This window comes from Jannaschia donghaensis, from assembly GCF_001403795.1.
Classification (GTDB): Bacteria; Pseudomonadota; Alphaproteobacteria; order Rhodobacterales; family Rhodobacteraceae; genus Jannaschia; species Jannaschia donghaensis.
Genome location: NZ_CXSU01000011.1, coordinates 561075 through 618745, shown reverse-complemented (window position 1 = coordinate 618745; position 57671 = coordinate 561075). Strand labels below are relative to the sequence as shown.

49 protein-coding genes and 4 pseudogenes (2 of these 53 cut by a window edge) are annotated in these 57671 nt (G+C 64.4%); 21 read left to right on the top strand and 32 right to left on the bottom strand.

Annotated elements, in window-relative coordinates; translation table 11 throughout:
• The 3 genes from JDO7802_RS07485 to JDO7802_RS07475 form a co-directional block, all read left to right on the top strand.
• Positions 1-876 carry the 3' portion of a heavy metal translocating P-type ATPase gene (locus tag JDO7802_RS07485; protein ID WP_055084128.1) on the top strand. It extends 1227 nt beyond the left edge of the window, so 876 of the gene's 2103 nt are visible here — the last part of the coding sequence; its start codon lies beyond the left edge, outside the window; its stop codon occupies positions 874-876.
• Positions 873-1082, top strand: coding sequence for a cbb3-type cytochrome oxidase assembly protein CcoS (ccoS, locus tag JDO7802_RS07480; protein WP_055084126.1), 210 nt, complete (start codon positions 873-875; stop codon positions 1080-1082). Before JDO7802_RS07485 ends, ccoS begins: the two co-directional genes overlap by 4 nt.
• A gap of 72 nt (positions 1083-1154) precedes the next feature.
• Positions 1155-2768 carry an alpha-amylase family glycosyl hydrolase gene (locus JDO7802_RS07475; protein WP_055084124.1) on the top strand — a complete coding sequence of 538 codons (1614 nt, stop codon included), beginning with the start codon at positions 1155-1157 and terminating at the stop codon, positions 2766-2768.
• A 19-nt stretch (positions 2769-2787) separates the two neighbouring features.
• On the opposite strand, the gene JDO7802_RS07470 is transcribed toward JDO7802_RS07475, so the two are convergent.
• The 13 genes from JDO7802_RS07470 to JDO7802_RS07410 form a co-directional block, all read right to left on the bottom strand.
• Positions 2788-4419 (bottom strand): alpha-D-glucose phosphate-specific phosphoglucomutase, encoded by a 1632-nt coding sequence (locus JDO7802_RS07470; protein WP_055084122.1) that lies wholly within the window; start codon positions 4417-4419, stop codon positions 2788-2790.
• Positions 4409-6508, bottom strand: coding sequence for a glycogen debranching protein GlgX (glgX, locus tag JDO7802_RS07465; protein WP_055084120.1), 2100 nt, complete (start codon positions 6506-6508; stop codon positions 4409-4411). The genes JDO7802_RS07470 and glgX overlap by 11 nt, the downstream gene beginning before the upstream one ends.
• The gene (gene glgA, locus JDO7802_RS07460; RefSeq protein WP_055084118.1) at positions 6505-7953 is read right to left on the bottom strand and encodes a glycogen synthase GlgA; all 1449 of its coding nucleotides are present in this window, start codon (positions 7951-7953) and stop codon (positions 6505-6507) included. Before glgA ends, glgX begins: the two co-directional genes overlap by 4 nt.
• Entirely contained in the window at positions 7950-9209 is a 1260-nt protein-coding gene (gene glgC / locus JDO7802_RS07455) for a glucose-1-phosphate adenylyltransferase (RefSeq protein WP_497706860.1), read from the bottom strand. The genes glgA and glgC overlap by 4 nt, the downstream gene beginning before the upstream one ends.
• A gap of 18 nt (positions 9210-9227) precedes the next feature.
• Positions 9228-11417: a 1,4-alpha-glucan branching protein GlgB gene (gene glgB / locus JDO7802_RS07450; RefSeq protein WP_245624144.1), complete on the bottom strand. Its 2190-nt coding sequence runs from the start codon at positions 11415-11417 to the stop codon at positions 9228-9230.
• A gap of 249 nt (positions 11418-11666) precedes the next feature.
• Positions 11667-12371, bottom strand: coding sequence for an RraA family protein (locus JDO7802_RS07445; protein WP_055084116.1), 705 nt, complete (start codon positions 12369-12371; stop codon positions 11667-11669).
• The gene (locus JDO7802_RS07440; protein WP_083481065.1) at positions 12368-13066 is read right to left on the bottom strand and encodes an alpha/beta fold hydrolase; all 699 of its coding nucleotides are present in this window, start codon (positions 13064-13066) and stop codon (positions 12368-12370) included. The genes JDO7802_RS07445 and JDO7802_RS07440 overlap by 4 nt, the downstream gene beginning before the upstream one ends.
• Positions 13056-13850, bottom strand: a complete 795-nt coding sequence (locus JDO7802_RS07435) for an HpcH/HpaI aldolase family protein (protein ID WP_055084112.1) — start codon at positions 13848-13850, stop codon at positions 13056-13058. The genes JDO7802_RS07440 and JDO7802_RS07435 overlap by 11 nt, the downstream gene beginning before the upstream one ends.
• Entirely contained in the window at positions 13850-14977 is a 1128-nt protein-coding gene (locus JDO7802_RS07430; RefSeq protein WP_055084110.1) for a cupin domain-containing protein, read from the bottom strand. The genes JDO7802_RS07435 and JDO7802_RS07430 overlap by 1 nt, the downstream gene beginning before the upstream one ends.
• The gene (locus JDO7802_RS07425) at positions 14974-16053 is read right to left on the bottom strand and encodes an ABC transporter ATP-binding protein (RefSeq protein WP_055084108.1); all 1080 of its coding nucleotides are present in this window, start codon (positions 16051-16053) and stop codon (positions 14974-14976) included. The genes JDO7802_RS07430 and JDO7802_RS07425 overlap by 4 nt, the downstream gene beginning before the upstream one ends.
• A gap of 13 nt (positions 16054-16066) precedes the next feature.
• Positions 16067-16882, bottom strand: a complete 816-nt coding sequence (locus JDO7802_RS07420) for a carbohydrate ABC transporter permease (protein ID WP_055084106.1) — start codon at positions 16880-16882, stop codon at positions 16067-16069.
• Positions 16879-17763 carry a carbohydrate ABC transporter permease gene (locus JDO7802_RS07415; RefSeq protein ID WP_055084104.1) on the bottom strand — a complete coding sequence of 295 codons (885 nt, stop codon included), beginning with the start codon at positions 17761-17763 and terminating at the stop codon, positions 16879-16881. The genes JDO7802_RS07420 and JDO7802_RS07415 overlap by 4 nt, the downstream gene beginning before the upstream one ends.
• Positions 17764-17837: 74 nt before the next feature.
• Positions 17838-19115 carry an ABC transporter substrate-binding protein gene (locus JDO7802_RS07410; protein ID WP_055084102.1) on the bottom strand — a complete coding sequence of 426 codons (1278 nt, stop codon included), beginning with the start codon at positions 19113-19115 and terminating at the stop codon, positions 17838-17840.
• Positions 19116-19251: 136 nt separating this feature from the next.
• On the opposite strand from JDO7802_RS07410, the gene JDO7802_RS07405 reads away from it, so the two are divergent.
• Positions 19252-19905, top strand: a complete 654-nt coding sequence (locus JDO7802_RS07405) for a GntR family transcriptional regulator (protein WP_055084101.1) — start codon at positions 19252-19254, stop codon at positions 19903-19905.
• A 79-nt stretch (positions 19906-19984) separates the two neighbouring features.
• On the opposite strand, the gene JDO7802_RS07400 is transcribed toward JDO7802_RS07405, so the two are convergent.
• The 11 genes from JDO7802_RS07400 to JDO7802_RS18835 all read right to left on the bottom strand — a co-directional run bounded on the left by JDO7802_RS07400 (position 19985) and on the right by JDO7802_RS18835 (position 34913).
• On the bottom strand, positions 19985-20452 hold the full coding sequence (locus tag JDO7802_RS07400) for a DUF3299 domain-containing protein (protein ID WP_245624143.1): 468 nt from the start codon (positions 20450-20452) through the stop codon (positions 19985-19987).
• Between the two features lie 35 nt (positions 20453-20487).
• Positions 20488-20988 carry a DUF3299 domain-containing protein gene (locus JDO7802_RS07395; RefSeq protein WP_055084097.1) on the bottom strand — a complete coding sequence of 167 codons (501 nt, stop codon included), beginning with the start codon at positions 20986-20988 and terminating at the stop codon, positions 20488-20490.
• Between the two features lie 11 nt (positions 20989-20999).
• Positions 21000-22250, bottom strand: coding sequence for an ABC transporter permease (locus JDO7802_RS07390; RefSeq protein WP_055084095.1), 1251 nt, complete (start codon positions 22248-22250; stop codon positions 21000-21002).
• A complete protein-coding gene (locus JDO7802_RS07385; RefSeq protein WP_245624142.1) occupies positions 22247-22936 on the bottom strand; it encodes an ABC transporter ATP-binding protein in 690 nt (229 codons plus the stop codon). Before JDO7802_RS07385 ends, JDO7802_RS07390 begins: the two co-directional genes overlap by 4 nt.
• Positions 22937-22947: 11 nt before the next feature.
• Positions 22948-23544 (bottom strand): DUF2796 domain-containing protein, encoded by a 597-nt coding sequence (locus JDO7802_RS07380; RefSeq protein WP_055084091.1) that lies wholly within the window; start codon positions 23542-23544, stop codon positions 22948-22950.
• A 630-nt stretch (positions 23545-24174) separates the two neighbouring features.
• Entirely contained in the window at positions 24175-27630 is a 3456-nt protein-coding gene (locus JDO7802_RS07375; RefSeq protein ID WP_055084089.1) for an ExeM/NucH family extracellular endonuclease, read from the bottom strand.
• A 1590-nt stretch (positions 27631-29220) separates the two neighbouring features.
• Positions 29221-31578, bottom strand: coding sequence for a hybrid sensor histidine kinase/response regulator (locus JDO7802_RS07370; RefSeq protein WP_055084087.1), 2358 nt, complete (start codon positions 31576-31578; stop codon positions 29221-29223).
• A complete protein-coding gene (locus JDO7802_RS07365; RefSeq protein ID WP_055084086.1) occupies positions 31565-33088 on the bottom strand; it encodes an ATPase domain-containing protein in 1524 nt (507 codons plus the stop codon). Before JDO7802_RS07365 ends, JDO7802_RS07370 begins: the two co-directional genes overlap by 14 nt.
• 679 nt (positions 33089-33767) lie before the next feature.
• Positions 33768-34409 carry a DUF2268 domain-containing putative Zn-dependent protease gene (locus tag JDO7802_RS07360; protein WP_055084084.1) on the bottom strand — a complete coding sequence of 214 codons (642 nt, stop codon included), beginning with the start codon at positions 34407-34409 and terminating at the stop codon, positions 33768-33770.
• 70 nt (positions 34410-34479) lie between these two features.
• A complete protein-coding gene (locus JDO7802_RS07355) occupies positions 34480-34752 on the bottom strand; it encodes an Lrp/AsnC ligand binding domain-containing protein (RefSeq protein ID WP_055084082.1) in 273 nt (90 codons plus the stop codon).
• Positions 34743-34913, bottom strand: a complete 171-nt coding sequence (locus JDO7802_RS18835) for an Lrp/AsnC family transcriptional regulator (RefSeq protein WP_083481064.1) — start codon at positions 34911-34913, stop codon at positions 34743-34745. The genes JDO7802_RS07355 and JDO7802_RS18835 overlap by 10 nt, the downstream gene beginning before the upstream one ends.
• Positions 34914-35022: 109 nt before the next feature.
• Between JDO7802_RS18835 and JDO7802_RS07350 the strand changes: the two genes are divergently transcribed.
• From JDO7802_RS07350 to JDO7802_RS07340, 3 genes are all read left to right on the top strand, one after another.
• Positions 35023-35382 (top strand): cupin domain-containing protein, encoded by a 360-nt coding sequence (locus JDO7802_RS07350; RefSeq protein ID WP_055084080.1) that lies wholly within the window; start codon positions 35023-35025, stop codon positions 35380-35382.
• Positions 35383-35585: 203 nt separating this feature from the next.
• Entirely contained in the window at positions 35586-35807 is a 222-nt protein-coding gene (locus tag JDO7802_RS07345) for a hypothetical protein (protein WP_055084078.1), read from the top strand.
• 167 nt (positions 35808-35974) lie between these two features.
• Entirely contained in the window at positions 35975-36427 is a 453-nt protein-coding gene (locus JDO7802_RS07340; RefSeq protein ID WP_245624141.1) for a DJ-1/PfpI family protein, read from the top strand.
• Positions 36428-37112: 685 nt separating this feature from the next.
• Here the strand turns inward: JDO7802_RS07340 and JDO7802_RS18830 are convergent.
• Both JDO7802_RS18830 and JDO7802_RS18825 read right to left on the bottom strand, forming a co-directional pair.
• A complete protein-coding gene (locus tag JDO7802_RS18830) occupies positions 37113-37286 on the bottom strand; it encodes a transposase (RefSeq protein ID WP_368730338.1) in 174 nt (57 codons plus the stop codon).
• An 8-nt stretch (positions 37287-37294) separates the two neighbouring features.
• A complete protein-coding gene (locus tag JDO7802_RS18825; protein ID WP_368730336.1) occupies positions 37295-37444 on the bottom strand; it encodes a hypothetical protein in 150 nt (49 codons plus the stop codon).
• An 813-nt stretch (positions 37445-38257) separates the two neighbouring features.
• Here JDO7802_RS18825 and JDO7802_RS17935 point away from each other — a divergent pair.
• Together JDO7802_RS17935 and JDO7802_RS17620 are read left to right on the top strand one after the other, a co-directional pair.
• On the top strand, positions 38258-38872 hold the full coding sequence (locus JDO7802_RS17935) for an ankyrin repeat domain-containing protein (protein WP_144430550.1): 615 nt from the start codon (positions 38258-38260) through the stop codon (positions 38870-38872).
• Between the two features lie 110 nt (positions 38873-38982).
• A pseudogene (locus JDO7802_RS17620) lies at positions 38983-39864 on the top strand (IS5 family transposase).
• Positions 39865-40268: 404 nt separating this feature from the next.
• Here JDO7802_RS17620 and JDO7802_RS07320 read toward each other — a convergent pair.
• Positions 40269-41099 carry a hypothetical protein gene (locus JDO7802_RS07320; RefSeq protein WP_055084076.1) on the bottom strand — a complete coding sequence of 277 codons (831 nt, stop codon included), beginning with the start codon at positions 41097-41099 and terminating at the stop codon, positions 40269-40271.
• A gap of 293 nt (positions 41100-41392) precedes the next feature.
• Between JDO7802_RS07320 and JDO7802_RS07315 the strand changes: the two genes are divergently transcribed.
• From JDO7802_RS07315 to JDO7802_RS07290, 6 genes are read left to right on the top strand one after another with little or no spacing between them, the layout of a single operon-like run.
• Complete coding sequence (locus tag JDO7802_RS07315; protein ID WP_055084074.1) at positions 41393-42007, top strand: outer membrane protein; 615 nt, start codon at positions 41393-41395, stop codon at positions 42005-42007.
• Between the two features lie 30 nt (positions 42008-42037).
• Entirely contained in the window at positions 42038-42919 is an 882-nt protein-coding gene (locus JDO7802_RS07310) for a polyprenyl synthetase family protein (protein ID WP_055084072.1), read from the top strand.
• The gene (locus JDO7802_RS07305; RefSeq protein ID WP_055084071.1) at positions 42916-43809 is read left to right on the top strand and encodes an ABC transporter ATP-binding protein; all 894 of its coding nucleotides are present in this window, start codon (positions 42916-42918) and stop codon (positions 43807-43809) included. Before JDO7802_RS07310 ends, JDO7802_RS07305 begins: the two co-directional genes overlap by 4 nt.
• On the top strand, positions 43806-44984 hold the full coding sequence (locus JDO7802_RS07300) for an ABC transporter permease (protein WP_055084069.1): 1179 nt from the start codon (positions 43806-43808) through the stop codon (positions 44982-44984). The genes JDO7802_RS07305 and JDO7802_RS07300 overlap by 4 nt, the downstream gene beginning before the upstream one ends.
• Positions 44981-45703 carry a fatty acid desaturase gene (locus JDO7802_RS07295; RefSeq protein ID WP_055084067.1) on the top strand — a complete coding sequence of 241 codons (723 nt, stop codon included), beginning with the start codon at positions 44981-44983 and terminating at the stop codon, positions 45701-45703. The genes JDO7802_RS07300 and JDO7802_RS07295 overlap by 4 nt, the downstream gene beginning before the upstream one ends.
• A complete protein-coding gene (locus JDO7802_RS07290; protein WP_055084065.1) occupies positions 45700-46221 on the top strand; it encodes a sterol desaturase family protein in 522 nt (173 codons plus the stop codon). The genes JDO7802_RS07295 and JDO7802_RS07290 overlap by 4 nt, the downstream gene beginning before the upstream one ends.
• Here the strand turns inward: JDO7802_RS07290 and JDO7802_RS07285 are convergent.
• From JDO7802_RS07285 to crtY, 3 genes are read right to left on the bottom strand one after another with little or no spacing between them, the layout of a single operon-like run.
• Positions 46170-47111, bottom strand: a complete 942-nt coding sequence (locus JDO7802_RS07285; RefSeq protein WP_055084063.1) for a phytoene/squalene synthase family protein — start codon at positions 47109-47111, stop codon at positions 46170-46172. The genes JDO7802_RS07290 and JDO7802_RS07285 overlap by 52 nt on opposite strands.
• Positions 47108-48607 (bottom strand): phytoene desaturase, encoded by a 1500-nt coding sequence (locus JDO7802_RS07280; protein WP_055084061.1) that lies wholly within the window; start codon positions 48605-48607, stop codon positions 47108-47110. The genes JDO7802_RS07285 and JDO7802_RS07280 overlap by 4 nt, the downstream gene beginning before the upstream one ends.
• Complete coding sequence (gene crtY, locus JDO7802_RS07275) at positions 48604-49827, bottom strand: lycopene beta-cyclase CrtY (RefSeq protein ID WP_055084059.1); 1224 nt, start codon at positions 49825-49827, stop codon at positions 48604-48606. Before crtY ends, JDO7802_RS07280 begins: the two co-directional genes overlap by 4 nt.
• A 309-nt stretch (positions 49828-50136) precedes the next feature.
• On the opposite strand from crtY, the gene JDO7802_RS07270 reads away from it, so the two are divergent.
• Complete coding sequence (locus tag JDO7802_RS07270) at positions 50137-51048, top strand: LytTR family DNA-binding domain-containing protein (RefSeq protein ID WP_055084057.1); 912 nt, start codon at positions 50137-50139, stop codon at positions 51046-51048.
• A 264-nt stretch (positions 51049-51312) separates the two neighbouring features.
• On the opposite strand, the pseudogene JDO7802_RS07265 reads toward JDO7802_RS07270, so the two are convergent.
• A pseudogene (locus JDO7802_RS07265) lies at positions 51313-52753 on the bottom strand (IS1182 family transposase).
• Positions 52754-52924: 171 nt separating this feature from the next.
• On the opposite strand from JDO7802_RS07265, the gene JDO7802_RS07255 reads away from it, so the two are divergent.
• The 3 genes and pseudogenes from JDO7802_RS07255 (at position 52925) to JDO7802_RS07245 (ending at position 54238) form a co-directional block, all read left to right on the top strand.
• A complete protein-coding gene (locus tag JDO7802_RS07255) occupies positions 52925-53194 on the top strand; it encodes a hypothetical protein (protein WP_055084053.1) in 270 nt (89 codons plus the stop codon).
• A 35-nt stretch (positions 53195-53229) separates the two neighbouring features.
• Entirely contained in the window at positions 53230-53607 is a 378-nt protein-coding gene (locus JDO7802_RS07250; RefSeq protein ID WP_187298112.1) for a type II toxin-antitoxin system RelE/ParE family toxin, read from the top strand.
• A pseudogene (locus JDO7802_RS07245) lies at positions 53604-54238 on the top strand (tyrosine-type recombinase/integrase). The gene JDO7802_RS07250 and the pseudogene JDO7802_RS07245 overlap by 4 nt, the downstream one beginning before the upstream one ends.
• Before the next feature lie 141 nt (positions 54239-54379).
• Here the strand turns inward: JDO7802_RS07245 and JDO7802_RS17615 are convergent.
• Positions 54380-55245, bottom strand: a pseudogene (locus JDO7802_RS17615) (IS5 family transposase).
• A gap of 63 nt (positions 55246-55308) precedes the next feature.
• Between JDO7802_RS17615 and JDO7802_RS07240 the strand changes: the two are divergent.
• Positions 55309-56427, top strand: a complete 1119-nt coding sequence (locus tag JDO7802_RS07240; protein WP_055084051.1) for a LacI family DNA-binding transcriptional regulator — start codon at positions 55309-55311, stop codon at positions 56425-56427.
• Positions 56424-57671, top strand: the 5' portion of a protein-coding gene (locus JDO7802_RS07235; protein WP_055084049.1) for an ABC transporter substrate-binding protein. Its footprint extends 99 nt past the window's final position; the window shows 1248 of its 1347 coding nt (coding positions 1-1248); its start codon is at positions 56424-56426; its stop codon lies beyond the right edge, outside the window. Before JDO7802_RS07240 ends, JDO7802_RS07235 begins: the two co-directional genes overlap by 4 nt.

Genomic DNA, 57671 nt, shown 5'->3' with positions numbered 1-57671 from the left:
CTGCTTCTCAAATCCGCGACGGCGCTTGAACGGTTGGCGCAGGTCGATGCGCTGGTCGTGGACAAGACCGGCACACTGACCACCGGCACCGCCGATCTCTCTCACCTCGATCCGCAGGCGGCCGGTGTCGCCAGAGCGTTGGCGCAGGCGTCGGACCACCAGGTGTCCCGCGCGGTCTGGGCCGCCCTGCCGGACGCGGTTCCGGCCGATCTTACGAATATTCACGAGGTTGCGGGCGACGGCATCGCGGCCCTTTGGCAAGGTGCGCCCGTCCGGCTGGGCCGTGGCGAGGGGGGCACCGACCTGACCCTGCCCGGCCGTGCCCCAATCGATGTCACCCCGAGGGAAGTTCTGCGCCCCGGGGCCGCCGTGATGGTGCGACGGGCGCAGAACGCGGGATTGCCGGTCACCCTTTTGTCGGGCGATCGAACCGCCCCGGTGCGTGCCGTGGCAGATGCCTTGGGCATTTCGGACTGGCACGCGCAGGCAAGCCCGCAGGACAAACTCGACCTGCTGCGCGCCCGCGCCGCGGCCGGGCAGAAGGTTCTGATGGTCGGCGACGGGCTCAACGACGCCGGGGCACTTGCCGCGGCACATGTCTCGCTTGCCCCCGCCACCGCGCTCGACGCGGCGCGGGCCGCCTCCGACGTGGTCCTGCTGGGGGGCGATCTGTCGGCGGTGCCGATGGGACTGCGGCTGGCGAAACTGGCCAGACGGCGGATGTTGCAGAACTTCGCGCTGGCGGCAGCCTACAACGCCATCAGCGTGCCCCTGGCCCTGGCCGGCCTGGCGACGCCGTTGATGGCGGCGGCGGCCATGTCGTCGTCTTCCATCCTGGTGGTTCTCAACGCCGTCCGACTGAGGGTGCGGCCATGAACGTCCTGATCCTGCTGATCCCGGTGTCCCTGATCCTTGGGTTTTTCGGTCTTCTGGCGTTTCTCTGGACGCTTCGGCATCGGCAGTACGAAGATCTGGAAGGCGACGCCGCGCGCATCCTGCTGGAGGATCGTGACCCGGAGGACGACGGAACCGGGCGGCTCGCCACCCCACACGCCGACACACACATCGGACCCGGTCATTGACGGCCGTTAGGCCATGGTACTCCGCCGCAAACGGTGCATATCTGCTGGATCGGGCGACAGGTGGAGGCGACGATGCGGGAATGGTGGCGGGATGCGGTGATCTATCAGATCTATCCGCGGTCATGGCAGGACGACGACGGCGACGGCATCGGCGATCTGGCCGGGATCGAGCGTCGTTTGCCGCATATCGCGGAGCTTGGCGCGGACGGCATCTGGCTGTCTCCGATCTTCCGCTCTCCGCAGGCGGATATGGGCTACGACGTCAGCGACTACCGCGATGTCGATCCGTTGTTCGGAACGATCGAATCCTTCGACCGGCTGATTGCCACGGCACATGATCTGGGGCTGAAGGTCATCGTCGATCAGGTGCTGTCGCACACCTCCGATCAACACGAGTGGTTCCGCGAAAGCCGCCAGGACCGAAAAAACCCCAAGGCGGATTGGTACGTCTGGGCCGACCCGCAACCCGACGGATCGCCCCCGACCAACTGGCACAGCCATTTCGGCGGGCCCGCGTGGGAGTTCGATCCCGTGCGCGGGCAATATTATCAGCACAACTTCCTCGCCTCGCAGCCCGACCTGAATTTCCACAACGCGCAGGTTCAGGACGCAATCCTGGCGACGTGCGAGTTCTGGCTGGAGCGGGGGCTGGACGGGTTTCGCCTCGATACCGTGAACTATTACTTCCACGACCAGCAGCTGCGCTCCAACCCGCCGGCGCAGGTCGCCCCACAGGTGATGGCCACCGATCTGTTCGGAATGCAGGACAATATCTACAACAAGAACCGGCCCGAGAACCTTACCTTCCTTGAAAAGTTGCGGGCGCTGACCGACCGCTACGACGATATCATGATGGTTGGCGAAGTGGGCGACATGGGCCGCCGGTCGATCGAGTTGATGGGGCAGTACACGGCCGGAACCTCCCGCCTGCACATGGCCTACAGCTTTGCGATGCTGGGGCCGGAGTTGACGGCAGAACATCTGCGCGACTGCATCGAAGGGTTCCAGCGGCACGCGCCGGACGGCCAGCCCTATTGGTCGTTCAGCAATCACGATGTGCCGCGTCACGTATCCCGCTGGGGCGACCATGCCGTCGGCGAGACCGAGATGGCGCGGCTGGCCTGCGCCATGCTGATGGCATTCGAGGGGACGATCGGCATCTATCAGGGTGAGGAGCTGGGCCAGACCGAGACCGAGATGGAATTCCACGAACTGACCGACCCGCCCGCGATCCGCTACTGGCCCGGGATCAAGGGGCGCGACGGATGCCGCACGCCGATGGTCTGGGAAAAGGACGCGTCGCACGGTGGTTTTACGTCCGGCACGCCGTGGCTTCCGGTGAAAGCGCCGCAACTGGCCCATGCGGTCGATGCGCAGGGACCCGATGGGGTGCTGGCCTTCTACCGCGAGGCGATTGCCTACCGGAAAGGAAGTGCCGCACTGACACGCGGGGCCACGACGTTCCTGGACCTTCCCGAGCCGATCCTGGCGTTCCGGCGGGGCGACGGCGAGGGCGCGCTGACCTGCGTGTTCAACCTGCGCGCCGCGCCGCTGACGCTGGATGTCACGGGCGATGCGATGATCGACGGACCAAGTGCGGCGACGCTTTCGAATGGCGTTCTGCATCTGCCGGGCAACGGGTTCGTATATCTGGCCGGGGCCGATGTGGGACTGACGGCCGGCTAAGGGCCACCGCCCGGACCCGTCAGGTCACCACGTTCGGCGCGTCGCGGCCCGTCAGGTCGGGCAGGTTCGACAAGGCAAGCGCGGCCTGTGCCACCGGGGTCAGCACATCGGACGGGTCGAGGGCCAGACGCGCGGGATCGGTTTCGGGCTGTTCGAGATAGAGGCGGATCGTGGCCCCCACGGTCCCCGTCCCCGAAAGGCGGAATACCGCGCGCGCGCCGCCGTCGAACCAGATGCGCAGACCCTGCGCCGTGGCCCGCGACCCATCGACCGGGTCGTCATAGGCGAATTCGTCGGCGGCGGTCACGGTCAGACCCGCGGCCACAGTCCCCGGAAGGTCGGCCAGCCTGTCGCGCAGCCCGTCCATCACGGCCTGCGCGCGCGCCGCCTCGACATCCTCGTAATCGTGGCGCGCGTAATAGCAGCGCCCGTAGTCGCGCCAGAACGCCTCCATCAGATCGGCGACCGACATCTTGGTGTCCGCAAGGATGTTGAGCCACAAAAGCACCGCCCACAGACCATCCTTTTCGCGGACATGGTCGGACCCGGTTCCGGCACTCTCCTCGCCGCACAGCGTGACGCGACCGGCATCGAGCAGGGTACCGAAGTATTTCCAGCCCGTCGGCGTCTCGTGGCATTCGATGCCAAGCCGTTCGGCCACCAGGTCCACGGCGCCCGACGTGGGCATCGACCGCGCCACCCCGGCCAGACCGTCCGCGTAGGCGGGTGCCCGATGCGCGTGGGCGGCCAGCACGGCCAGGCTGTCGGACGGCGTGACATAGGCCCCGCGTCCCACGATCATGTTGCGATCCCCGTCCCCGTCCGACGCCGCGCCGAAATCGGGCGCGTCGGGCCCGTACATCTCGTCCATCAGGGCCTTGGCCCAGATCGGGTTCGGGTCGGGATGGCCGCCGCCGAAGTCGGGCGACGGTGTGCCGTTGACGACCGTGCCGGCCGGCGCGCCCAGCCGACCTTCCAGGATGTCGCGCGCATAGGGGCCGGTGACCGCGTGCATGGCGTCGAACCGCATCCGGAAACCACCCGCGAACAGCGACTGGATCGCGTCCATATCGAACAGGCTTTCCATCAAGGCCGCGTAATCGGCGACCGGGTCGACCACTTCGACCGTCATGTCGCCAACCTGCACGGTGCCATCCACCCCCAGATCGATATCGGGGGTCGGCAGGGTGCGATATTCCTCGATCACCTGCGTTGCCGCGTGGATCCGGTCGGTCACCGCCTCGGGCGCGGGGCCACCGTTCGGGCCGTTGTATTTCAGGCCGAAATCACCATCCGCGCCACCGGGGTTGTGGCTGGCAGACAGGATCAGGCCGCCCGCGGCCCCCCGCAGCCGGATCAGATGCGACGCGGCGGGCGTCGACAGGATGCCGTCCCGGCCCACGATCGCCCGGGTCGCCCCGTTCGCCGCCAGCATCCGCAGGATCGTCTGGATCGCGTCGGCGTTGAAGAAGCGCCCGTCGCCGCCGATGACCAGCGTCGCGCCGTCGACCCCACCGATCCCTGAAATTGTCGACTGGACGTAGTTTTCGAGGAAGCCCCGCTCCATGAAAGTTTGCGTCTTCTTGCGCAGACCAGAGGTTCCGGGCTTCTGGCCGTCGATGGGCCGCGTGGCGATTGTCTCAGGCTGCATCTCGGGCTCCTTCCAGGGGTTCGGACACGAAGACGGCGATGGAATCGGCCGCGATGGCGGTGCTGTCGGGCGCATCGGTCGGATCGTCGGCGGCGGTGTCGAACCGGCGCACCCAGTGGTCACCGGACGGCAGGTCCGGCAGGGCGATGTCGACGTCGGGACCGCGGTTGAGGACGGCGAGGATCGCATCTTCGCGGTCGACGTAGCCCGGCGTGTTGGAAGCCATCCGCATTTCGGCGATCACCAGAGGATAATCGGCGTCGTCCCAATCGGCCTGCGTCATCTCGGCCCCGTCGGGGCGCCGCCAGAACAGGTCGGGCGTGCCGTCCGTCAGGCGTTCGCGCGCATGCAGAAACCGGCGCTGTCGCAGGATGGGATGGGCCGCGCGGAACGCGATCGCGGCGCGGCAGAAGTCCATGAAGGAATCGTCGCGCGTGGCCCAGTCGATCCAGCCGATCGGCCCGTCCTGACAATAGGTGTTGTTGTTGCCATCCTGACCGTTCCCAATCTCGTCCCCCGCCAGCAGAAGAGGGGTTCCCTGACTGAACATCAGGGTCGCGATCATGTTGCGGCGGCGGCGAATGCGGGCGGCGCGGATGTCCGCATCGTCGGTCGGCCCCTCATGCCCCATATTGTCCGAGTGGTTGTCGGAATGCCCGTCGCGATTGTCTTCGCCGTTGGCCGCGTTGCGCTTTTGGGAATAGCTGACCAGATCGGCCAGCGTGAATCCGTCGTGCGCGGTCAACAAATTGACCGAGGCGGTCGCGGCGCGGCCATCGTGATCGAACTGCGGCGCCGACCCGCTCAGCCCCGCGGCCATGCCTTTGGCCATGCCGCCGTCGCCGCGCCAGAAACGGCGCGTGTCGTCGCGGAACCGGTCGTTCCATTCGCCGAACGGGGCGGGAAAGGCCCCAAGCTGATACCCGCCCGGTCCTACGTCCCACGGCTCTGCGATCAGTTTGACGCGGTTGAGAACGGGGTCCTGCCGAATTGCGCGCAAGAACGGCCCGTCGCGATCGAACGCGCCGTTGCCGGTCCGGCCCAAGGTGGTGGCCAGATCGAAGCGGAACCCGTCGACATGCATCGTCTCGACCCAGTAGCGCAGTGAATCCATCACCATCCGCAACGTGAATGGATTATCGAGATCGAGCGTATTTCCACACCCGGTATCGTTCACATAATAGCGCGGATCTTCGGCCAGCCGGTAATAGCTGGCGTTGTCGATACCCCGGAACGCCAACGTCGGGCCCAGTTCGGATCCTTCGGCGGTGTGGTTGTAGACGACATCCAGAATCACCTCGATCCCGGCGGTGTGAAACTGCGCAACCATGCGTTGAAATTCGGCGATGTCGGCCCCGGCCATATAGCGCGGTTCGGGCGCGAAGAAGCCGTAGGTCATGTAGCCCCAATAGTTTCGCAGACCCCGGTCCACCAGAAAGCGGTCATCGATGAAGGCCTGCACCGGCAGCAACTCCACCGCCGTCACGCCCAGTTTGGTCAGGTGGTCGAGCATCGGCGGCGACGACATCGCAAGATAGGTTCCCGGCTGTTGAATGCCCGGATGGGTCATGGTCAGGCCCTTGACGTGCGCCTCGTAGAAGACCGTGCGTTCCATGGGACGGCGCAGCGGCGCGTCGTCGCCCCAGTCGAACATAGAGTCGACCACGACGGACCGTGGCATGAAGGGCGCGCTGTCGCGGGTGTCGAAGCTCAGGTCACCGTCCTCGTGCCCGACGGTGAACCCGAAGAGCGCGTCGTTCCAGATCGGATGCCCGGTCAGGCGCTTGGCATAGGGGTCGATCAGCAGCTTGTGGGAGTTGAAGCGATGGCCTTCTTCCGGGGCATAGGGCCCATGCACGCGGTAGCCATATTGTTGACCGGGGCGCAGGCCGGGGACATAGCCGTACCAGATATGCCCCTCCCGCTCGGGCATGGCGACAAGATGGGTCTCGGCCCCGTCCTCGTCGAAGAGGCAAAGGGTGACGCCCGTCGCATGGCGCGAGAAAATAGCGAAGTTCACGCCACCCGCATCCCAGGTCGCACCCAGAGGAAAAGGCACGCCAGCTTCGATGAGAAAGTTTTCGGTCATGGGGGAGGAACGGTGCAATCTTCGTAAAGGGTTCGATAGGCCGGAGCGGAACTTTCCCAACCCACGGGCTGCTTCATGCCCTTTCGCTGCATCATGCGCCAGACCTTCCCGTTGGCGTGCAGGTCACACAGGCGGGTCAGCGCGCCCGACAGCGCGTGCGCGGTGACGGGCCAGAACTGCACCCCCGTCGCGGCCCCGGCGGCCAATGCGGCCGGAGAGGCGTTGATCACCGTATCCGCCAGCCCCCCGGTCAGCGCCACCAACGGCACTGTGCCATAGCGCAGACCGTACAGCTGCGTCAGGCCGCAGGGTTCGAACCGCGACGGCACCAGGATTGCGTCGCCCCCCGCGATCATGCGGTGCGACAATCCTTCGTCGTAGCCGATGCGAACGGCGAGGCCCGGCGCATGGGCCGCCCGTTCCAGCAGCGCACCTTCCAGCGCAGGATCGCCCGATCCCAGAACCGCCAACTGCCCCCCCCGGTCAAGCAGCGTGGGCGAGGCCTCCAGCAGCAGGTCGATGCCCTTCTGGTCGGTCAGTCGGGACACCAGGACGCACAGCGGTCCCTTCGATGCGGGCAACGCCATCTCCGCCCGAAGCGCCTTGGTGTTCGCGGCCTTGCCGGTCAGGTTGGAATAGGGCGCGATCTGCGGGTCGGTGGCCGGGTTCCAGATGTCGGTGTCGATGCCGTTTACGATGCCCGTAACCTCGGGCGCCCGGTGCCGGATCACCCCATCGAGGCCCATGCCGAACTCCGGCGTCATCAATTCCGCGGCGTAGGTCTGGGAGACGGTCGTGATGCGTGCCGCCCCCATCAACCCGGCTTTGAGCGACGAAATCTGGCCCCAGAATTCGTAGTGATCGGCATAGCGGGCGGGGTCGAGGCGCAGCGCGGCCCCGCGGTCTGCAGGAACGGTTCCGGCGAAGGCGATGTTGTGAACGGTGAAGACGAAGGGGACGTCGGTGCCGTGCGCGGCAAGGTATTCCGGCACCAGCCCCGCCTGCCAGTCATGGCCATGGACCACGTCGGGCGTCCAGTCCCCGGCCCCGTCGCGCGCAAGGACGGCGGCGGCAAAGGACAGCGCAGCGAACCGTTCTGCGTTGTCGGGCCAGTCGCGCCCGCTGGCATCCATGTAAGGCCCGCCGGCGCGATCAAAAAGATGCGGCGCCTCCAGGATCATCAGGTCGAGGCCCGCTTCCGACCGCGCCACCACCCGTGCCGGTCCCCCCCACAGATCGTCCCATTCAGCCACGGTCGCGCCATCGGTCGCCACGCCCCGGTAGCCGGGAATCAACGTTCGCACCTCTACGTCCAACGACGCCAATGCGCGGGGCAAGGCACCGACGACGTCGGCCAGGCCACCGGTCTTGACCAGCGGCGCGCATTCCGACGCCACCGATAGCACGGCGATCCGCCGGGTCGATTGCGCGCCGCCCCCGGTCATGCCTTGGCGGCCCGCGCGTCCAGCATGTCCTGCGTAATCAACGTCGTGCCCCGTTCGGTCACGCGGAACCAGCGCGCGTCCTCGGTCGGATCCTCCCCGACGACCAGGCCTTCGGGAATGACGACGCCGCCGTCGATCACGACCCGGCGCAGCCGCGCGGACCGGTTGACCACGACGCCGGGCAGCACGACCGCATGGTCGAGCACCGCATAGGAATTGGTGTGGACGTTGGTGAAAAGGCAGGAGTTGCGCACCTCGGTCCCCGAGATGATGCATCCCCCCGCGATCATCGAGGAAATCGCCATACCCCGCCTGTCGCGCTCATCGTGGATGAATTTCGCGGGCGGCACGCTCTCCGAATAGGTCCAGAGCGGCCAGTTCCGATCCCAGAGGTTCAGGTCCGGCGTGAAACTGGTGAGGTCGATATGCGCCTCCCAGAAGGCATCGACGGTGCCGACATCGCGCCAATAGGCGGGCGCACCTTCGTCGCGCACGCAGCTGCGATCATAGCGGTGTGCCATGGCCTTGCCGTTCGCCACGATGTCGGGGATCAGGTCGGTACCGAAGTCGTGGCTTGAATTCGGGTCCTCGGCGTCGCGGGCCAACAGGTCGCGCAGGAAGGACCATTTGAAGACATAGATGCCCATCGACGCGAGGGCGACGTCGGGGTCGTCCGGCGTGCCGGGCGGATCGGCCGGTTTTTCCAGGAACGATGTGATGCGCCCCTCCTTGTCGGTGGCCATCACGCCGAAGGCCGTCGCCTCCATCCGCGGCACGGTCAGGCAGCCGACGGTTACATCCGCACCGCTTTCGACGTGTTCGCGCAGCATCACGCCGTAATCCATCTTATAGATGTGATCGCCGGCCAGAATGATCACGTAGTCGACGTCGTAGCTGTCCACGATGTCGATGTTCTGCGTCACGGCGTCGGCCGTGCCCTGATACCAATTCTCGTTACCGGTCCGTTGAGAGGCGGGAAGGATATCGAGGAATTCGTTGCGCTCGGCCCGGAAGAACGTCCAGCCGCGCTGCAGATGGCGGATCAGGGAATGCGCCTTGTACTGAGTGGCGATCGCCATCTTCCGGATGCCCGAATTGAGCGCGTTCGACAGGGCGAAGTCCACGATCCTGGCCTTGCCGCCGAAGGGCACCGCGGGCTTGACCCGCCGGTCGGTCAGTTCCCTGAGACGGGATCCGCGCCCGCCGGCGAGGACGAAGACCATCGATCTTTGCGTCAACCTGTTCATGTCCGTCATTCCGGTCCTCCCAAACCTCTATGTTCCGCCTGCGTGCCGCAGCACGATCACCGACAGAGGCGGCAGCGTCAGCGCCACGGTCGCGTCGTCGTCGCGGCCTTCGGCCACCACCCGACCCATGTTTCCACGCCCCGCACCGCCGTAGATTTCCGCGTCGGTGTTGAGAACCTCGTCCCAGGTGCCGGATTTCGGCACGAGAATTTGAAACTCCGTCCGCTCGACGGGGGTGAAGTTGCAGACCGCCACGACCGGCGCGTCGCCGTCGGCTCCGAACCGCGCGAAGGCCGTGATCGATTGGGCCGGATCGTTGGCCAGCCAGCGAAATCCGTCCGCCTCGCAGTCGCGAAGATGCAGCGCGGGCGTCTCGCGGTACAGGGTGTTGAGGTCGCGCACGAGGTGCTGCACACCGGCGTGCGGCGCGCGTTCGGCGGCGGACCAGTCCAACTCGCCATCGTGCGACCATTCGGTCGGCTGCGCGAATTCGCACCCCATGAAGAGCAGTTTCTTGCCCGGATGCGCCCACATGAACCCGTAATACGCCCGCAGGTTCGCGAACTTCTGCCACGCGTCACCCGGCATTCGGTCAAGCATCGACCCTTTGCCGTGCACGACCTCATCGTGGCTGATCGGCAGGATGAAATTCTCGGTGAATGCCCAGTCGATGGGGAACGTCATCAGGTGATGGTCATGGCTGCGGTGCACCGGGTCGAGACCGATATAGCGCAGGGTGTCGTTCATCCACCCCATGTTCCACTTGTACCCGAACCCCAGCCCACCATCGTGCACCGGGCGCGAAACGCCGGGGAAAGATGTGCTTTCCTCGGCAACGGTCATCACGCTGGCATCGGCCCCGTAAACGACGGTGTTCATTTCCTGCAGGAGGGCGATGGCCTCGTAATTTTCCCGCCCGCCGTCCTTGTTGGGCACCCAGGCATCCGCCGCGCGCGAATAATCGCGGTAGAGCATCGACGCGACCGCATCCACGCGCAGCCCATCCAGATGGTATTCCTGGGTCCAGTAGAGCGCGTTGGCCACCAGATAATTGCGAACTTCCGTGCGCCCGTAGTTCGGGATCAACGTGTTCCAATCCTGATGAAACCCCTCGCGCGGGTCGGCGTGTTCGTAAAGCGCGGTGCCGTCGAAACGAACGAGGCCGTGTTCGTCGGACGGGAAATGCCCCGGCACCCAGTCAAGGATCACACCAAGCCCCGCATCATGCGCGGCATCCACCAGATCGCGGAACTCGTGCGGGGGGCCAAAGCGGATCGTCGGGGCATAAAGGCCGACCGGTTGATAGCCCCAGGACCCGTCGAAGGGAAATTCGGAGATCGGCATAAGCTCGATATGGGTGAAGCCCATGTGAACCGCATAGCCTACCAGATCACGTGCCAATTCCTTGTACGACAATGACCGACCACCCTCGTCCCACCGTCGCCGCCAGGACCCGAGGTGAACCTCGTAGATCGAGATCGGGGCACTTCGGTCCGCCCGCGCGGCCCGCGCCGCCATCCAATCTCCATCGCGCCAGCCATAGCCGTCGATGTTACGAACGACAGACGCCTGTTCGGGTGGGTGTTGCGACCCGAAGCCCAACGGGTCGGATTTGCGCCGCAGCGCGTCTTCCGCATCCAGAATTTCGTATTGATATGTCTCGCCTTCGCTCAGACCCGGAACGAAAATCTCCCAGACGCCCATCGCGCCAAGTTGGCGCATCGGATGGCACCGCCCGTCCCAGGCGTTGAATTCGCCCACCACGGACACGCGCCGCGCATTCGGCGCCCAGACGGCGAAATGTGTGCCCGCGACGCCCTCATGGTCCCGAACGTGCGCGCCAAGTGCGCGCCAAAGCTCCCGGTGTGTGCCCTCGCCGATCAGGTGGCGGTCGAGATCGGTCAGCACCGGGCCGAAGGCATAGGGATCGTGGATCACTGTCTCGGTCCCGTCCGGCCAGATCGTCACGATCCGGTAGGCACCGTCGGCGACCTTGGCCGCGAACACGTCGCCGTCGATGCGGGCAAGTTCCGTGCGGGAGCCGTCTGTTTCGACCATGACACGGGTCGCGCCCGGTTGCAGCGTCGTGACCCAGCGCGCGCCGTCGACGTCGTGCGGCCCCAGCACATCGAATGGCTGCGCATGTCTGGCCATCGCCAGCGCGTCCAAAGCGTCTTTGGTCAAATGTCGGGGAAGGGTCACCCCATGGTTCGACATGCCGCGCTCTCCGTTCGCCATGTTCACCACCCCTTCACCCCCTGTTATGTAGCGCAACCCACCCCGCGGCAAGGTGACGCCATCGGTCGGCCGTTGTGGGATACATCAGCAGGACGACAAGATCGGATCGGGACCTCAAGGATCGGTCCGCCAACCGGCCCTGCCCGCCGTCCGGTGATCGAAGACGAGGCGGGTCCGCCTACCGGCTGTTTCGAAATCGTCGAAGATCAGGCGCACTGCCTTCGTGCGTCAGACCCTTGCCGTCTCAAAGGCGGCCCAAAGATCCCGGAACGCCTCCATATCCACGGGCTTGGACAGAAGCGGGTCAAGGACGATAGCCTCGGCTGCAATCAGGCGGGCAAGAGCGTCCTGCAAGGTTGCATAGACATCCCTTGGCACCACCACCGCACCATGCCGGTCGGCATGGATAAGGTCCCCGTTGCATACGGTCAATCCGTGGATCGTGGCGGGCGTGCCGATCTCTCGGACGTGAACGAAACCATGGCTCGGACCGACCGAGCCGGCAAGGATCGGGAAACCGCCCGGAAGATCACCAAGGTCGCGAACGACGCCGTTCGTGACGGCACCTTCCAGCCCGAAAACGACGCTGTGGATGCGGGCGTGCAATTCGCCCCACCACGCGCCCGTCGCCGCGTCGCCGTCCATGTCTTCCACCACGGCAATGCCGGGCCGGGGGCCTGTTACCATGGCCTCGAAGTAGTCCATACGCCGCGCGCGGAGTGTCTGCGGGTCTTCGGTCGGCGGGGCGCGGCCTGCGATCTTCGCCGTTCGGGCGAAGCCCACGATCCGCGCATCAGTCGGTCCGGTCCAAATCACGGTTCGCCGGGTGAAGCCGGCAAAGCCGCGACGGCCCTGCGCCATCTCGATCGCGTTGCAGACGGTCGGCGTATCGTACGCGCGCAGACAGGCGAGCAATTGATCAACCTGGGTCATGGCGTCGTCCTTTCCAAATCCAGCAGAGCATCCGCGCAGGCCTGCGGATCTTCGAGCAGCGCGTAGTGTCCCAATCCATCGAGTGCCCGAAACGATCCGCAAGCTGCGGCATCGGCCACCGCCCGTCCGATTTCAGACGGTGTCTGTTCGTCCCTGGCCCCGGTCAGGACCCAGATTGGAACGCGGGACGCGGCCAACGCCATCGTCGCACCGGGTCGTCCGATCGCAAGGTCGGTCTGGGCGACAATGTCCCCGGCAGCCATGTCGGCCATGTCGAGGATGAGCGCACGCGCCGCCGCCGGATCAGGACCCTTGAGCGAGGCGAGCGACGCGGCAATGGCTGCCGCCCCGCCGACACTGCCGACCCGTGCCGCGAACGCCCGACGCCCGCCAGCGTTGGCCGGGTCATCGGGATGGGGCGTGACGGCGAACAGGATCAGGCGCGCGCACCGCAGCCGGTTCGCATGATGCGCCGCGACGATGGCCCCGAGGGAGAAGCCGCAAATGACGGCGTCCTCCGACACGTCCCGAAGCGTTGACGCATAAGCCGCGACCGTCGGCTGTCGCAGCGCGAGCGTCCTGCGCCGGTCGGACGGCACGCCAAGCCGGTCGAGCATTCCGTCGAAGACCTGGCCCGTACACAGCGTTCCGGGCAACAGGACCCAAGGGCGCGCTGTCAGCGGTTCAATAGCCATTGCCGGACACGTGTGCGGATGCAGCGGTCGCCTTCTGCAACGTGATGCGGACCGCGTCGCGCAAACTGCGGGTCAGGTGGGCGAAGTCATTGCCCGGCGTCACGAGGCGGAAGCCCTGCGCGGCCCGGGCCCGCGCCTCCTGGCCCGAGGCGCAGAAGATGCCGACCGGCACCCCCCGGCGCGTCGCAGCCTCACGAACGTGGGCCAGCGCAACCTCGGACTTCGGGCGGGGGTGCCCCACATGCCCGTCCAGCGCGAAGGCCATGTCGTTGGGGCCAAGGTAGATCATGTCGATCCCCTCGATATCGAGGATCTCCTCTATCCGGTCGACGCCTTCCGCCGTTTCGATCATCGGGATCGCCATGACGGTCGCATCCGCTTCGGCCACGTAGTCGGGCCCGCCAAAGAGCATCCCGCGCGAGGGGCCGAAGCTGCGTTTGCCGGTGGGCGGATACCGGCAGGCCGCGACCAGGGCGGCGGCATCTTCGGGGGTGGAAATCATCGGACAGATGATTCCGTAAGCCCCCGCGTCCAGCAGATGCATGATCTGCGCCGCATCGTTCGACGGGACGCGCACGAGAGGTGTTGCGGGGGTTGCCGAGATAGCCTGCAGCATCTGGATCGCTTGGCCTGTGTCGAACATGCCGTGTTGCAAATCGACGGTCACAGAATGAACGCCGGAGTGTCCGACTCCCTCGGCAGAATAGCCCGATCCGATGGAGAGCCATCCGTTGACCACGATCTCTCCGGACGCGAGCCGGGTGCGGACGGCGTTGGGGCGCATCAACCTGCCTGCCTGTAGCTGGGCAGAAGCGCGGCCTTGGCGACGAAACCACCAGCGTCGAGCCCCAGACCGGCCTGCCGCGCGCCCTCCAGCACTTCGGGCGCGAAGGTCGGACGTTTGCGGTGATCGCCGGAAACGACGACGAGAACTTCGACAGGGTCGTCGCCGATGGCCGTCACCGTTCGGAAGACCCCCGCCGGGATCGAGTAGGTCTCCCATGCATCAACCTCGACCGAGGCACCGCCACCGTCGGCATAATCCAGACGCAATCGCCCTTCGTGCACGATCATCACCATCTTTTCGTCCACGGCGAAGGGGCCGGCCGACTGGCCAGGGTCCAGACGCAGCCATTCTGCCGAGAAGCCGTGCGGATTGGTGATGGGCGGAACGTGGTCGCGGTTCTGGGTCATGCCATAGCCGATCACCGGAGCGATCTGCGCGCCGCCGCCCGGCAGATCCTGATCGATGAAGGCAGACCGGAAATCGCAGTCGTCCCGTTGCACGAAGCGCGACATCATTTCTTCGCGGGTAACCTCCCGCAGGTCGGCCACATCTGCCTCGGGCATCGGCGGGATGCGCCCGTCCTCTGGCGGGACGGGATCGCCACGCGAGGTGTCGATCAGGCGGTTGTCGGACGAGATATAGAGACCGTAGTCCGCCGCCTCCCGAATGATGTCGGGGTGGAAGATCACGCCGCCGGTGTTGTCTCCGCCCAGAATGGTGAAGAGCCAGCCATCGTCTTCCCCTGCGTTGGAGAAGCCGCGGAAGATCCATGTTGGCACCGACAGGATGTCGCCCGCACGGCCCGTCGCCTCGTTCTCGCCATTGGACCCCCACCGGAACGTCCATTCGCCGCGCTGCACGATGAAGACTTCGGCGGTGAAGTGAATGTGCAGGTTGTTGGTAATGCCCCTGGGCATCGCGGCAGCCCCGATGTTGAAACCATGCGCCTCGGGCAGGTTGATGACCTGTTCGTCCGAAGAGGTCACGCCTGGCCCGATGATCGAATAGTTTTCCTTCAGATGCGAGCCGGGCTTCTTGCAGTCGATGAAAGCGACAGTGCAAGAGACGTAGTCTTGGCGTTTCACATGCCGGGCGGCGGCGATATCCTGGGTGATAGGTGTCATAGCGTTTGTCCTTTTGCGGAGAGGCCGTCGAGCCGGTGCCCGGACGGACGATCGAAAAGATGAACCCGTGCGCCCGGTTTGGGCACGAAGTGGCACGGTGCATTGATCTCGGCCTCGTGGTCCGCTGGCCCGCGCGCGCAGACGGAGTTCGCGCCGGTGCGCAGGGTGACCAGCGTGCTTTCACCCGTCAACTCGAGTGCATAGAGCTTGCCAATGACCGGCGCGTCGGGCGCGGTCGAGATCTCCAGATCCTCGGGTCGGATTCCCAGAACTACATCGTCGCGGTCCGGCTGATCCACGGGGAAGGATACGCCCGGCGCGGTGAAGACGCCGCCCGCAATCGCCCCGTCGATCAGGTTCATCGACGGCGATCCGATGAACCCTGCCACGAACAGGTCGGCGGGTTCGGAATAGATGCGCTTGGGCGTGTCGAGCTGAACAATGCGTCCTTCGCGCATGATGGCGATACGCGACGCCAGGGTCATCGCCTCCATCTGGTCGTGGGTGACGTAGACGGTGGTCACGCCCAATTCGTGGTGCAGGTGCTTGAGTTCGGCGCGCATGGTCACGCGCAGCTTGGCATCGAGGTTGGACAGCGGCTCGTCCATCAGGAAAATCGATGGCGTGCGCACGATGGCGCGGGCCAGGGCCACGCGCTGCCGCTGGCCGCCTGACAACTCCGACGGTCGCCGCTCCAGCAGGGCTTCCAGTTCGACCTTCTCCGCCGTCTCCTGTACCCGCCGCGTCCGCGCGGCCCGGTCGACACCGCGCAGCTTGAGCGGATAATCGATGTTCTGGCGCACCGTCATATGAGGGTAGAGGCCGTAATTCTGGAACACCATCGCGATGTCGCGGTCCTTGGGCGGCTTGTCGTTGATCCGCTTGCCCGCAATTTCGATATCGCCCGAGGTGATCTCCTCCAACCCGGCGATCATGCGCATCGTCGTCGTCTTGCCGCAGCCCGATGGCCCGAGCAGGACGAGGAATTCGCCATCCTCGATCGTCAGGTTGAGCTGCGGCACGGCAAGGAAGTTACCGTATTTCTTTTCGATATCGACGAGGCGCACGTCGGCCATTGGATATTCCTGTCTATTTGACCGCGCCGGCCGTCATGCCGCGCGTGAAGTGTTTCTGGATCAACAGCGCCATGATGAAGATCGGCACGGTGATCATCACACCCGCCGCACTCATCAATTCCCAAAGATCGCCGCGTTCTGTCCGGAAACTGACCAGGCCAACCGGCAGCGTGACCGCATCGCGGCGCGTGAGGATCAGAGCGAAGAGAAACTCGTTCCACGTCAGGATGAAGCAGAAGATCGAGGAGGTCAGGATGCCCGGTGCGGCCATCGGCAGAACGATGTCCTTGATGACCCGCAGGCGCGATGCGCCGTCGATCATCGCCGCTTCCTCGCTGTCGGTGGGGATGGCGTCGATGAAGCCCTTGATCATCCAGATCACGAAGGGCGTCACGATAGCGAGGTTCACCACGATCAGCGCAAGGCGCGTATCGAGCAAACCCAGCGTGCGGAACATCAGAAAGAACGGCAGAACGATCACGACGGCCGGGATGAACTGCGTCGACAGGATCAGGAAGAACAGAAACTTGCGTCCCCGGACCCGAAAGCGGGAGAAGGAATAGGCGGCGAGCGAGGCGCAAGGCACCGCAATCAGCACCGTCACCGTCGCCACGATGACCGAGTTCAGGACCATGTCGCCAAGGTTCCAGGGGTCCGCAAAGACCGTGACGAAGTTCTGCAGCGTCGGCGAGAAGTCCAGCGACAGCGAATAGGCGTCACGGGGGCGTTTGAACGCCGTCAGGAACATCCAGGCGATCGGGAACAGGACGATCACCGACACGAGGACCAGAAGGGCGCGTTCCCCCCACCATGCGAGATGCCGTTTCATGCGGTTGCCATCTTTCTGTCGCTCAGGAGCATGCGGACGTACCAGATCGAGATGAGCATCATGATCGCCGTCAGGATCCAGGCAAGCGCCGAGGCATAGCCCATGTCGTACCACTTGAAGCCGACGTTGAAGACGAAGAACGCCAGCGTTTCGGTCGAGGTGCCGGGGCCACCGCCAGTCAAGGTGACGACCTGATCGAACATCTTGAGCGCAAAGATCGTCTTGAGAACGGCTGTCACCAACAGGACGCCCTTCATCTGCGGCAGGATGATCCCGAAGAAGATGCGCAGGTAGGACGCGCCGTCGATCCGCGCCGCCTCCTCGGTTTCGCGCGGGATGGAGGCGAGGCCGCCGAGGCACATGAACGTCATGTAAGGGGCCCAGTGCCAGACGTCGGTCAGAACAAGGATCGCCATCGCGAGGTTTGGATCGGCCAGCCAGGGCATACCTTCGAGTGCGGGAAAGACCGCGCCCAGCCCCTTGGCCAGAACGCCGAATTCAGGGTTGAACATGAAGCGGTAGCTCACGCCGATGAGCGCGGGGCTCATCGCGAAGGGCAGGATCAGGACGATCCGGGTGAAGGTGTGCATCCGGCCCTTGCGGCGCAACAACAGGGCCAGCGACATCGCGATGACCAGGGTCAGCGCCACGCTGGTGACCACGAAAATGGTCGTCACCCAGAGGGAGTTCTGAAACCCGCTCTCGCTGGCCGCATGAAGATAATTGTCGAACCCGACGAACCCGTCCGGTCGGCGTTGCTTCGTCAGGTCCCACTCCCGGAACGACGTCACGAAGGAATAGGCCAGCGGATAGATCGTCGTCGCCAGCACGATCACGAAGGCGGGAATCAGCAGCCAATATGGCAGCATGCGGTCCTTCACGGGGACACCTCTCGGGACGAAAAGGAGGATCGGGACGAGCCGTCGCGCGGCGCGTCCCGAAGGTTGTCAGACGATCAGCGGATCGCGGCAATTTCCTCGGCGGCCGTATCGAGCGTGGCCTTGACGTCGTCGCTCTCGCCCGATGCGAGGCTGGAGATCGCCGTCTCCAGGATCTCTGATATGCGCAGCCAGTCCTCGCCGAACTCGATGCCCTCTGCGGTCGCCAGCGCGTCGGCCGCGGCCTGGTGCATGCCACCCCAGCGGGCGTTGACCTCCTCGTCGGTGAGGTTCGACATATGCACCGCGACGACCTCGGTAAGCTCCGGATCCAGCAGAACTTCCCGCTCCAGCGCCGGATCGGTCAGCCAGCCGAGAAACTCGGTTGCGGCGTCCTTGGACCGCGACCCGTCCGTCACCGAGAAGACCCAGGTATTGGTGTAGGTGCTGCGGTCCGCACCCGCCACCGAAGGCAGCGACGTGAAGCCGACCTGCTCCTCGGTCAGGGTCGACTGCTCGGGGTCGGTCAACTGCGAGCGGACCCACCACCAGACCGGCAGCATCGCGGAGTTGCCCTGCTTGAAGCTGTTGACGGCGTCCTGCTCCACGAACACGGCGGAGCCGGCGGGAACGATCTCCTGCTCCTTGAGGTAGCCGACGTAGGTTTCTGTCGCGGCGACGCCGGCGTCCGAATTGAAGATCGGATTGCCGTCCGCATCGAACAGGTCGCCCCCGTTGCCCCAGAGAAGGTTCATCCAGACCATCAGGTTCTGACCGCTGAGCTTGCCATAGGGCAATGCGACACCTGCCGCGTCGGTGCTGTCCTGAATGGCCTTAGCTGCCGTCACCATTTCCTCCCAGGTTTGCGGCGGCTCGACACCCGCGGCCTCCAGAAGGTCCGCACGGTAGAACAGAAGCTGGACGTGGCCACGCACCGGCAGGCCGATCAGCTCCCCGTCGACCATGCCGTGCCGCATATGCGCCGCTGGGAAATCCGACATATCGGTACCCTGGGCCTCCATCTCCGCAGTGATCGGCTGCACAAGAAGCTGAAGGGACGGGATCCACTGGTCCATGATCGATACGACATCGTAATCGCCGCCGCCCGCGACCATCTCGGTCGTCAGGGCTTCCTTCATGTTCGGGAACGGAACGTAGTCATAGACCACGTCGATGCCCGTCGCCTCCTCGAAGGCGGCAAGGCGGGCTTCATGGGCCTCGAACTGGCTCGACTTCACGGCCAGTACGTTGACGGTCTGACCGTCGTAGGGCTTCCCCTCCGTCGCTTCCCAGGCCAGCGCCGACGTACCGCACAGGGCTGCAACGATGGCGACCGAACTTTTCAGATATTTCATGACGTCCTCCCAAATGTCTGTCGGAACGCTAACCCGCTTTGGAAAATCTCGTCAATATTATTATTGATAATCTTGAGTGGTTCGCTTCGATGCCGCATGCTACCGTCTGAAAGCAACCTTAGGTCGGAGAGGGTTCATGCAGGACAGCCTTGTCGTCGAGTTGGAAAACGACATCATTTTCGGAAGATACGCGCCCGGAAGCCGGCTTGTTGAGGACCGGGTGATGGAGCGGCACGATGCCAAGCGACATTCAGTCCGCAACGCCTTCGCCCTGCTGGAAAAACGCGGCCTTTTGGTGCGCAAACCGAACCGCGGCGTCGAGGTTGTGGACTTCACGCCGGAGCAGGTCGACTCCCTTTACGATGTGCGGATCGTACTGGAAACGGCTGCCGCCGAGCGTACACCCCTGCCTTGTCCGCCCGCGATCGCGACCCGGCTGGAAGACATCGCCGAGCAGCATCGGGCGGCCGTGGCGGAGAAGGACTTCCGCGCTGTCTTCTGGCTCAACCAGGAATTTCACGAAATCCAGTTCTCATGCTGCGAGAACGAGACGCTGATTGATCTGATCCGGTCCCATGCCCGTATCGCGCAACCCATACGGGTCATCAAATATGAGGACGGCGATCACATGGCGACGGTCGTCGAGCAGCATTTCGAAATCATCAGGGCCCTGCGGGGCACGTCGGTCGATGACCTGGTCCGCGCCGTCAGAGCCCACTTGCCGGCATCGGCCGACGCCTATCGCGTTCTGTTCGAGCGAAAGTTTGGTCAGGCCGCCGCTTCGGCATGATATCGAGACGCCGATGCCGAATTCCGCGTTTCGATGTTGCAGCGCAGCTTCCGAACCGATGACGGCGTGTCCTGAACCGTCAGCTTCGATAGGGCCGGATTTCGTCGGCGGACAAGGCGTAGCCGATATCGGCCAGCGCGGTCGAGGTCGAGGCCGTTCCGAACATCCCGGTCACATGAACGGCTTCGAACAGGCCGCTGGACTCGTAGGGGCGCTCCGTCGTCACGAGGACGAGCTGGTTCGCCGGTGGTGGCGGCACGTGAACGCAAGCCCCGACATAGGGCACCAGGATGAAGGCGGTCACGCCGGTGCCGCTGTAGTCGATCGGCACGATGAAGCCGGGAAGACGGACGACCTGCCCGTTCCAATCCGGGCGCGTATCGCCGGAGACGGGTTGCCGGCTTTGTAAGCTCGGCCCGTCGTGGTCGATCAGGTCCTGAAGTTCCGGTGGCAAAGCGAATTCGCCTTCGGGCAACAGGTCGGCCCAAGTGAGGTCGACGACGGTTTCCGCCCGCACGATGCCGGGGACCAGCACGCAAGCGGCCATCCCAGTCAGGAGACTTCGGCGCCGGACGGTCGTCGTCACCATATGTATTTCTCCATGTCCGTCGCACGCAGCGCATAGCCCGTCTGGGCCAGTTCGGTCGATTGAAGCTCCATGCGCAGGGTGCCTGTCACCCAGACCGGATCCCAGAGCGCATCGTCCGGCCACGGCGTTTCGGTCGTCACGACGACAAGTTGGTTCGCGGGCGGCGGCGGCATGTGCAGACAGGCCCCGACGTAGGGGACGAGCATGAATTCGGTCACGCCTTCGGCATTCAACTCCAGCGGAATGACGAAGCCGGGCATCCGGATCAAAGTGCCGTCCAGTGTTTCGTTCAGCTTGGTCGCATTTTCGTCGAAGATCGGGTTCCAGGTGTCGTTCACCTCGTCCAGATCCCCTTCGCCGATGATCTCGGAATAGGGCACGCCGGGCGGGATTAGGTCTTCCCACCCGATCTCCCGGACGGCCGCGCGGGCGGTGGCCGGAAAGATCAGGACGGCAGTCCCCAGGGCGAGGACGGAGCGGCGAGAGTGGATCATGACATATCTCCTCAGGTCTTGACCGTCATACCATCGGCCAGGGAAAGTCTGTAGGCCCGGATCGCGGGCACGAGACTGACGAGCGCACCCGCGCCCACGACCCCCACCATGGTCCAGACTTCACGCATGGTCGGGGCTTCGATCGGCAGCCAGAGGCCGAAAGCGCCGTCCAGGACGGGTTGCAGGATCAGCAGGCCGATATAGAGCAACGCCATCCCGAGCGTGGCACCGATGGCCGCCATCAGCATCGCTTCCAACACGAGCAGGCCAAGGATCGTCGCGGGGCGCGCGCCCATCGCGCGGAAGATCGCCATCTCACGGCGGCGTTCGTTCAGGCTGGAAAAAATCGTCGCCATCATCCCGATCAACGCCGTGACCACCACCATCGCCGACACGCCAAGCAACGCCGTTTCCGCGATCCCGACGATCGCCCACAACTCCTGCAGGGCGACGCCGGGCAGGACTGCCAACAGCGGCTCCTCGGGGTATTCGTTGATTGCGCGTTGCAGCGCGAAGGTCTGGAGCGGACTTTGCACACCGATAAGCGCCGCCGTAATGGCGGACGGTTGCAGATCCATCGCGCGGATTGTGTCGGGCGGGGTCGCGCGACCAGGTATCTGAGCGCCGCCCTGCCAGTCGACGTGGATCGCCTCGATCGCCTCAAGACTGACGACGACGGTGCGATCCACGGGCGTGCCGGTTTTCGCCAGGATGCCGGAAATGCGGAACGGCTGATCGGCGTGTTCGGTGAACGACGCCAGCCCATGCGCCACAACGATCGGATCGCCCACGGCATAGCCCAGCGTCGCGGCGACATCCGCGCCGATGACCGTGTCGAACAGATCGTCCATGACGACGCCATCGGACATCTGCAGCGCGCGGTCCTGCCGGTACCGGTAGCGGTCGAAGAACGCCGTCGTGGTGCCCATGACGCGGAACTGCCGGTGGCTGTCGCCCAGCGAAATGGGCACGATCCAATCGACCTGCGGCTGGGACGCGATGTCCAGATAGCTGTCCCAAGTCACATTGTTCGTGGCGTTCCCAATGCGGAAAACGGAATAGAGCAGCAGCTGCACCGAGCCCGAGCGCGCGCCGACGATCAGATCCGTCCCCGAGATCGTGTCGGCAAAGCTGGCCTTGGCACCGGTGCGCACCTTCTCCACCCCAAGGAACAGCGCGACGGACAGCGCGATGGCCAGGATCGTCATGGCGACCGTCAGGGCACGGGCACCCAGCGACGCAATGGCAAGGCGCAGGATCATACGGCAGGCCTTTCGACGGTGGCTATGTCCTCGATCCGGACGACGCGGTCGAACCGCTCGCCCAGACGGGGATCGTGGCTGACCATCAGCAGGGATGTTCCGGCGGCGGCGACCTGAGCGAACATCAGATCGAGGAATGCGGCCTGGCTTCCGGCGTCCAGCGCGGAGGTCGGCTCATCCGCGACGATCAACGGGGGTTGCCCGATCAACGCGCGGGCGACGGCGACCCGCTGCTGCTGACCGACGCTGAGAGTGGCGGCCTTCGCGGCCATGACGCCGTCGGGCAACCCCAGGGCCCGGCAGAGCGACCCTGCAGTATCGCGCGCATCCGTGGCCCGTCTCTTCCGGTCCGGGGCGAAGCGAAGCGGCAGCAAGATATTGTCGGCCACCGTCCCGAAGGGCAGCAGATTGAACTGCTGGAAGATGACGCCGATCCGTTCGGCGCGTAGACGGTCCCGGTGCCGCCCGGACAGCGTGGCAAGATCGGTGCCCGCCACGCGAACCATCCCGGCATCGGCGGCGATGGTGCCGCAGACGAGCGAGAGCAGAGTGGATTTCCCAGACCCGCTTTCGCCCAAAAGCAATATGGTTTCCCCCGCCGCCATATCGAAGCCCGGGATGGAGAGAGAGAACCCCCGCCGCCCCGGCCAGCGAAAACGGACGTCTTTCAACGTCAGGATCGGCACCGGGTCCAAGGTCAGAACAGGCCGGATAGGTCGAGCGACGGCGTATCCCGCATCACCTCGAAGGCCTGTGCACCGCTGCCTGTCACGATCTGCACCTCGAGTTCGCGCGCGTTTTCGAACGTCTCGAAATAGGGGAAGGTCATCTCGGTCAGGGCCGAAGGATCGGTGCAGTCCAGCTGATACTCGGCGTGGAACTCGGTATGCGAAGCGGCCGCGTCGTCGTCTTCGTCGGAATGGCCTTCCTCCGCGTGACCGTGGTCGTCTTCCCCGTGCATCTCTTCATCGTCGTGTGCGCCTTCGACCTCCAGCTCAGCTGCGGCTTGCGTAACGGTGCACCCGGCGGCGGTTGGCACGACGAAGAGGTCGAGTGGCTGCCCAAGCGTCACGACCGCCTCCTCGACGGACGCGCGGTCGGCATCCGTTTCGGCGACGTATTCAAAGCCCACGATATCCGCACCCGGAGCATGAAACTCCATCGCCAACGTGCTGCCGTCCACGGCGATATTCAAACTTCCGACGCCGTGCTCATGCGCGTCCATCTGTCGTGTCTCCTGCGCAAACGCAGGGCCAGCGGCGATGGCGAGAAGGAGGGGGATCGTCGGTTTCATGGCATGTTCTCCGGAAGGTTTGAAAAAGATAATCAAAGTCATGGAAGTCCGCGCAGCGATCGTGCGCCAAGGCGATCTTCTGATTGGAACAAAGCCCGGCAGGCGGGTCAGCATCGGTTGATCTGAGTCGAGATTTGACCGGCATGACCTTCGACCGAATGGCAATCGGCACGGGTCGAGCGTGTCGGGATGCTGTCGTCCGAGCGTGTGCTGCCGCATTCTTTCTCCCCCTCGGCACCGTCATGTTACGTTATAACATATTGTCGTGCGATGGCCAGACGAAACGGGAGGGGGTTTGGCGAACTCCTGCCGAGCCCAGGCCGGGGACCATCGCTGGCCGTCGCAGCGTTTCGAGACGGATGAATGGGGTTCTGAGCCGCATTCTGCGCGATTGAGTATAGGAGGAGCGCGCTGCTCAACGGCACTCGCATATCCGATCAGGACACCTTCGGATCGTCGGAGAATGGTAAAAACCCGCCGAGCAGAATGATGGGATCGGCGATATCGCCTTCACTGAGGCGGGAAACCGAACGCCGCCGAAGGAGAGGAGGCATCCTTTGGATCTAACACCTGGGTCGATCGAATGGTTCGGATCGGAGCCACACCTGCAGCCCCGATCCGGTCGTTGAGTTAGACGAACGCCAATTCGTCGACGAAGACGATCTCATCGGCGTTCTGCACACCGAGCAGGGTGATCTCGTCACCGCCCTCCAGAGTAATGCGCGTGAAGCCGGACGTCTCGTTGACGCGCGCGATCTCGGCACCGCCCAGATCGAGAAGGTCCGCATCCACGTCGAAGTCGAAGATCTTCGTCTTGTCGCGCGACCCGTCGTTTGCGATCTCGGCGGAGAAGATGAACGTGTCTGCGCCTTCGCCGCCCCAGACCATATCCTTCGTCCCGCCCCCTCCGGCGATGCGGTCGTCACCGTCACCACCGTAGATCCGATCGCGACCGCTGCCGCCGTCGAGTTCGTCATCACCGTTACCGCCGAACAGGCGGTCTTCGCCTGCGCCGCCGAAGATGCTGTCGTTGCCTTCACCGCCGATGATCCTGTCGCGGCCGTCGTCACCGAAGACCAGATCGTCTCCTCCGAGGGCGAGGACGAAGTCCCTGCCGCCGCCGGCCCTGATTTCGTCACTGCCTTCGGTCGCGATGATGTAATCACGCTCCTCCGTGCCGGCGATCAGGTTGAGCGCCGGGGCGAAATCGAAGCTGACGATGACCGGATCGTGGTCGGAATTGCGTGCCGGCGTATCCCCGTCGAAAAGATCCGGATCGCGCCCGAAGTCGAGGTTGTAATCGATGGCGTCCGCCTCGTCCGCATTGATGTGCCATTCGGTGACACCCACCAACATCTCGGCAAGCGCGTCGTTGGCCAAGGCATAATCCAGCGTGCCGATAAGGCCGTCGAAGACGAAGGAATAGGCATCGTCACCAAGTTCCTGCGCGGCAAGGTCGGTGAAGCCATCGGCCTCCAATTCCCTGATCGGATCCTCCTGAGCGTAGGCGTTGAGATCGCCCAGGATCAGAATGTTTTCCGCGCCCTGGCCCGTTGGATCGCTGTTGATCCAATCCCCCAGGATATCTGCGGCGGCCGCACGGGTGGCGTTGTTGTTGCCTTGCCCATCGCCCTGCGCCACGTCGACGTCGAGGCCGGACAAGGAGCCCTTGGACTTCAGGTGGTTGACGGAGACCGTGATTGTCTCGCCGGTATCGAGGTCCGTGAAGGTCTGCGCAATGGCGGGGCGGTTCAGGTCGCGACCGGCATCGAGCGGATCGAGGAAATTGCGGCCCTCGAAGGTTTCAAGGATCGCCAGGTCACCGTTCAGCGCAACTTCGTTCTGCTTATAGATCAGCCCGTTGGAGATGGCGTCGCCACCGATGAATTCCTGACCGGGATCCACGAAGGCATAGACCTCCGAACCCAGCTGCGTGTTTACGCGATCCACGAGATCCTTGATCGCGAAGGTATCCCCGGCGAAGTCGTTCTCGATCTCGATCAGGCCGACCACGGCGGCGTCCATCTCGACGATGGCGTTCACGAGCTTTTCGGCCTGCCGCTCGAACTCCAGCACGCTGTCGGCCCCGCGCGGATCGGACCCGTTGTCGGTGGCGATGCCCGGCTCATCGATGGTGGTGAAATAATTCAGGACGTTCAGGCTCGCGACCTTGAAGTTGCCGCCAATCTCGTCGGGTTCTTCCGGCCGGGGGTTGGTTTCGGTGTATGTGCCGGTGGGCGCGTTGATGCGGAATTCGTCGAAGGAATATGCGACGACGCCGGTGATGTCGGTGATCGTATCGCCCATGCGAAACGCGTCATCGCTGGTGAGGACGCCGTCATTTCCGTCGATGATCCGGATCTCGTCGGGGTTCTGCGCCGATTGTCCGTCGTCGAGGACGATGGTTCGTGTAGCGACGTCCTGCAGATAGGCATCGTTGCCTTCCGCATCCGGGTCGTTCGTCTGGGTGAACTGGGTCGGACGCTCCCCCTCGGTCACGCTGTATTGGCCGAAGCGGTCGAGGTTGAACAATTCGGTGACGACCATATCGGTCGGAATGGTGACCAACATACCTTCATAGGCTTCGAGGTTGGCGACGTATCCACCGTCGTCGTCCAGCGCGACGGTCGCGGTCGGGAACATGACCTCCACCGCATCGGGCACCATCTGATCGGTATCGAGGACAGTCACGAAGGCGGCGCTGATCTGCGTTTCTCCGTTGAATTCGGCCACGGTGCCGGTGACTTCCACCAAGTCGCCGATGTTGACGTCGACGTCGGGATCGAACCCGTCGAAGATGAAAATACCTTCAGACGTCAGGTCGTTGAAATCGTAGTCGGTGACTTCCTCTTGCAGATAAAAGCCGTTGAGGTCCCCGTTCGCGCCCAGAAGGTTGTCCTGGAAGTCGGCGGTCACGATCGCGCGGATCGTTACGACCTGATCCACGAGGAGGCTGCGGTCGTCCACGCCGATCTGCGCACCGTCCTGTGTGCCGATCGCGCCCTGAATCGTACTGATCAATGTGATTTCCGCCGGCGGCTGGACCACATTGGTCGCGCCGGGGGTCGGTGCCTGTACGACAAACTCGCCTGTCCCATCGGGATCGCGGGCAATGGCATCTGTAGTGGAGTCGCCGTTCCCAGCCTCGTTCACCTGTTGGGTCAAGCCAAGAGCAGCAAGCAACTCAGGGTCGTCGTCGTCGTCGGTGCCATAGACGATCGCATCGACCAGACCGTCGGTTGTCGGCGCATCCGGCACGGCACCATCGTAGAGGGCGACGGCATCGGCCCCGTTCTGAAGTCCATTGGTGGTGAACGCCGCAAGGTCCACATTTGGCACATCGGCGGACCCGATGACGAAGAAACCGTCCTCATTCGTGACCTGCCCGTCGAGGGAGATCGTATCGTAGACGCTTTCGTTGCTGCCGTTGAACAGGACGATGGTCAGCCCGTCCAGAGACGTGCCCCCCGCACCGCCATCATACAGTTCGATGAATTCCGCGCTGTCGGTGCTGGGGTTGTCCGCGTCGATCTCGTTGATGGTGATCGTGCGAACGGGGGGCGCGGGCGGCTCACCGGTGAATGTGCCCAGGGGGATCGGCGTCTGAGCGGAAGCATTCGTCGTCTCACCGTCCAACGCGTCGGGGCCCGAGAATTGCCATTGCGTCGGGTCGAATGCACCGGCGGTGGAGCCAGGCAACCGCGCGGCCCAGCCGTCAAGATACTCCCACGGCTGATCCGTTCCGTCCACATTCGGGTCGCCGAGCGTGTCGATCACGCTGCCGTCCTCGAAAAGCTCGATCGCGTCGTCGCCGTTCACGTTGACCGCCGAACTGGTGTAATCGGGTGCGAAACCGAAGAACGCCGCAAAGCTCTCCGCCTCACTGCCGATGTAGAGATAATCGCCTGCGGTCGCGGACACGGCCGGGAAGGTAAATTCCTCACCGTCGGTCCCGCCCCCGTTATTCGCGCCGCCGATTCCGAAGCGGGACAGGTCAGCGATGTCCTGCGTCACGTAGAGCTCGATCCCTTTGGGAACCCCACCGGTGAGCGGTCCGTCGAAGACAGCGGATATGATGAGCGACATGAAGATACCTCGTTTTCAGCGATTTTCTGCCGCGTTCCGGTCATGGTTACGGCTGTCTGGTCGGCAGGGTTCTGTGCGAAGGCGCGGATAGCCAGCATTACCTAACGTCGCACCATGTTTCGAGATTTGCCAACGCATAAAACTTGAGCGGTATACCCTCCGGCTCAGGTTCGAGGCCAAGCTTGCGGCGGAGCCGGCGACGTCGCCGACCGGGATCCACCCGAAGATGGCGGAAGAAAACCGGTAGAAGATCGAATTTTGATCGACCAACTTCAGGAGCTAAATGGCATGCTGCCTGTCGGTTGAACTCTCACGACAGAGAAGATCATCCCTGCGAACGAATCCGTCATTGCTTGGGATCGCTTTCGGTCCCTGACTTTTTCAAAGATCGGCTCGTTCGTTCGCCGACAATCTATCCAAGCTGATGTGAAATGGACCCCAAGATGGCGGGACAGCATGTCTAATTTTCGAAGCATCGGCGCTAATTTGAACCAAACCTACTAAAAACGTCTGTGTTCGATATGAAACCAGGATGTTCAGGGCCCCCTATTTCTAAAAGAAAAGCGTCGATTCAGGTCGAGTGCGAGCGGAGGCTGGTCGGTGACGGAAACGGACGATGGGCGACCGGCACACATTGACGCCCGCCCTTCGGGCAAGCGCCTTGCCGATGTCGCTTTGGTCGCTCGGCGTCTTGATCACCACCGTGTCGAACGCCTTCAACCGCCCCGACCCGCTCTCTGCGGACCGGGCACTCAGGTGTCGTCGCGCTCTACGTCCCGCAACCTATGACCCACCTGCCGGAGGATGACTTCGTCCGAGCATTTATAAGCGCGTTGACCGACGCATACCAAGAGCAACAGATCGGACTTCTCCTACGACCAGCCGTTCCGAACGAAAGGAACGACTGGCCCCACCCCCCGGTGGCGCTCGCCGTCGCGGCATTGAACGCGATCATCTTATACGACTTGTCAGGGATTGATCCGATGATCGACCGGGCTGTCGATCGCGGACGCTCGGTGATCGGCATCGACATGCCGGATCGGCAGGGTGCGATCGGCATAGGGGTAACCCCTCCGCTAAGAGGTAGAGGAGGTATGCTACACCGACCTATTTCAGCACGACGAAAGCTGTCTCTGAGATCCGTCGGGCCGCATCGAGGCCGAATAAAATCAGCACGACCAGCATCGCTCAAGCCCCCAAGACGCCCGAGGATGCCCTGCGCCGCCGCCCGCCAGCCCGCGCCCGTCGCGGACACGAACGCGAGGAAGTCGTTCGCGCCTGGCGAGGCGTTGAGCAGCACTGCGGGCGAAAAGATCGCGCGCTGCTGCAACGTGATGATGTGGTTCCACCGGTAAAGACAGGCGACCTAGCCCGCAGGCCCGTCCATGCGATATTGTTGCGTCGGGCCGCACCTCGTACGGCGCTTGAGGCAGACCGGCCTACGTTTACCGTTGGTTAGAGCGTACGACTTACGGATCGCGGCAGGAGGAGAAGCATCCGATGCCCGACTCCTGCAGCGCCTGACATCGTGGCCGCGATTCCGCACGAGTTCGGATGCTATCGGCAAGAGCGTCCGGTGGCGGCAATCAGCTACATCACCTCCGCGATCGCGCGGGTGAGGTCGGCGGGGCCGAACGGCTTTTCCAGGCGGGTGGATACGTTCCCGCCCGCGCCTTCGGGCATCTCGGAATAACCCGTCGCCAGGATGATAGCGATCCCAGGGCGACGCGCGCGAAGGTTGGAAGCCAGCTCGACGCCCGTCATCTTGGGCATGGCCTGATCGGTGACGACGAGGTCGATCTCGGGATGCGCCTCGAAGAGGTTGAGCGCCTCATGCGCGGAGCTGGCTTCGATCACCGCGTGGCCCATGTCCTCCAGAAGGCCGACCGTACCCATGAGCACGAGGACGTCGTCGTCCACCGCCAGAACGGTCAGCGCGCGCGCGCCGGCAGACGGCTCCCGGGTCAGGGCGGGCGTGGGTTCGGGCACCGTCGCAGGCGCGGCGGGCGTGGCGGCGACGGGGAGGTACAGCTTCGCGGTCGTGCCCACGCCCGGTGTGCTGTCCATGCGAAAGGTGCCGCCCGACTGCGCGGCGAGCCCGTGCACCATGGACAAGCCCAGGCCCGTGCCCTCGCCGACGCCCTTGGTGGTGAAGAACGGCTCCATCGCCTGAGCGAGTGTCGCGGTATCCATGCCCGCGCCCGTGTCGGTCACGTCGATGCGCACGTAGGCCCCGGGTTTGAGGCTAAGGATGGCGCCTTCTGCCTCGTTTACGACCGTCCGCGCCAGCCCGATCTCCAGACGCCCCTCGCCGTCCATCGCGTCGCGGGCGTTCACGGCGAGGTTCAGGATCGCCATTTCGAGCTGGTTCGCGTCCACGAAGGCCGGCGGCACGTCCGGCGAGATCTGCAATTCGATCGCGATCTGGGGACCGATCGACCGGGCAATCAGGTCCTTCAGGCCCGGCAGCAGTACCGCGACGTCGACCGCGGCGGCGTCGAGTTCCTGCTTGCGGGCGAAGGCCAGCATGCGCTGCGTGAGGCTCGCGCCGCGCATCGCTGCGGTCCTGGCGTTGTCCAGAAGGGCGATGGCGCGGCCGTCGTCGGGATCCAGACGCGACCCCAGCAGGTCCAGGCTGGACCGGATTGCCATCAGGAGGTTGTTGAAGTCGTGCGCCACGCCCCCCGTCAACTGGCCGATCGTCTCGAGCTTCTGGCTCTGGCGCAGTGCGGCCTCGCTGGCGACGAGGGCGGCTTTGCGCCGCATCCGCTCGGTCACGTCGCGACCCGAGGCGAAGACCGAGTCCCCGTCCTTACCCGCGTTCCACTCGACCTCGAGGTAGCCACCGTCCTTCCGGCGGATGCGCAAGAGGAGGTCAAAGATGGGCCGGTCCGCGACGACGGCGGCGAACTTCTCATGTGCGCGGGGCACATCCTCGTCGTGGATCACGACGTCGAAGTGGTGGCCGATCAACTCGTCCGGGGCATAGCCCAGAACATCGGTCCAGCGCGGGTTCACGTCGCGATAGACCCCGTCGGCCCCGATGATGGCAAAGAGATCGCGCGCCCCGTTCCACAGCACGTCCCGCTCGGCGCGGCTGCGCGCCAGCGTCTCGTCACGCGCAAGCACCTCGTCGTGGATGTCTGTGCAGGTGCCGTACCAGCGCAGGATCGCGCCGTCCTCACCGCGCACGGGCTGTGCCCGCCCAAGGACCCATCGGTATTCGCCCGAACGATGCCGCAGCCGGTACTCGATCTCGTAGGGATCGCCGGTTTCGAGCGAATGCCGCCAGGAGTCCCATGCGCGGTCCTGGTCTTCGGGATGGAAGACGCCGTTCCACGCCTCGCCGTCGGTCGACCCGTCGGGCATGCCGGTGAACTCGTACCACCGGCGGTTGTAGTAGTCGTGGTAGCCGTCGGGCAGCGTTGACCAGACCATCTGATCGATGAAGTCGGTGATGGCGTGGAATTTCGACTCGCTCTCACGCAGATCGGCCTCGCGCCGGTGCAGCTCGTCCATGCGCAGACGCGCCTCGAATTGCCGGCGGCGGGCGTCCAGCGCTGAACGCGCGGCCCGAAGCAGGGTATCCGCGTGGAGCGGGCGGGCAATCAGCACGGCGTTGCCGAGCGCGTCGATACGAGCGCGGGTGGCATCCGTGCGCGCGCCGGACCCGCCATTCGTCAAGACGATGAAGGGAAGATCCGACCAGATCGGTTGCGCGGCAACGGCCTTGCGGAGCGCGGCCTCCTCGGGTCCTGCGAGCGACTCCTCGGTCAATAGGACGGCCCCCAGGTCGTCCTGCACCGCGGCTGCCAATTGCTCGAGCGAGTCGACGACGAATGCTGCGATGCCTTCGCCGGTCAGCAGGTCCCGCGCCACCGACGCATCGCGCCCCCGCGGAGCCAGGATCGCGACCGCCCGTCCGGACATCGCCTCATGCGCCGTCATTCGTCGCCTCGTTGCCCCTTCCGTCCGTCATCAACGCTTCGCCGTTCTCGCCGACGTAGCGGGGTTGGCCCGCGAGGATGCCGGTGAAGCGCCGCATCGGTTCGCCTATGACAATGCCGCCGGGCCCGATCGAGAACTCGCGGATCGCACGCTCGTGGTCGGAGGTGCGGGTCTTGACCACCGCCATGGACTTGCGCACCAACCCCCCGGCCTCGAAGAAGCGCAGCAGCATGATCGTGTCGGCGAGATAGCTGACATCCACATCCGAGCGCAGGTCGCCCATGATCCCGTGTTGGCCCAGCACCATCATCGCCACGACGCCCTGCTGGCTGAGGTAGCTCAGAAGCTCGTGCATCTGAAGCACCAGGAAGGTGTCGCTGGGCATGGCGTGAAGGTAGGCATTGAGGCTGTCGATCACGATGAAGCCTGCGCCGTCGTCCTCGACCGCTTTCCTCACGGTTCCGGCAAACTCCCCCGGTGAAAGCTCCGCCGGGTCGATCTGGCGGATCGTCAGCTGGCCGGCCTCGATGTAGGGGGCGAGATCCATACCGAGTGCGGCGCACCGCACCATCAGCGTCGAAAGCCGCTCGTCGAACAGGTAGTAGGCCGCCTTCGTGCCTCGCTCCAGGGCTGCGATCATGCAGCGCACCGCCGTCGTCGTCTTACCGACGCCCGCGGGCCCGGCCAGCAGCGCGTTCGTCCCCGGCGCGAGGCCACCGCCCAGCAACGCGTCGAGCGCGGGCAGTCCCGTCCCGACGGTGTCGGACGAGAAGCTGCGCCGATGCTGGGCCGCGACGAGGCGCGGATAGACCACAATCCCGCCCGGCTCGATGGTGAAATCGTGGAAGCCGCCGCGGTACCGCAGGCCCCGCATCTTGACGACACGCAAGCGGCGGCGCTCCGCCCCGAAATCGCTGGCCGACTGCTCCAGCGAGATCACGCCATGGGCGATCGAATGCAGTTGCAGGTCCCCCGGCTCGGACGACCGGTCGTCGAGCACGAGAACAGTACAATTGCGCTTGGCGAAGTAGTGCTTGAGCGCAAGGATCTGGCGGCGGTAGCGCAGTGGGTTCTGGGCCAGCAGCCGCAGCTCCGACAGGCTGTCGAGAACTACGCGGCGGGGGTTGAGCGCATCGACCTGCGCGATCACGCCGCGCACCGTCTCACCAAGCTCCACATCGCTGGGGTGCAGCAAAGACTGCTCCTGGTCCTCGCCGAACGCCGCTTCCGCCACGAGCTCAAAGATGTCGAGCTCGGAGAGCGACCACCCGTGCGAGGCGGCGACCGCCTGTAGCTCGTCTTTCGTCTCGGACAGTGTGATGTAGAGGCCGGCTTCGCCGCAGGCGGCACCTTCCAGCAAAAAACGCAGCGCAAGTGTCGTCTTGCCCGCACCGGGCGTCCCCTCAACGAGGTAGAGCCGTTCGGGCGGCAGACCGCCGCCCAGCACTTCGTCGAGCCCTTCTGTTCCCGTTCTCGTCCGGAGATTCCGCTCCGCCTTGTCGTCGGACATTCTCCGCTCCCGTCCCGGCGTTCACTCATAGCCGGCACGACTGCGCCCATCACGTGAACTTCAATAAGTGGGAAGTTAGCCTACGAACGACGCGGCATCCAGAACGAATTGAACTTGAAAACCGATGCTTATGGTCGCGGCAAGACCAATGGTCGGTTCGGTCTCTTATGGAGAAGTCAAGAATTTCGGTGCAAGCCGGCAATCCGGATCACCCGCAGCCGTTTCAGGTTTGAACGACGAGCCCCAAGCGTGTCGTGTTCGGGAAAGGTGCACTCATACGGGATACTGACATGAAATAGAAATGACACTCCATTTGAGCCGTCTCTGGATCCTGAAACGTCGGCGGGGTTGCGTTAGACCCTATCGCAACAGTCTTTACGCATCAATTCGTCCCTGAACCGGACTTTAGGAGATTGCACGGCATTAGGTAGCGTGGGCTCTTCGCTGCCGTCGGAGCATCTACATCATGGCGGCCCAGAACGCATCTCGCTCAGGCGGTGATCGGCCCAAACCGGACCTTCGCACGGTCGATCTGTGCCGCGGTGCAGCATTCCAAAACAGCCCTTTAGCGCGAGAGCGGCACAAAGTAGGCTTGATCGGCCGCTATGCGGAGCGTTTTTGCCGTTCACCAGCACGGGTAGAAGGTCCGCCTCAAAGGACTATACCCGTACGGCACTCACTAGCCTATCAAAGCGCTCTTGAACTCGCCGTAGGGCTCGTGAGCAAGATCGAGGGCGGTCCGGTCTGGGTGGACTGCGAGGTAGCGGCCGATCATGTCATAGCCCAGCGTGTAGCCCAGCCATGGCGGGTGGTCGTCCGCCCCGAAGAACCATCTGGCATGGCCATGGTCGCGCGCGTCGAACCTATCGAATGCCTTCGCGCGCCACGGCGCAAGCTCTTCCTCCGCCAGCGCGCTTTCCCACGGTTCGGGCGGGGAGCCGTAGATCTGTCGGACGAAGTGACCTGCCAGCCCCTCCGACACGAGTGCCGCCCCGAGCTTCGCTCCGTAGCCCGGTCCTCCCCAGCGGAGGGCATGATGGTACTCGTGCGCGATGGTGCGCTCCAACGTCTCATCCAAATGAGCCTCGACGTTCGGGCTCTTGGTATCGAACGACAACGTGATCGCGTCCGTCTCATAGCATGATCCCCCGAAGCCGAAGCGCGGGATCGCCCGGATTCGGTCGGCCTTAAGGGTGAAGGCGATCGGCTGCGGATCGCAGATCGCTGCGACGCGAAAGCGAACAACCGCGATCGCTGCCTCGATGCGCGCGGCAAACGGTCGGACACTCGGAGATACGGATGCGATGGCCCAATCGGTCATGCCCGACCTTCTCGCAGGTGTGGGCCATATCGTCGATCATACCACGCGGAACGTCGCGTGATGAACGACCTCATCCCTTCTGCTGAAGCACAATCTGCGACGTCACCATGCCGATCCCATCAAGTGCGGCGATCCGATCCGTGAGGACAGATAGGTCGGCCGGATCGTCCACCCGGACTTCGGCGACCGCGTCGATCGCTCCGCTCAGGGACCAGACCGTCCCGACATGCTCGACCGCGCGCAGCGCACGCAGGACCGGAGCGCAGGGTCGGGTCTCGATCGTCAGGAACAGCAGCGCATGGTGGCCCGCCGAATTCGCCACGGGCCGCTCGGTCAGGACCATATATATTCGATCCAGCCATCCCGTTCGAGCCGTCCCATGCGATCCTGCACGGCCGTCCGAGACAAGTTCAGAGCGCGCGCCAAGGACGCAACGGATCGTCGGCCGTTCTCGCCTAGAAGCGCCAGCAACATGCGGCCCGTGTCATCTAGTTCACCGGTCATTGTCCCGTTCCTTCGATCTGCCGATCCCAATCGTCGGATCGCCAGTGGCAGGGTCCGCGATGTGCGGACACAAGAACGGCGACACCCGGCACATGTGAGGGAGATCGTCATGCACGTCTGCCACCCGCACGACTTCACCGGAACCCGCGCTTGGGACGCGCTGGACATCGAGCGGATCGGCGATGCGACCGTCCGCCTTCACTGGACCGACGCGCCCTACCACTGGCACGTCAACGACGGCCCCGAGGTCTTCGCCGTCCTGTCAGGCCAAGTCGCGATGCACGTTCGCGAGAACGGCGAGGAGCGCATCCACAATCTCGGTCCCGGCGACGTCTTCCACGCGAAGGATGGCGACGAGCATGTGGCTCATCCGGTCGGAGAAGCACGTGTCCTCGTCATCAAGCGGGCCGGAAGCGTCTCATGCGCCCGGTACAGCCGCTTTCCAAGTCTAAAGGACATCCGACGATGACCATCGAGCAGACGAACGATCACCTCGCGACATGCAAGTTGCAGCGATCCTTGCTCGTCCGAGTCGAGCTCGCGGACCGCGACGACGAACGCGTTCGCTTGTCCGTCACGGAGGCCGTCGGTCTCGCCTAAGGCACCTATACCAGCGGCCCCTTCGAGACCGGTCCCGGCAACGAGGTCTTCCGGCCCGTGGAAGGATCGAAGATGGGAGACACGGCCGAGACGGTGACGATGCCCGCCCGTGTCCTGACGTTCACCGTCCCGGCGGACCTGGACGTTCTGGCAAGGGCAATCAAGGCGGTGCGGGGCGCGCATTCCTACGAGGAGCCGGTCATCATTGTCTCCGAGGTCTGCGCTAGCCGTGCCGACTATTCCGAGGACCGGGCGAACCCGAACCGATGGTGGATCCGCGGTTTCGGCGTGTGATGACCGGCCTTTTTTAGGTTGAATCTTCTCTATGAGAACGCTCGCCGCCCTGGTCTTTTCTGATTTCCAGACGCTGGACCTCTTCGGCCCTCTCGAAATGCTCGGTGATCGTGATCGTCGCCGAGACGATAGAGCCCGTCCCGAGCTATCACGGAGATCGCCTAGCTGTGGACCGAACGGTCTCGGACCCCGGCGACTACGACCTGATCCTCATTCCGGGCGGCGACGTCGCACCGCTCGATCCGGCGAACGCCGCGCTAAACGATTGGATCGTCGGCCGGTCGGCCGCAGCCGAATGCGGCATGGCCGTCTGCACCGGGACAATCCAGCTGGCGACGACCGGCCTGCTCGACGGGTGCCGGGCCACGACGAACAAGAAGGATTACACGGCGACGATACCCTACGGGCCGAAGGTCGACTGGGTCCCGGAAGCCAGATGGGTGAAAGACGAGAAGTTTTTCACCTCCTCGGGCGTGTCCGCCGGGATCGACATGAGCCTCGCGGTGATGGAGAAATTGTACAGACAGGCGGCGGCCGAGGCGATTGAGGTCGGGATCGAGTACGACTGGCACCGCGATCTAGATCGGGACCCGTTCGACAAGCTGGCCGGACTGGTTTGAGTCGGCACGATATAGGTGCGGAACAGTTTCGGTATGAAGTCTGCGCCCGCCCCGTATCAAATGTCGCCTCGTAGAGAATTGGGAACGAGACGGAACACGCGAGGCGGATATGCGGCCTGAGGTTCGCCGAGACGAAGCGGCTGGCACCCGACGGCGCGCTCTCTCCGTGCCCAATGGGATGATCCTCGTAGCCTGTCACGATGATCTCAGCGTCGCTCGAGAGGTGGAGATAACATAGCATGTGACATTCAGAGAGCGCCGAGATCAGCAGGTCTTAGGGGTTCCATCTTATTCGGATCGCCGCAGAGGAGCGGGTCGTTCGAGCAGTGAACGGGGGTCCAACCGTCGATGGCGATATCCCGGTCTGGTCGTAACTGCGGCAACTGCCTGTGCCTTGGCCGCGATTGACTGTCCGAACGATCCGGGACGTGACGTCCTGTTCGTTCATGCCGGCCTTTTCTCGGGACCTCAAATTCGTCGCCGCGTTCACTGCCACGCGTGGTAGTTCCCGCATAGCTCGACGGACTGGCCTACGGCAGCCGCCGCGACTTCCAATAATTCATACGAGACTAAGCTGACCGACCTTAGCGCTTGTCTGAGCAACGGGCAGCTGCTCTAGAGTCATGACCCAAAGCCTGTAAATGACCGTAGCGGCGAGAGCGATGGCCGAGAGGAAGGCGTTCGGTCACCGGTCGTAGCGCGTTGCTACCCGCCGCCGGTCCTTGAGCCTGCCGAACATGATCTCGATCCGATTTCGGCGTTTGTAGCGGCGCTTGTCATACTTCACCGGAATTTTCCGCTGTTTCCGACCAGGCATGCAGGCGCGTATCCCTTGTCTTTCAAAGTGTCGCGGAACCAGTCAGCGTTTTAGCCGCGGTCCCCGCGCAGCCAGTCGATATCCGGCAGACTGTCGCAGAGCGCCCGCGCACCGATATAGTCGCTGACCTGCCTCGCCGGCACGAACAGGTTCACCGGACGTCCCTGGCTGTCGCAAATGGCGTGCAACTTGGTGTTCATGCCGCCTTTGGTGCGTCCAGTCAGGCGGCCGCACCCCCCTTTTTGACGCATAGACTGGACGCCGTGCGGTGGGCCTTCAAGTAGGTGGCGTCGATGATCACAGTCTTATTCTCGCCGTGCCCGGCAGCCAGTCCAACCATCATCCTCGCGAAGATGCCCTTATCGCTCCAACGTTTTCAACGGTTGGACAGCATCTCGTGGGGGCCATATTCTCTTGGCATATCTTGCCATCGCAACCCTTGTCATTGATGAAGACTATACCGCCGAGGACGCGTCGGTCGTTGACGCGAAGCTTGCCGTAGGACTTCGGAAGATAGGGCTCCAGACGTGCAATCTGTACGTCACTCAGCTAGAAAAGATCAGACATGTTTACCGCTCGGTTTCCGCGCCGCGAACCCTGCCCTTCCGCTGAGTTCAATTGGTCTTGAGCCTAAGCGTAGTTGCCTTCAACGTTGGCGTTGAAAAGCGAACAATCTGAACTGCAAAAGCTATAATTGTCTTTCAGAGGGTCAAGTCCAAGTATCACGGCCATTGAAGGCCAAGGAGCAAGGCGTGGTTCAAGGGCCGCCCCAGCAGTTAGTTCTAAATACGAGTGAGCTGGGTAGGTGATAATCATAGGCGCCATCAGATTTTTCCAGAGCTTCGGCAGCAAAAACAGTTGATCTGTGCTTCTCTATGTACCAAGCTCTCCGCGAGGCAATAGCCAATCGAAAGTGATGTCTTAGGCAATATATGTTAACGTAACAGTTTCCGCATCATTTTTGTGAGAAAATTTTGCAATGTCAATGTCGTGATTAATATGTACCGTGCGGTGTGAAATTAAATGACGCAACTTTGGAAATTTCGGCTATTCCGTTGGTAAAATTTATCAGACTAATCAATTGTGGCAAAGAAGCTTTTTGCTCCGGCATTAATTACATGGGTTCATTTATTATCAGTGAGCAGCCGAGGAATTTTCTTTGGCTTGGCTTCAGCAAATATGGGTTGGCGCTTTCTGCTATATTGCTCTCAGCTCCAGCGCATACGCAGGCTCTTGATCCTTTTCTTTCTATTGTCGCCGAGGGCAGTCCGCGGCAAGTTGCTGAAGCCTTATTAGATGAGGATTTGGAGCGATTGCGTTCGCTCCGCTATGGTAGGGGCTCACATTTAGCTCATGCGAGTATTTATAATAAAGATAATCCGATAATCATTATTCTATTAGCTGATTTCGGCATTTCACTTAATGTGCAAGACCATCATGGTCGAACACCTCTTCATTATGCAATCGATAACGATCTGCCCGTTGCTGGGGCGGTTCTTATCGCGAAGGGCGCTCGTGTTGATATCCCAACAACCGGAGGCGTTACAGCCTTAGGCTATTGCGATAATCCAAGAGCGCTTCAACAAAATCGATTATGCAAGATCATTGTTGAATTATCCAAAAAATGACAAGCAATAGATTAGACCGCTTGAGATCAACGCTCGAGGCTCAAGATCCATTGATTTGGTTGCGGCTGCTGAGACTGCCTGATTCAAGCTCCCAAACTTCGGGGCACGACATGAGCGACTTGTGTTGGCTGAGCGACGCTCAGATGGCCCGGCTCCGGCCGTACTTTCCGGAGAGCCATCGAGTGCCACGCGTTGACGGCCAGCGTGTCCTGGGTGGAATTATCTTCATCAACCGCAATGGCTTGCGATGGCGCGATGCGCCCAGGGAGCACGGCCCACACAAGCCCCTCTACAACCGGTGGAAGCGGTGGAGCGACATGGGGGTATTTGCCGGGATCATGGACGGGCTTGCAGCAGCAAGCTTCTGACAACAGGACGATCTCCATCCCCTCTCGGGACATCACTGCGTGATGCCCTGCCGGGCAGTGGACGCCACCTATCTGAAGGCGCACCGCACGGCTTCCAGTTTGCGGGCGAAAAAGGGGGCGCGGTCGTTTGATCACTGCCCGGCAGGGTATTTGCACGGCAAATGTCCCGAAAGGGAGGGCGGACGAACCGAGGGATGAACACGAAGCTGCATGCGGTCACGGATGCTGTTGGACGTCCGATCCGTTTATTCATGACCGCCGGAGAGGTCAGCGACTACGCTGGGGCAAGGGCTCTGGTGAGCAGCTTGCCAGCAGCAGACTGGCCTTTGGGCGACAGAGGGTGTGATGCAGATTGGTTCCGCGAAGCCCTTGCGGACAAGGGCATAACGCCCTGCACACCCGGCCGAAAGTCACGCGGCAAACCCGTCAAATACCCCTCTCGTGACATCGCTGCGCGATGCACTGCCGGGCGATGGACAAGCGCCGCTTCCGAAACGTAACTGCGTCGAAATCATGTTCGGTCGTTTGGAGGATTGGAGGCGCGTGGCAACCCGCTACGACGGATCCCCCACCGTGTTCCTATCCGCCATCGCTCTCGCCACATTCTTGCTCTTCTGGTCATGAGTCCTGACCCTAAGGAGCTCTCGCCTCGCCAGTGCGGCAGTTTGCTGCCTCGAGCGGTGTTAGGAAACGGATTCGGCCCGTTCGCGACGCCCCTCGGAGAAGTCGCGCAAATGATTTCTGAGCGGCGGTGAATGACGGCTGAGAGCTCATCATTCCCGATGCTCTGCGACCCATCAATGGCAGCTTCAACGGATCGCGCTGCGGTCTCCGCGTGGTGATCTGCATCCTTGGTGACCTCGCGCTAGAGTAGCACGCGTGCTGCGGTAGCTGAAGTTCAGGCGAGGACCGTCCCAGGCGAAAGGCCGGCCAAGGACGACTGCTCTTCATCGACTGGGGGGGAGGGCGGCGCGGTTCCGCACATGGGCAAGCCATCCTCGTCATGGTGTCGATACAACCAGCACCGATCACCATGACGGCAATGCGAGGGCCAAAGGCGCACCGGACAGGGCCTGGAAGAAGACGAGACAGGTCAGCGCAGCGTAGAACGCAGCGAAAAACCAGACTGCGCTGCGCCCGATGCCCACGCGTCCTATCAGCCATCCGGCGAGAGGCAGCACCTGAAGGGCGTGCAGCGACAGGAAGTGCGCGGGTCGAAGATCTCCGACCTCTCGGGACCAGCCGAGAACCGGGATGCGTGGCCCGCCCGGCGTCGGCAGTCCGATATAGCGACCGCCATTCCCCGCTAATGCGCCCGCGACCCAAAAGGTCAGGACTACAGTGAGCGCCGTACCGAGCGCGATGCCGAGCCGCGTGGACCCGTCGAAGCGCGTCCGTCCGTCGAGCGTCGCGGCCGCGCCCACCACCGCGACCCCGATCATGAGGATGGTCGCGCCAAGGCCCATCAGCCCGTACATGGCCTCGTGATAGGGCGAGCTGTCGTTGAAGTGCGACGCCTCCCCCCGCGCTGCCTGGGCAGAGATGTAGGCGATCTCGCCCAAGGCGGCCGCGCCGGAGGACACAATCGCGCCGAGCAGGAAGATGCTGTGGCGGAACGGCGTCGAGAGGCGCGCGACGATAAGGGCATAAGTGCCGAACAGGATCGCGAAGGACACGGAGAACTTGAAGGGTTTGAGCCAGACCGGCATCTCGCCGAGGCTGCGCGGGTCAAGACCCATCATCGCGCCGGTCAGCACGGCGAGGCCGGAGAAAAAGACCGTGAGGTGCCCGATCGGAACCAGGCTATCGAACCGGGTCGGAAATGCGTGGTCTGCGATCATGCGGCCAAGCGCGATCATCGGAAACTCCTGCGGTCGTTCGTGGAACGGATGACGCGAAGGTTCTGCTCCGGAACCGACTGTTCAAGAGGGGCCGCACCAACGGCATGCAGGCTTGCACGAGCGGCCAGTCATTGGCCGGCCCGGCATCTTACGGCCATCCGTGCGCCCCACCGACTACGTGATGCCCGCGGGAGCAATTCGTGCAAACCGACGCGCCGCTCGTGCAGTGACGGATGCAGACCCGCGCCGACAGCACCTAGAAAGGGATCGTATTGCGGCATCCGCTGTCACTCCCAGAGAAAGGCACCCCCATGCGAACTCGGCTTTTGCTCGTCGGTATCATCCTTCCGCTCACGCCGCTCGGCGCGTCCGCTCAAGGCCTGAATGGCGACGTTTACATCGAAGTCTTCGGCGGTCTCTCGGACCTGTCGAGCACCGGACTGAACTTTGGTGCCGTCGAAGACGACACCGGCTTCGACACCGGCGGCTTGGCCGGCGGCGCACTCGGTTACGCCTTCGCCGCCAGCCCGGTGCGCGCGGAGCTGGAATTCACCTATCGCAGCGCCGACGGCTCGGACGTCGCGGGCGACTTCGCCTCCACCACGCTGGCGCTGAACGGTTATTACGATTTCGGTGACGACGACGCGCGGCTGCGGCCCTATATCGGCGCAGGCGTCGGCGTGGTGACCGAAATCGATTACGACATCGCTGATGGTATCTTCGCGGGCGAATACAGCGACCGCGGTGGGGCGCTGTTCCAAGGCATGCTGGGTGCCAGCTACGCGATCACACCATCGGTCCTGCTGTCGGGAGAGCTGCGATATTTCGATGCGGGCAGTCGGACCCTGTCGCGGGACGGAGGCGGCAGCGTGGACACCGACTATTCCGGCGCGGAAGTCACGCTGGGCCTCGCCTACCGCTTCTGACATTTCCACCAGCTGTGAGAGAACCATCCGATGTTCGACCGCATAAACCGCGAGACGGCACGCCTTGCGACGTCTGGCAGCGCCATATCGAGGACGATCGACCTCCGACTCGACATCCTGACAGGAACGGCGACCGATCCCGCCCCGCCCGTTCATGCCGCGATGCGCCATGCGCTGCTGGCACCGGGCAAGCGGCTGCGTCCGCGTCTTTTGCTGGCAGTGGCCGATACGGGGACGGGCGCGCTGGACGCGGCCTGCGCGGTCGAGATGGTGCATGCGGCGTCCCTGATGCTCGATGACCTGCCCTGCATGGACGACGCGGCGTTGCGCCGTGGGCGGGCCACCACCCATCTCAAATTCGGAGAGGCGACGGCGATACTGGCCGCCGTGGCCCTGATCACCCGGGCCTTCGAGGTGTTTTCGGAGCTGCCAGTGCCCACCGAAACGCGCGTGTCGATGGCGGCGACGCTGGCCTGTGCCATCGGGCGCGACGGGATGGCGGCGGGACAGGCGCTCGACCTCGGCGCGGCGGCATCCGGTCCGGTGGAGATCGAGGCGGTAAACGGTCTCAAGACCGCAACGCTCTTTGCGGCGGCGGCCCGGATGGGTGCCCTGCTGGGTGGGCTGGAGGAGACGCGCGCGCGCGAGGTCGACCTTTTCGCCTGGCATCTGGGCTGCGCCTTTCAGCTTGCCGACGACGCGCTGGATCATGCGTCCTCCGCCTGCGTCACTGGCAAGGACATCGGTGCCGATGTCGGGAAGCGAACGCTGGACCGCGCCATCGGCCGTAGCGAGGCTTGGGCCGTCCGAGTGCAGCATCTTCTCATGGCGAGGGCGGCGGCCAGACGGGCGGGCCTGGACCCGGCGACCCTGCGCGACCTGCTTTCCTTCGACGAGGGGCTGCCGTCGTGACTGCGGCATCGGTCCTGCGGCTCAACGCGGTCCGCACGTCCTACGGCGATCGCGACGTGCTGCGCGGCGTTACGCTGACCGTCGCGCCGGGCGAGGTCCATTGCCTGCTGGGCGAGAACGGCGCGGGCAAGACGACGCTGATCCGGACCGTCCTGGGACGTGTACCGGCCCAGGCGGGCCGGGTGGAGACGGTGCCGGGCGGCATCGGCCTTGTGCCGCAGCAGATCGCGCTTTTCCCCGGGCTGACGGCAGCCGAGAATCTTTCGATCTTCGCGCGGCTGGCGGGGGTCGCGAAGCCGGCGATCGCGGCCCGCGTTGCGAACGTCGCCGAGGCCTGCGGCATCGCCGGATGCGCGGGCGAGATCGTGGGCACGCTGTCGGGCGGCTGGCAACGGCGGGTCAATATCGCCGCGGCCCTGTTGCATCGCCCGGCGCTGCTGATCCTGGACGAGCCGACGGCCGGCATCGACGTGGAGGCCCGTGCGACTATTCACCGCCTGATCCGCAGGCTGGCGGCGGACGGCATCGGCGTCCTGATGACGACCCACGACCTGCCCGAAGCAGAAGCGGTCTGCACCCATGTCGCGCTGCTCTCGGAGGGGCGCATCGCCTGCGCGGGACCTGTCGCGGAGGTGTTGCGCGCGCGGTTCGGCGGAAAGCTGCTCCTGTCGGCCATGCCCTGCGCCCCCCTGGGCACGCAGCAGTCCATGAGTGCCGTCAGGCTCGGCCTTGCTCCGGCACCCGGCGCGCTGACGGCCCTTGTCGCGGACGAAGGCACCGGCCTGACCCTGGTGGCGGCGCTGCGCGACGCGGGCATCGCGTTGCGGGGGTTCGGGATCGTGCGGCCGGGGCTGGAACAACTGCGGGCCAACGGCGCGAGGGCAGCATGACCCTCGCCATCGTCCGCATGCTGGCGCTTACGCTTCTGCGCGACCGCGGCGCGCTTGCGATGCTCTTGCTGCTGCCCCCCGCGATCTATGTTGTCTTCGCCTCGATCTTCGCGACCGCCAGCGGCGGCGAGCCGCATCTGCATATCGGCCTGGCCGCCACCGCGCCGGTTGCCCCGATTGAGGCCGCCCTGCGCGCCGCGCCCGCGCTGACCGTCACGACCCATGCCACCGAGGCCGCCCTGAGAATCGCCATCGCCGAGGGGGGGCTGGACGCGGGATTGCTGGGGCGCGGTGCGCTGACGCGGCTGGACGCGGCGCCGCTAACGATCCTCGTGGATCCGGCCAAGCCGATGGCGGGCGCGGTGCTCGACGGGCGGACGCGCGCGGCCTTGGCACAGGCGGCACCCGACATTTTGCTGGAGAGGCACGCGGCGGGGCTGGAAGCGATTATCGGCCCGCTTACGGACCCGCAATTGGCCCGGCTGGACGCCGCCCGCGCGGCGTTGCCCCGGGACAAGGCCGGAGCACCCGATCTGACCGTGATTGAGACGGTCGGAGAGGCCGGCGCGCCCGACCCGGCCGTGATCTATTACGCCGGCGCCATCGCCTTCATGTTCCTCCTCTTTTCCGCGACGCAGGGGGCGAACGGCCTGATCGATGCGCGCGAGAGCGGCATCCTCGACCGCTTTGCCGCCGGTCCGGGCGGCATCGACGTGGTGGTGTGGGGCACGGCCCTGTTCCTGACCGCGCAGGGCGCATTGCAGACCGCGGCGGTCTTCGCGGTCGCCGCGCTGGTCTACGACGTCCCCGTCATGGCGCATCTGCCGGGCTGGGCCGTGGCGACCGCACTGGCGGCGGCGGCTGCGGCGGGGTTCGGCCTGCTCTGCGCGACCGCCTGCCGGACGCGAGCGCAAGCGCAGGCGGTGTCCACCTTTCTGGTCCTGCTCTTCTCGGCGCTCGGCGGCTCGATGGTGCCGCGATTCCTGATGCCGGGCTGGCTGCGCGACATCGGAGCAGTGGCGCCGAACGCCTGGGCGGTGGACCTCTACCAGGGCTTGCTTGCGCGCGGCCTTACCCTGTCTGAACTTTCCGCCCCGGTGTCTGCGCTGGCCCTGCTTGCGGTCCTGGGCACCGGCGGCGCGGTGCTGCTCTCGCGCCGCAGGATGCTGCTATGAGCCGGGGCGACGCTGCTATCGGCCTCGGTCTCGCCGCGCTGATCGGCGGGGCTTGGGCGGGGCTGACCTTTGCCGCGCTGTTCGTCGTGGATTGGACCGCGTGGTGGCCCGTGGCACCCCTTGTCGTAGCTGTGCAATGCTGGCTGTTCGTCGGGCTCTTCATCGTGGCGCATGACGCGATCCACGGCACGCTGGCACCGGGTCGACCGAGTCTGAACCGCGTCGTCGGGCAGGTCTGCGTCGCGCTCTATGCCGGGTTCGACTTCGACGCACTGGCGCGCGAACACCGCGCGCACCACCGCCACTCCGGCACGGCGCGCGACCCGGATTTCGACCCGGACCACCCGGACGCCTTCTGGCCCTGGTATCTGCGGTTCTTCCGGCACTATTTCGGCTGGCGGCAGTTCGCGGTGCTCGCGGTGGCTTCGGTGGCTCTGGCCTGGCTGCTCGGGCCGCGCGCGCCGCTGATGCTGCCGTTCTGGGCGCTGCCCGCGATCCTGTCCTCGGCGCAGCTGTTCTATTTCGGCACCTACCTGCCGCACCGGCACGAGGCGGCACCCTTCGCCGACGCGCACCGGGCGCGCAGCGCCGGCTTCTCCTGGCCGGTCTCGCTGCTGACCTGCTTTCACTTCGGCCACCACCATGCCCACCACGCGATGCCCTGGGTGCCCTGGTGGCGCCTGCCGGGGGCACGGCACCAGACCGGAGACATGCAATGACCGCTATCCTTCTTCCCGTATTCATCGTCTGCGTCACTGTAGTGGCGACCGAGCTTGCCGCCGCGTGGATCCACCGTGTCGTGATGCACGGTCCCGGCTGGCGGTGGCACAAATCCCACCACGAGCCGCGCCGCGGCGCTCTGGAGCGCAACGATCTCTATTCGCTGATCTTCGCGGGGCTCTCGATGGGGCTGTTCTGGGCGGGGGCGACGGTCGCCTCGCCGCTCTGGTGGGTTGCGGTCGGGCTCTGCGTCTACGGCGTGATCTATTTCTGTGTCCATGACGGGCTGGTGCATCACCGCTGGCCGTTCCGCCACGTGCCTCGGCGCGGCTACCTGCGCCGCATCTACCAGGCCCATCGCCTGCACCACGCCGTGCGCGACCGGGACGGCTGTGTCGCCTTCGGCTTCGTGTTCGTGCCGCCGGTCGCGCGGTTGCGCGCCGAGCTGCGCGCGAACCAGCGGCTTCAGGACGACGGATCGTCGAACGCTCCGTGGCCGGGCCGCGACCAGAGCTGATCGCGGGCGGCCGGGGTGGCGCGACGGGCGCGGGCCCCGTCGGCCATCGCGACGGCCGCGAGCGCCCCCTTGCGCCAGGCGGGAACGGCGACCCGGGCCGCCCAAGATCCGGGCGTGGCACGCCGGATCTCGGCCCCGATCCCGCGATAGATGCGCCGCGCGGCGGCGATGCCCCATGTGCAGCGCGGCGGCAGATCGGCCAGCCCAGTGCGCCCCGAGGCATAGTATCGCTCGGCCACGTCCAGCAGGTCGATGGCGGCGGCCCGGGCGCGGGGCCAGGCAGCGGGATCGGTCAGGTCGCCCGCCCGCAGCCCATGCGCGTCCAGCAGCCGCGCAGGCAGATAGCAACGCCCGGCGCCGGCATCCTCGACCACGTCGCGGGCGATGTTGGTCAGCTGGAACGCGATGCCGAGGTCGCTGGCCCGATCCAGCGCCGGGGCCGCGCGCACGCCCATGACCATCGCCATCATTACTCCGATCACGCCCGCCGCGTGGTAGCAATAGTCGAGCGTGTCGCCCATCGTCTCGAACGGGCGGCCCGCGACGTCCATCGCGAAGCCATCGAGCAGCGCCTGCGGGTGGAGCGCGGGAATGTCCGCCCGCGCGCAGACCTCCGCCAGCCCGGCAAAGACACGGGGCGCGGGGTCCCCGGCCAGCGCTTTCGTCGTAAGGCGGCGCAGGGTGGAGAGCCGGGCCGCCGCGTCCGGGACGGTCGCCATCGCACCACCAAAGGTCTGGCCATCGATCGCATCGTCGCAGTGCCGGCACCACGCGTAAAGCAGGACCGCGTCGTCCCGTATGCCGGGCGGCAGCAGCCGGGCGGCCAACGCAAAGCTGCGCGATCCATGGGCGATGTCGGCCCGCGCGGCCCGCAGGGCGGCCCCGGTCACGCGACCACCCCGTCCAGCATCAGACCTGCCGTGGCCTTTGCCGATCCGACGACACCGGGGATGCCCGCCCCGGGATGGGTACCGGCACCCACGACGTAGAGGTTCTCGATAACGTCGTCGCGGTTATGCGGGCGGAACCAGGCGCTTTGGGTCAGCAGCGGCTCGATCGAGAAGGCGCTGCCCAGATGCGCGTTCAGCTCGTCGCGGAAGTCGAAGGGCGTGAAATGGCGCACCGTTACCAGGTCGCGGCGCAGGCCCGGGATGTGCCGCGCCTCAAGATAGGCCAGGATCCGGTCGCGGTAGAGCGGTCCGACCTCGTCCCAGTCGATCTCGGCGGTGCCCAGATGCGGCACCGGCGACAACGCGTAGAAGGCCGAATGCCCCCGTGGCGCCATCGACGGATCAGTGACACTGGGTGCGTGGAGGTAGAGCGAGAAATCCTCGCTCAGATGCGCCGCGCCGAAGATATCGGCCAGAAGCGCGCGGTAGCGCGGCCCGAAGAGCACCATGTGATGGGCAAGGTCCGGATGCTCGGCCGCCAAACCGAAATAGACCACGAAGAGCGACATCGAATAGCTCTTGCGCTCCAGCGACCGCGTCTTGGCCGCGCCCCGCGCGGTACCGCGCAGAAGGCGGCGATAAGTGTGCACGATATCGGCGTTCGACGCGATCTCGTCGAAGGGCAGGAAGACCCCGTCCACGACGACGCCGGTGGCCCGCGTGCCCGCCGTGGCGATCCGGTCGACGGGCGCGTTCAGCCGCAGCGTGCCGCCCAGATCCTCGAAGAGGCGCACCATCGCCGCCACCAGCGACCCCGTCCCGCCGCGCGCGAACCAGACGCGGCCCTTGCGTTCGAGCGCGTGGATCAGGGCATAGATCGACGAGGTCGAGAACGGGTTCCCGCCCACCAGCAGCGTGTGGAAGCTGAAGGCCTGGCGCAGCTTTTCGTCGCGGATGAATTCCGAGACCTTAGCATAGACGCTGCGATGACTGTCGAGGCGCATCAGCGTCGGCGCGACCTTGGCCATGGACCAGAAGCTCTGGAACGGCACCGTCCCCAGCTTCTCGTAGCCCTCGCGGTAGAGATCTTCGGAATAGGCCAGCAGGCGGCGGTAGCCTGCGACGTCGCCGGGCGAGATCGCGTCGATCTGCGCGTCGATCCCGGCCTGGTCGGCGCAGTAGTCGAACCGCGTCCCGTCCTCCCAGCACAGCCGATAGAAAGGATCGACGGGGATCAGGTCGACGTCGTCGGCCATGCGCCGCCCGCTAAGCGCCCAGAGTTGTTCCAGACAGTCCGGGTCGGTGATGACCGTGGGCCCCGCGTCGAATGTGAAGCCCGCATCGCGATAGACATAGGCGCGGCCCCCCGGCTTGTCGCGCGCCTCGAACAAGGTCGTGGCGACGCCCGCACTCTGCAGCCGGATGGCGAGGGCCAACCCGCCGAAACCGGACCCGATCACGGCGGCGGTGCGGGCGACTTGGGCCAGATCCTTCATTGGATCGCCTCCGGCTGCTCGGGCCCGGGGCCGCGCGGCGCCCGCTCGGGGATGCAGCGCAGGGCGCGGTGAATCGGGATCGGCGGGCGGCCAGACAGGATGCGAAGGATGTCGAACACGCTCGTGCGCCCGGCATAGAACCGCTCAATGGTCGGGCGCGGCAGGCGGTAGAATTTCTGCATCACCAGATGCCGGTTCTCGGGCGCTGCACCGTGGAACAGCATCCGGTTCAGAAACCGGTAGAAGGCCTGGCGCGGCGCGCGGCGGCGGGCGTGGTCGTGCAGCAGATCGGCGAGCGCCGCGCTGCCGATGGGCCAGGCGTCGGCCACCAGGTCGGCGACGCGCACGGCGTCGGGCAGCGAATAGCCGGTGGTCGAATGGAAGAACGCGCCGCGCATCCCGATCTTTGGAACGTCGCTCGCCCCCGCCCAAAAGGCGTGACGGTCGAAGCCCAGCACGACGGGCAGCACCCCGGTCTCGCGTTGCAGGATGGCCTCGACGGTCCAGCCATGAGCCGCAGCATAGGCGTGGATCGCGGCTTCGATGGCATCGACGTCCAGCGCCGCGCCATCGGCGTAGCGCGTGTCCTCGATCATGATGTCCCGGGTCGAGAACGGCAGCAGATAAACGAAACGGAACCCGTCGATCTGCGGCACCGAGGCGTCCATGATCACCGGCGCGGCGATGCCGTGCGGCGCAGCCAAGCGGACCCTGAGGCCCACGAACTTCTGATAGGCCGTCCGCATCGCGGCACCCGGGGCATGGCCGCGCGCGTCGATCACGCAGCGCGCCGCGATCCGCGCGCCGCCGTCCAGAACGACTTCGGTCGGGGTCAGGCGCGTGGCGCGCGCGCCGGATCGCACCGTGATGTGCCCCGTCGCCGCGACGGCGCGGGCGATCGAGGCCGATGTGATCGAGGCGTAGCCGGTCGCGATCTCGCGTCTGAGGTCGGCAAAGCGCACCGTCTGGGTGGGCCATTCGGCGGCGATGGCATGGTCGAGCCAGGCCTCGACACCTGGCGCGACATCCGTGCGCTGGAACGACCAGGTCTTGTCGCCGAAAGGGGTGTCCGACGCCTCGAGCAGCAAGATCCGAGGCGGCACTGACAGAGCCGCCAGCCGCAGCGCGAGGATCGCGGCGGCAAGCCCCGCGCCGACGACAACGATATCTGCATCGTTCTGTGGGACGGTCGGGCGGTGCGGATCGTTCTGCGTTTCCATATGGCCTCCGGGGACACAGTGATCCATCTGGCCTGCTCTGCGAGGCCGTGTTCGCTCAATCGATCCTGCACGGGACGCCCGCCCCACTGCACGAGCGCCCGCGCCGCCTTGGGACGCCACTGGTGCAAGGGAGCGGTCGTTCGTGCAAACAGGGTGGAACGCGCGGATGCAGGCGCAATGTTCGGCAGATCGGTGCCAGGGAGTTTGGTGCGCCCTCAGGACGAATTGCGACGTGTCCCACCCGGCACCTGCGGGGTCGTCTCATCTCACGATATCGCTCGGGACCGGTTGCCGTGCTAGGAGGACAGGATGCGTAACGATGCCGATGTCGACCTTCAGTCCGCAGGCGATCTGCGAAACGCGCGTGCTGCCCCGCCGCACCGGGCGGGTCATGCAAAGCCAGCCACGCGCGACCTCGCGGGCGGCTGGAACCCGCGGGAATCGTGGCTGGCCTTTCTCGTTGTGGCGGGCCTCCTGCTGACTGCAGTCTTCACGGCGCTTGACCCTGGACCATCGCGCGGCCTGGGGCTGCCCGCCCGGCTTTTGTTCTGGACGGCGCATGTCATGATCCCACTCGCCCTTTTGCAGACGGCGCAGATGGCGCTGTCGCGCATCAGAATCGTCAGCCGCCTTCACGCCTGGGTGCAGATCGGCCTCTCCGGCGTGATCGGCGCCGCGCTGTTCACGCCCATCGCACTCGTGTTCGACCAGATCTTCGCCGTCGCCGATACGGTAAAGGAAACCGGCGAGCCCGTCACCCGCCAGCTGGTGACCGAGTTCGCGTCCTTCCTTCCGGCCTCGATCCTCGTCTGGGGAGGGCTCAACGCCTCGCGGCTGCTTAGGCTCGACGGCGTGATCGCGCGAGCCCCGAAGTCCGCCGCACCGTCCGAGCCGCCTGACCCAGCGTCCGAGTTTTGGCAGAGGTTGCCGAAGCATCTTGGCCGCGACCTCGTCGCGCTCACCGCCGAGCTACACTATCTGCGCGTTTACACGACGCTCGGCGACACGCTGATCCTCTATTCCTTCGGCCGCGCCGTCGAGGAACTCGGCGCGCGCGGGCATCAGGTCCACCGCTCGCACTGGATCGCAGAGGCCCACCTCGCCGGCGTGAACCGCGACGGCGACCGCTATGCCTGCCGCACCGATACCGGCCTGCTCGTTCCCCTCAGCCGTCCGCACCGACGCAAGATGCGGGATCTGTGCGCGCCCGAGCCGATGTAGCGTCGACCCCGGCACAAGCGTTTATCCCGGACCGTTTGCCGATCTAATCGGTGTTGAACAGACCTTCGCGTGCAGCGCGGCAGAAGCCCGCTTTGCCAGCGATCCCTCCGTTTGGTTGTGTCCGCTTTTTCATTCGGATCGTCGTAGCTCAAATCTCCGCTATGGGCCGAAGCTGTGTGGAAACACCGAGCTGATTGGCGTGGTGGATGTCAGTTCTTTGCTGCAGATGGGTCTGGGCTCCGAGGCGCGAGTTCTGCCATCCTGTCAGCCTGATAGCGCCGCCATCAGGCCTCTCGTTCCCATCAGCAAGAGCATTCGCTTGATGTCGTAAGCCAGAATCTGCAGCGCCATCTCGGTTCTGACGCCCTTCAAGCGTCGGATCTGGAACTGTGTCGCGCCCATCCACGCCTTGATCGTGCCGAATGGGTGCGCGACGGTGGCACGTCGGAGCCGCATCCGTCCCCCGCCACTGTTGATCCGCCTTTGCATCTCCTCCACCAGGTGCTCGTGTTCCCAACGGGTGATCCGGCGTTCCTTGCCGGTGGAGCAGCGATACTTGGCGGGCAGTCCCGGCACGCCTTCGTCCGGTAGCGACGCTACTGCAGACCGTCCTCCTCCGTCGTGGAGCGATAGGTCAATTCTTCGCCGCCCGGACGGTGATAAGGGTTAGCCTCCGCGTCGTATGCGAGGTCGGCCTTCACATACATGCCCTTCTTCCGGTTGCCGGAGGTCTCAGGGCGGGGAACCGTCGTGACGATAACCCGCCTCCTAGCAGGCGAGGATCTCTACGCTGCTGAAGTAGCCCTTGTGGGCGATCGCGCTCATCTCGTCGCGGCAGAGCGCTGCTTCCGAGGCTTTGGCCATGGCCGCGAGCTGGTCGCGGTCGTGCCGGTGATTTGTGACGTCGTGGATGACGATCAGATGGGTCTCGGTATCCACGGCGGCCTGGACGTTGTAACCGACCATGCCGCTGTTCTTTGCGCTGGTCGCCATGGCACGGGCACCCGGTTCGGTCAGAGATATCTGCCCGTCGGGAGCGTCCTCCAGCGCGCGTTCCATCGCTTGCAGGCGTTGGACCTCCTTCTGGACACGCGCGTAGCGCCGACCGAGATTGTCGCCCTTTTCGGCCCGTTCTTCACCTTCCCCTTGGCGATCGATACAAACTATCTCGTCGATGTAGCGCTCGACGCTCGCTTCGAGATGCGCGAGCCGACTGGCGATCTTGCCCTTCGTGAAGTTCCGATCGCGGCTGTTTACCGCCTTGAACTTGCTGCTGTCGATCGCGACGCAGTCGCCCTTGAGGACGTCTATCCGGCGGCACAGATCGACGAATGCCGCGCAACTACGCCGGATCGCCGAACCGTTGTCGCGCCGGAAGTCCGCGATCGTCTTGTGGTCGGGAGCCAGCCGACCGGTCAGCCGCATCAGTTCGACATTCCGACCGGCCTCGCGCTCCGAGCGTCGGCTCGACGGAATGCGGTTCAGGTCGCCGTAGATGGAACAGCTTGAGCAAGACGCCAGGATGATAGTCCGGCCGTCCCGTCCGCCCGGCGGAGGTCCGTTCGAACCCAAGCCCGACAAGGTCAATATCCTCGACGAAGAGATCGATGACTCGAACCGGCTGTTCTTCGTCGACCCGGTCCTCCAGTCGCTGCGGAAACAGCGATACCTGGTCTCGACCGACACCCTCAATAGATCCCGCCATGCTCACTCCTGCCTTTTGGCAAGAGCATACAATACTCCGAAGTTTTCACGCAGCCTCGGCCCATAGCGAACATTCGCCCGATGTGGCGTCGCTGCAGGGCAGCACAGTCAGAGCGGACCTTGCCGTACTCCATCAGAGTTAGCAGTCTAACTGACTATCGGAGGTCGGACTATGGGCGTTCAAAAGCAATCAGTCAGCTTTACCGACACAGCATATCGCTACGCGAAGGAGTTCGTTGAAGCTGGCGAATATTCAAATGTCAGCGCGGCCGTGTCTGGGGAGCTGGCGAAGGCGGATCGGGACCGTGAGCGGTCGGTTCTCGAGGCCGAATTGGAACGCCGATTGTCGCTACCGCTCGACCAATGGGAGCCCCTGGGGGACGTTGCCGAAGTAACCGCTGGTTCCCGAGCCCATCTGGAAGCGATGACGAAGCAGCACTGACGCGGATCGTCCGACACCCGTTCGTCGAGCGGGACTTGGTCGGCACCGTCGACCATATCACCAAAATGACCGAGGGCGACTATGATGCCGCCTTTCGTCGACTGAACGAAGTCGACACGCTCCTGCGTTCGGTCCTTGAAAACCGGACGTTCAGAGCTCACCTCCGCGGCAAGCTCGACAACTGGCTGGTCCGCCATGGCGGCTCAGGGCAGCGCTTGAAGGGCGTCTTCCAGCCCGACCTTGGGGACGACGTCATCTACCTTGCAATGGTAGCCTTTGGTGGCCGAGATTGGATGAAGGCCGCCGTCGGGCGGCGCGCATTCGGCGCCTGGCCCTCCAGTCTGTCAGCCTTCCTCCAGCGGCACGGTGCCGAGTCGGGAGGGGGCGATGGATCTCGAAGGACCCTACCATGATCATCGCTAACCTCCCTGCCATCCGTGCCTGCCACCCCGCCTGGAACAAAGGCCGTATCGTCCGGTCAGAAGCGCCCGCTGAAGCCCAGGCACGTCTGGGCCATTCGCGTCCGGCTGGAGCTCGCCGAAAGTCACCGTGACCTCGCGCTCTTCAACATGGCGATCGACAGCAAGCTACGCGGTTTTGATCTCGTGCGCATGCGGGTGGTCGACGTGATGGCGTCTGGTCAGATCAAGGAACGTGCGTCCATCCTGCAGAGCAAAACGCAAAAGCCCATCCGCTTTGAAATTACGGAAGGAACGCGCGCGGCCGTGTCCCAATGGATGGGGGAGCCGATCATGATTGGCTCTGAGCACCTCTGGCCCGGGCGCTTCCACGAGCGCCTGCACATCTCGACGCGTCAGGACGCGCGGATCGTTCGCGACTGGGTCACGTCTATCGGCCTCGAACCGACGGCCTATGGCACCCATTCGATGCGGCGGACGAAGGTCACGCAGATCTACAAGAAGACCGGCAACCTGCGGGCCGTGCAGCTCCTTCTGGGACATACTAAGATAGACAGCACAGTGCGGTATCTCGGGGGTGGAGCTTGAAGACGCGCTGGCGATCACGGAGGCGATCGAGATTTAAGGTGTCGCCGCTGCCCTTGACCGACGACCCTTAGCGAACATTAGCTTTCTCCACAGTTCTGCGGTGCCGCAATCATACGACGCTCCGGCTGAGCCGCATCGATTTCAATTTGATTGCGATCTCTAGGCTCCGGACTCGTAACTAGAAAAGTACGGTTGCGGCGAGGGCGATGGCTAACAGGAAAAACGGCTAAAAAGCTGTCGTAGCGCGTCGCCACGCGTCTCCAGGCTGCCGAACATGATCTCAATCGTTGCCCGGCAGTGCAGTGCGCAGCACTGTCACAAGAGGGGTATTTGACCGGCTTTTCACGGGACTTCCGCCCAGGGATGCAAGGCATTATGCCCTTGCTTGCAAGGGTATCGCGGATACCAATCAGCGTCATATCCCCGATCGCCAAGGAGCCGGTCTGCGAATGGCAAGCTGCTCACCAAAGCGCGTCCTACAGTGTAATCACTGACTTCCCCCAGCGGTCATGAATAACCGGATCGGACGACCAATCGCATCCGTGATCGCATGCAGCATCTTGGTCATTCCACCTTTCGTCCGCCCGATTTGGCGACCGCGCTCCCCATCTTTTACGCCAGGCTGAAGGCCTTGGCCCCGCTTGCAAATGCTTTGCACGTGCTGCCGTACGATGGTCAGGTTTTTAGGTGGCTAGCATCCATTTCCGGGCGGAGTCTCCTGCGGGGATGTCTCGAGAGGGAATGGAGATCGTCCGGTTATCAGGGGCCTCTGCGGCAGGCCCCGTCATGATCCGCGCGAAAACACCCAGATCGCTCCATCACTTTCATCTCTTGTAGGGGGCGTTGTATGGCCCGCACTCCCATGGTGCATCGCGCCAGCGCAACACATTCCGGTTGATGAGATGATCTCATTCAGGACGCGCCGCCCATCCACGCGCGGCACCCAGCAACTCTTGGGAAAATGAGACCTAAGCCGCGTCAGTAAGCTTCGCTCAGCCAGTACAAGTCGCTCCTGTCGTGCCTCTGAAGTTCAGGAGCCTGAATCAGGCAACCGCGGAAGCCGCAACCAAATCAATGGGTCCTGAGCTTAGACAGTACGAAAATTTCTTGCTGTCCGAAACCGGTTTCGGTAAGTCTTTTCATCAGGGGGATTCGATGTCGAGACGGTCAGTCAGCCTGAAAGTGCTTGCGGCACACCTGAATCTTGCCGTCGGCACCGTTAGCCGTGCCCTCAACAATTACGCTGATATCAGTCCCGCGACGCGTGCCCGTGTCCGTCAGGCCGCCGATGAGCTGGGCTATCGCCCGAACCAGACGGCGCGTCGGCTCTCAATGGGAACGCCTGAGACAATCGGCTACATCATGCCTCTGCACAGCGCTTCCATCGCGCAACCTTTCATTGCGCAACTGCTTCAAGGTTTGGGCGAGGCGCTCGGCAAACGGCAGTGGGACCTGCTGGTGGCGCATGCGGCATCGCCGAAGGACGAACTCGCCCAGATCGACAAGATCGTACGCTCGGGCAGGGTTGGCGGCCTCGTCATCTCGCGCCCTCTCAAGAACGATCCGCGAATTCGGTTGATGCAGGATCTGAAGTTCCCGTTCGTCGTGCATGGCCGCACCGCCTCCAGCGACAATTATGCTTGGTACGATGTGGACGGAGAGGCGGCCTTCGTGGTCGCGGTCGATCATCTTGTTTCGCTCGGCCATTCGCGGATCGCCTTCGTGGGGGCACCACTCCAATACCAATTCGCCCAAGATCGGTTGAACGGCTACCGCAAGGCCGTCGCCACAAACGGCCTCACGATCGATGCCGATTTGATCCAAATCGCGGAATTCACCGATGACGGCGGAGAAATCGCGACGAACATCCTGCTCGACATGGCCATGCCGCCCACCGCCATCGTCTGCGTCTCCGACACAATGGCCTTCGGTGCACTCGCGGCCATCCGGGCCCACGGACTGACCCCTGGCGAGGACGTGTCGGTCATCGGCTACGACGGCTTGAAGTTCGGCGAACATGCCAACCCACCGCTGACCACCATGGCGCAGCCACAGGCGCACGCGGGCCGGCGATTGGGAGACATGCTTCTGGCGATCATCGACGGGGATGACCCCTCCGATCATCAGGAATTGCAGCGCGCGCATCTGCTGCGCCGCAAGACGGACGGGCCATTGCACCTCGCAAAGGTCCAGGACGACGTATCATCAAGGGAGGAACTTCAATGAAACGTACGACCACACTCTGGGCCGCGCTTGCCGCGTCCACGGTTCTCGTCGGAGCCGCTCAGGCCGACACCATCCGCTTCTGGACGATGGAGGTGCAGCCTGAGCGCATCGCCGTTCAAGAAGAAATGGTCGCCGCCTTCGAGGCTGCCAGCGGCCACACCGTCGAGATCATCCCGGTCGAGGAATCCGACATACAGACCCGCGCCACCGCAGCCTTCGCCGCCGGTGATCTGCCCGATGTCATCAACCTGACGGTCAACCACATCCTGCCCTATTCCGAGGCCGGTCTGCTCGACACCGCCGCGGCCAGCGAAGTCATGGACAACCTCGGCGTCGACAGCTTTGCCGAAGGTCCCGTCGCGATGGCGATGTCGGATGGCGAGATCGTCGCTGTGCCATCGGATGGCTGGACGCAGCTGGTCGTCTATCGCGCCGACCTGTTCGAGGCAGCCGGACTGGAAGCCCCGACGTCGTTCGACGCGATCAACGCCGCGATGACAGCGCTCAACGATGGGTCCGACATGTACGGCTTCGTTGCCGCGACGAAGATCGATGAAGGCTACATGATGCAGCTGATCGAGCATCTGTCGCTCGCGACGGGCTACTCGCCGGTCAATGCCGACGGCTCCATCAACGAGGACACGACGCATCTGGTCGAACTTCTGGAGCTCTACAAGAACCTCGTCGCCAACTCGCCGGAGGGCGATCTCTACTGGTCGCAGTCGCGCGAGCTTTACCTCGACGGCAAGGCCGCCATGGTAATCTGGTCACCGTCGATCCTGGACGAGCTGGGCGGCCTGCGCGACAGCGCGCCGGTCACCATTGGTGACGATCCGACCTCTAAGGAGTTGGCCGAGAAAACTGGTTTTGCCACCGTGATTTCCGGTCCGGGCAACCCGGACGGCTCCTCCTGGGCCGACGTGCGCTACCTCGGGATCACGGCCGATGCCAACACCGGCCCCGCGCAGGAGTTCGTGGAGTTCGTCATGTCCGACGGCTATGGCGCATGGCTTTCCCAGGCCCCCGAGGGCAAGTTCCCCGTGCGCCGCGGGACCGAGGCCGGCGACACCTCGTTCGAGGCGATGTGGTCGGGTCTGGACGTCGGCGTGGACCGTAAGGCTCCGCTCGGCGACATCTACCCGCAGGCTGTGATCGACGATATCGTCGCGGGCCTGTCGGTGGGCGATCGCTGGGGCGTGGCCGATGGCCAGCTGGCCACGGCCTCCAAAATCGTGAACAGCCAG

Bases quoted from the DNA above. Each gene is read 5' to 3' on its own strand.
- JDO7802_RS07345 (WP_055084078.1), top strand. From the start codon at position 35,586: ATGGGAGACACGGCCGAGACGGTGACGATGCCCGCCCGTGTCCTGACG.
- glgX (WP_055084120.1), bottom strand. From the start codon at position 6,508: ATGACCGAAAACTTTCTCATCGAAGCTGGCGTGCCTTTTCCTCTGGGT.
- glgB (WP_245624144.1), bottom strand. From the start codon at position 11,417: ATGTCGAACCATGGGGTGACCCTTCCCCGACATTTGACCAAAGACGCT.
- JDO7802_RS07425 (WP_055084108.1), bottom strand. From the start codon at position 16,053: ATGGCCGACGTGCGCCTCGTCGATATCGAAAAGAAATACGGTAACTTC.
- JDO7802_RS07255 (WP_055084053.1), top strand. From the start codon at position 52,925: ATGGGCGTTCAAAAGCAATCAGTCAGCTTTACCGACACAGCATATCGC.
- JDO7802_RS07420 (WP_055084106.1), bottom strand. From the start codon at position 16,882: ATGAAACGGCATCTCGCATGGTGGGGGGAACGCGCCCTTCTGGTCCTC.
- JDO7802_RS07475 (WP_055084124.1), top strand. From the start codon at position 1,155: ATGCGGGAATGGTGGCGGGATGCGGTGATCTATCAGATCTATCCGCGG.
- JDO7802_RS07435 (WP_055084112.1), bottom strand. From the start codon at position 13,850: ATGCGCCCCAACGCCGTCCGCACCCGGCTCGCGTCCGGAGAGATCGTG.
- JDO7802_RS07355 (WP_055084082.1), bottom strand. From the start codon at position 34,752: ATGGTCCTGACCGAGCGGCCCGTGGCGAATTCGGCGGGCCACCATGCG.
- JDO7802_RS07280 (WP_055084061.1), bottom strand. From the start codon at position 48,607: ATGAAGGATCTGGCCCAAGTCGCCCGCACCGCCGCCGTGATCGGGTCC.
- JDO7802_RS07400 (WP_245624143.1), bottom strand. From the start codon at position 20,452: ATGGCCGCTTGCGTGCTGGTCCCCGGCATCGTGCGGGCGGAAACCGTC.
- JDO7802_RS07295 (WP_055084067.1), top strand. From the start codon at position 44,981: ATGAGCCGGGGCGACGCTGCTATCGGCCTCGGTCTCGCCGCGCTGATC.
- JDO7802_RS07440 (WP_083481065.1), bottom strand. From the start codon at position 13,066: ATGGCTATTGAACCGCTGACAGCGCGCCCTTGGGTCCTGTTGCCCGGA.
- JDO7802_RS07360 (WP_055084084.1), bottom strand. From the start codon at position 34,409: ATGACCGATTGGGCCATCGCATCCGTATCTCCGAGTGTCCGACCGTTT.
- JDO7802_RS18825 (WP_368730336.1), bottom strand. From the start codon at position 37,444: ATGAACACCAAGTTGCACGCCATTTGCGACAGCCAGGGACGTCCGGTG.
- JDO7802_RS07370 (WP_055084087.1), bottom strand. From the start codon at position 31,578: ATGACGGCGCATGAGGCGATGTCCGGACGGGCGGTCGCGATCCTGGCT.
- JDO7802_RS07445 (WP_055084116.1), bottom strand. From the start codon at position 12,371: ATGACCCAGGTTGATCAATTGCTCGCCTGTCTGCGCGCGTACGATACG.
- JDO7802_RS07290 (WP_055084065.1), top strand. From the start codon at position 45,700: ATGACCGCTATCCTTCTTCCCGTATTCATCGTCTGCGTCACTGTAGTG.
- JDO7802_RS07405 (WP_055084101.1), top strand. From the start codon at position 19,252: ATGCAGGACAGCCTTGTCGTCGAGTTGGAAAACGACATCATTTTCGGA.
- JDO7802_RS07375 (WP_055084089.1), bottom strand. From the start codon at position 27,630: ATGTCGCTCATCATATCCGCTGTCTTCGACGGACCGCTCACCGGTGGG.
- JDO7802_RS07470 (WP_055084122.1), bottom strand. From the start codon at position 4,419: ATGCAGCCTGAGACAATCGCCACGCGGCCCATCGACGGCCAGAAGCCC.
- crtY (WP_055084059.1), bottom strand. From the start codon at position 49,827: ATGGAAACGCAGAACGATCCGCACCGCCCGACCGTCCCACAGAACGAT.
- JDO7802_RS07395 (WP_055084097.1), bottom strand. From the start codon at position 20,988: ATGATCCACTCTCGCCGCTCCGTCCTCGCCCTGGGGACTGCCGTCCTG.
- JDO7802_RS07390 (WP_055084095.1), bottom strand. From the start codon at position 22,250: ATGATCCTGCGCCTTGCCATTGCGTCGCTGGGTGCCCGTGCCCTGACG.
- JDO7802_RS07410 (WP_055084102.1), bottom strand. From the start codon at position 19,115: ATGAAATATCTGAAAAGTTCGGTCGCCATCGTTGCAGCCCTGTGCGGT.
- glgA (WP_055084118.1), bottom strand. From the start codon at position 7,953: ATGACCGGGGGCGGCGCGCAATCGACCCGGCGGATCGCCGTGCTATCG.
- JDO7802_RS07310 (WP_055084072.1), top strand. From the start codon at position 42,038: ATGTTCGACCGCATAAACCGCGAGACGGCACGCCTTGCGACGTCTGGC.
- JDO7802_RS07270 (WP_055084057.1), top strand. From the start codon at position 50,137: ATGCGTAACGATGCCGATGTCGACCTTCAGTCCGCAGGCGATCTGCGA.
- JDO7802_RS18835 (WP_083481064.1), bottom strand. From the start codon at position 34,913: ATGACCGGTGAACTAGATGACACGGGCCGCATGTTGCTGGCGCTTCTA.
- JDO7802_RS07315 (WP_055084074.1), top strand. From the start codon at position 41,393: ATGCGAACTCGGCTTTTGCTCGTCGGTATCATCCTTCCGCTCACGCCG.
- JDO7802_RS07365 (WP_055084086.1), bottom strand. From the start codon at position 33,088: ATGTCCGACGACAAGGCGGAGCGGAATCTCCGGACGAGAACGGGAACA.
- ccoS (WP_055084126.1), top strand. From the start codon at position 873: ATGAACGTCCTGATCCTGCTGATCCCGGTGTCCCTGATCCTTGGGTTT.
- JDO7802_RS07300 (WP_055084069.1), top strand. From the start codon at position 43,806: ATGACCCTCGCCATCGTCCGCATGCTGGCGCTTACGCTTCTGCGCGAC.
- JDO7802_RS07320 (WP_055084076.1), bottom strand. From the start codon at position 41,099: ATGATCGCGCTTGGCCGCATGATCGCAGACCACGCATTTCCGACCCGG.
- JDO7802_RS07430 (WP_055084110.1), bottom strand. From the start codon at position 14,977: ATGACACCTATCACCCAGGATATCGCCGCCGCCCGGCATGTGAAACGC.
- JDO7802_RS07350 (WP_055084080.1), top strand. From the start codon at position 35,023: ATGCACGTCTGCCACCCGCACGACTTCACCGGAACCCGCGCTTGGGAC.
- JDO7802_RS07380 (WP_055084091.1), bottom strand. From the start codon at position 23,544: ATGAAACCGACGATCCCCCTCCTTCTCGCCATCGCCGCTGGCCCTGCG.
- glgC (WP_497706860.1), bottom strand. From the start codon at position 9,209: ATGACGGACATGAACAGGTTGACGCAAAGATCGATGGTCTTCGTCCTC.